This is a genomic window from Sphingomicrobium aquimarinum (assembly GCF_039655735.1).
GTDB classification, from domain to species: Bacteria; Pseudomonadota; Alphaproteobacteria; order Sphingomonadales; family Sphingomonadaceae; genus Sphingomicrobium; species Sphingomicrobium aquimarinum.
This window is the reverse complement of record NZ_JBBYXH010000001.1, coordinates 1-56,152: the sequence shown is the minus strand read 5'-3', so window position 1 is coordinate 56,152 and position 56,152 is coordinate 1. Positions and strand designations below refer to the sequence as shown.

The following is a 56,152-nucleotide window of genomic DNA, read 5'->3' as shown; positions in this document are numbered from 1 at the left end:
TGTTCGGTGGGTCGATCGACTATTCGAAGGTCGAACTGGTTCGCGGCAAATGGATCTTCTTCCAGCCGCGCGGGGTCGTCATGGCGCCTACGGGCAACATCCATTTCCATCCCGATAGCGATCGGTGGAGCGACGATTTCGCCAAGGAAAAGCTTACCCAGCAGGGCCTGTTCATCCACGAAATGACTCATGTCTGGCAAACCCAGCGCGCCGGAAAATGGTATCTGCCGCTGATCCGGCACCCCTTCTGTCGCTATGGCTACGAACTCAGGGAAGGCCGCCCTTTCCTGCGCTACGGGATCGAACAGCAGGCAGAGATCGTGAAGCACCGCTTCTACGCAAATCGTGGATTCAAGGTCGCGCAGTCACCCCCTCCCGAACTGCTCCCGTTCATCTGAGAAAATCGTGCTGTAACCAGTTTGTCACAGTCGCTCGCGATTCGTCCGCATGCGCTGGAATTAAGCGAAAAAACGGCGCATGATCGGGCCTCTTTGATGCTTCGACTTGGGGGGTCTGATCATGAAAAAGCTGCACGCATTCTACGCAACCGTCGCATCGGCCGCGCTCTTCGCCGCCACGCCCGCGCTCGCCCAATCGACCGAAGAGGCGGAGGCGCAGGCGGCCAACCAGCCCGACGACGACGAGCCCGACACGATCATCGTCACCGCGATCAAGCGCGCGGTGAACCTTCAGGACATTCCCTTCTCGATCGACGCGCAGACGCAGGAAGACATCGAGCGCGCCAACGCCTCGACGGTCGAGGAACTGTCGCGCAACGTCGCCGGTCTCTCCATCCAGAACCTCGGGCCGGGCCAGAGCCAGGTTTCGGTGCGCGGCGTGTCTGCCGGACAGGTCGTCCGCGACCAGCCGGGCGTCAAGGAGCAGGTCGGCATCTATCTCGACGAAAGCGTCATCTCCCTGTCGCTGTTCACGCCCGACATCGACCTGTTCGACCTCAACCGCGTCGAGACGCTGCGCGGCCCGCAGGGCACGCTTTTCGGTTCGGGGAGCGTCGGCGGGACGCTTCGCTACATCACCAACCAGCCGACGACGCTGCGCAACGAAGCGATGGTCGAGGGCAATCTCAACATCGTCGAGGGCGGCGGCATGGGCGGCCACGTCAAGGCGATGGTCAACGCGCCGATCAACGAGGACAATGCCATCCGCCTCGTCGGCTACTGGCAAGAATTCCCGGGCTGGATCGACGCCTTCGGCCCGGCCGGCGGCGACAACAAGAATTCGGGGCAGCGCCGCGGGTTTCGCGCTTCTTTCCTGAGCGAGCCGGTCGAGGGCCTGCGCCTGACGCCGCGCGTCGTGTACCAGAACGTCCACGCCGACGGCTTCAACCGCGCCGAATTCTTCAACCTCTATTCGAACGAATTCACGACGCCTGCGCGGGTCTACGGGGACGACGAGCAATATCTCCTCCTCGAGGAATCGTTCAACGACGACTTCCTGCTCGCTGACTTCGTCGCCTCGCTCGATCTTGGCGGCGTCGAAGTGACGAGCGTGACCAGCTACACCGATCGTTCGATCCTCGTGTCGCGCGATGCCTCGGCGCTGACCGGCTCGGTGTCGGTCGATCTCGGTTTCCCTGCGGCAGCGGTGAATACGCCCTCGAACCTGCGCGATACGACCGATCTGGAACAGTGGACTCAGGAGCTGCGCCTGGGTTCGACGGGCGAAGGACCTTTTCAGTGGATCTTCGGCGGCTTCTATTCCGATACCAAGCGCGACTATTCGCAAACGCTTCCCACCCCGGGCTACGATGCCTTCACCGACGCGGTGCTCGGCGCCGGCACGTCGGCGGCGGTGAGCAATGGCATCGCACTGCCCGACAGCCCCTACAACGCCTTCCTGCCCTATGACATCAGCCAGATCGCGGTGTTCGGCGAGGCGAGCTACGATTTCGGAATGCTCATCGCCACCTTGGGCGGACGCTATTACGACTTCGAGGAAGAACGCAGCTTCACCTCGGGCGGTTTGTTCGCGGGCGGCGACAACCAGTCCGACCGCACGACTTCGGACGGGTTCAGTCCGCGCGCGATGCTGTCGTTCGAGCCCAACGAGGATCTGCTCATCAGCGCGCAGGCATCGAAGGGCTTCCGCTTGGGCGGGGTCAACGATCCGCTGAACATCCCGCTCTGCTCGCCCGGTGATGCATCGCTGTTCGGCGGCTTCCAGAACTATGACGACGAAACGCTCTGGAACTACGAGCTGGGCGCCAAATATTCGGCGGGCCCGATCACGCTCAACGGCGCGGTGTTCCACACCGAGATCAGCAACCTGCAGGTCACGCTCGATGCGGGCAGCTGCTCCTCGCGCATCGTTTTCAACGTCGAGGATGCGCATACGACGGGGATCGAGGGCGAGTTCTCCGCCGACCTGTTGAGCGGCCTCTCGCTCTCGGTCGCCGGCTCTTACGTCCAAGCCGAGTTCGACACCACGCTGCCCGAGCCGCTCGCCACCAGCACCGGGATCCGCGCCGGCAACCGGCTCCCCTCGGTGCCCGAACTGCAGCTTGCCGCAACCGCCACGTACACGACCCAGGTGTCGCGCACGGCCGATTTCTACGTCTCGGCGACCGCGCAGCATGTGGGCTCGCGTTTCACTCAGCCGGCCGACCAGGAGAACAATCCGCGCACCTTCAACCCCGGCCTGCCCTTCAATGGCATGACGGGGAACGAGAGCATCACGGTCGATCTGGAACTGCCGAGCTACCAGCTGGTGGACCTGTCGGCGGGCGTGGAATTCGACTCCGGCCTCGACGTTGTTCTGTACGTGAAGAACCTGCTCGACGAGACGCCGCTGCTGTCGTTCGACCGCGAACGTGGCGGCCGGGCGCGCCTCGCCTACCAGGTCGGCCAGCCGCGCACCTTCGGGCTGACGCTGCGGAATCGCTTCTAACCAAGCATCCAGGAGGGGGGCGCTCGCGACGGGCGCCCCTTTTTTGTGCCGTTCGTCGAAAAGCCGTGGAGAATGTCGCGCAATCTCCGCTGTGCGATTGCCTTTCCGCCTCACGTGGTCATGATGCGTCCCGAATGACAACCGAGGGACCCATCGCCATGACACGCACACATTTCTTCGCCGCCGGCACCTGCCTCCTGTCGATCGCGTTGGCCGCACCGGCCTCCGCGCAGGAAGCGCGGATCGTCCAGCCCGGCGCCCCCGGGCAAGCCTCCCGCACGCTGAGCGCAGAGGAAGCGGGCCGCATTGCGGACACCTCCTACATCGACGCCGATGTCGAGTTCATGCAGGGCATGATCCATCATCATTACCAGGCCGTGCAGATGTCGGATCTCATCGAAGGCCGGAGCGACAATCCGAAGATCGCGGAGGCCGCAGGCCGCATTCTGGCGAGCCAGGACGATGAGATCGAGTTCATGCAGAATTGGCTCTCGCAGCGCGGCGAACATGCGCCCAACCCCGCCGACCATGCGGGCATGTCGCATCATCAGGCGGCCCAGCATCACGCGGGCGGGATGGGCCATGAGATGATGGCGGGCATGGCGGGCATGGCGACGCCCGAGCAGATGGCCGCTCTTTCCGCGGCCCGCGGCGCCGATTTCGACCGGATGTTCCTTCAGCTCATGATTGCGCATCACGAAGGCGCGCTCGACATGGTCAACACCCTGTTCCGCACGCAGGGCAGCGCCCGCGATCCGCAGCTTGTCGAATTCGCCAATGATGTACGCGGCGATCAGCAAGCCGAAATTTCGAAGATGAACATGCTTCTTGCCAGCAATTCGACCGACGCGCGTGTCGGCCTTGCGGCGGGCTATGACGACGCCGGCGAAGCCATCTGGAACCTTCAGAAGGTCGCCAGCCTTCCCAAGCCGCCGGGCTTCTTCGACCCGGCCAACCCCGCCGACCTTCCGCCGATGCGGACCGGCGAGGATGGCGAGCAGACCCCGATGTGGAACGCGCGTTCGCCGCTCCTCTCGTTCAGCCAGACAGACATGGCGTTCCGCGACGACCTGCTCGTGACGGGCAATTATCACGGTTTCAACATCTACCGTCTGGACGAAGGTATGCCCGAACTGATGAGTTCGGTCGTCTGCCCCGGCGGACAGGGCGACGTTTCGGTCGTCGGCGACCTTCTGATCATGTCGGTCGAACAGGGACGTGGTCGCGTCGACTGCGGACGGCAGGGCGTCAACGAGGACGTGTCGGCCGAACGTTTCCGCGGGATCCGCATCTTTGACATCAGCGACCTTACCGCTCCCCGCCAGGTCGGCCTGGTGCAGACCTGCCGCGGAAGCCATACCCATTCGGTGGTCGACGCCAACGACGCACGCATCATCGTCTACAATTCGGGCACCAGCTACGTGCGCGATGAAGAGGAACTGGCGGGCTGCATCTACGGCGCGCCCGATGACGACCGTAACGCACTCTTCTCCATCGACGTGATCGAGATTCCCGTCGCCAACCCCGCGGCGGCCCGGATCGTTGATCGTCCGCGAATCTTCGCCGACGACGGCAAGATCGCCGGCCTCTGGATGGGCGGAAGTCACGGCGAAGGCACGCAGGAAACCAACCAGACCAACCAGTGCCACGACATCACCGTGTTCCCGGCCAAGAATATCGCGGCCGGCGCCTGCTCGGGCAACGGGATCATCCTCGATATCTCGAACCCGATGAAGCCCAAGCGCCTCGACGCCGTGACCGACGACGGCTTCGCCTATTGGCACTCGGCAACCTTTAACAACGATGGTACCAAGGTCATCTTCACCGACGAATGGGGCGGCGGCGGTCGTCCGCGTTGTCGGGCCTCCGACCCGATGACCTGGGGCGCCGATGCCATCTACGACATCGAGAACGGGAAACTCACCTTCAAGAACCACTACAAGATGCCGGCGGCACAGTCGGAGCAGGAGAATTGCGTTGCCCATAACGGGTCGGCAATTCCGGTGCCGGGCCGCGATATCTTCGCGCAGGCATGGTATCAGGGCGGCATCTCGATCATGGACTTCACCGACAGCGCCAACCCGACCGAGATTGCCTATTTCGATCGCGGCCCCATCCATCCCGAACAGATGGCGATGGGCGGCTACTGGTCGACCTATTTCTACGACGGCTATCTCTACGGTACCGAGATCGCGCGCGGCCTCGACATTTTCGCGCTCGAACCCTCCGACTGGATGACCGAGAACGAGATCGCGGCGACGAAGCTGGCGCAATATCCTGACGGCACGTTCAATCCGCAGACGCAGACGATCGTCAGCTGGCCCGCAGTGCCGGTCGTGGCGAAGGCCTATCTCGACCAGCTGGAGCGCAGCGGCGGCCTCGAAGCGGCCCGGATCGCCGAAGTGCGCGCTGCGCTCGATGCCGGTGATATGGACCGGCTCGGCGTCCTCGCGTCGGCGGTGGATGGCGCGGGCAAGCGCAAGATGCTTGCCGAAACGCTGCGCGGCATCGTCGGTGCTGGCGGCTAAGTCACCCGGTCACAAATTCGACTGTCGAAAGGGGCAGCCGCGGCAAACCCGCGCTGCCCCTTTTTCTTGTCAGACTTCCTCGATGGTACCCGGGCGTCCCTTGTTCGCATCGCCGTCGCCGGGCCGGTCGAGCTTGTAGCGCGGGCGAGGATTGTCGTTGGTCTTCGGCCAGCCCTCGCGCTGTCCGGCACGGTCGCCGTCGGTTTCCTCGGTCTGGTCGTGGAAGAGCAGGACGTTGGTTTCGAACGGCATGTCGATGCCCGCCTTGGTGAGCGCATACGCCACATTCTCGATGACGCGGCTCGATGTCTGCACCTCGTCGCCACGCACGCTATTGTGCCACCAGCGCGCACGGATCGAGATCCAGCTTGCGGCGAGATCGACCACCAGCACGTCGGGCGCGGGATCGGAAAGCACGCCCTCGGTTCCGCGAACGGCGTCGAGGATCACTTTTTTCGCTTCGCGGATATCGTCGCCATAGCCGATGCCGACGTCATACTGGCTGCGGCGGTTCTCGTAGGCGCTCCAGACCTTGAGCGGGTCCGAGTAGATCTGGCTGTTGGGAATGATGATCCGACGGTTGTCGAAGGTGCGGATGAAGGTCGCGCGTGTCTCGATCGCCTCGACCCGGCCTCGATAGTCGCCGCTCTCGATTTCGTCGCCGACCCGAAACGGCTGGCGGATGAGAATGAGGATCCCGGCCAGCAGGTTGGAGAAGATGTCCTGGAACGCGAACCCGATGGCGAGGCCGCCGATCCCCAGACCGCCGATCAACTGCGCCGGCGTGAGGGAGGGGATGACCACGGTCAGCGCGATGAAAAGGCCGACGAGGAGCACGACCCAATAGGCCACGCGCCCGAACACCGTGGACAGGGCACTTCCGCTGTCTCCGAACCGCGATCGCTGGATGGCGCCGCGCACCACGCGCGCGATCACCACGAAGGCGACGAAGACGACGATCCCGATCCCGATCTTGGGCAGCACCGCGAAGAAGCCGTCGACGATCCCGTTGATGGTGGCGACGCTCTCGCCGATGTCGGCACTGATATCGGGCTGGGCGGTTTGGTTGGCTGCCATTTAGGATCATCCCCCGGTCGGTCGGTTCATTTCCCCTTTAACCGTCCGACCGGGGGGCGAGGTTCCCTTAGCTCGCCGGAACCGCCTGCACATTGTCGTCCGAGTTGCGGTCGATCGTGAAATTGTACGGGTCGACACCGACATAGGCGGGCCGGGTCTTGGAGGTCAGTTGGACCTTCGTCTTTCCACTTCCGATCCGCCGCGTCTCCATCGCCAGGACGTCGCCGCTGTCGAAGGTTCCGAAGCCCGGGCGCGCGGCGAAAAGTCCGAGCATGACGGGCTCGTCGAGCTTTACCTCGGTTTCCTTTCCCTCGCCGTCCGCTTCGTACTTGGCGGCCTCGACGGTGGCGGTGGTCACCCACGCATCCCCCACCTTGGCCGTTTCGACATCGCCAATCTTGTAGTCGGTCAGCACGATCTTCTCGAGCATGTCGGTGATGAGATCCTGATCTTCCTGCGAGGTCGCCTGCGCGCGCAGCGCGGCGATCACGTCGGTCGAGCGCGGATAGGGCGGGCCCTTGAAACGCCACTTGGCGACATAGTCGGCGAGCCCGGCGTTGACCTTGTCCTCGCCCATCCGCTCGGCCAGCAGATGCATCGCAAGCGCGCCCTTCTGGTAGTAGATATAGCCCTGGCTCTCGACCTTGGAGAGCGGCAATTCCTCGAGCGCCTCGCCCTTGCGGTTGCGCAGGTACCGGTCGAGCTCATACTTGAGGAAACGGCGCAGCTGATCGTCGCCCAGGCGCTCCTTCATCACCATGATCGCGGAATAACTCGCAAGCGTTTCGGTCGTCATCGCCGAGCCCTGGTTGAGACCCCCCAGGGCCTGATGCGCCCAATATTGATGCCCCAGTTCGTGCGCGATGACATAGGTCACGAAGTCGATGTCGTCCTCGCTCTCGATCTTCGAGCGGAAGCCGATATTCTCCGAATAGGGCATCGTGCCCGCAAAAGCCTGCGCGTAGCTCGAATAGGGGAATTCGATGATGCGCGCATAGTCGAACTGGTAGGGCCCGAACTCGCGCTGGTAATAGCCCAATGCGCTTTCCATCGCGTCCAGCATGCGCGGCACGTTCCACTCGTGGCCCTTCTGGTAATAGACCTCGAGCCCGATATCGCCGAACTGGCGCCGCGCGATCTCATACGTCCCCGACTGGATCGAGAAGAAATTGAGGATCGGCGAGGACGCGACGAAATGCGCGGTCCGGCGATCGCCTGAAACCGTATCGGACACGCGCTCGCCGGGCGCGATTGGCGTCTGGTCGGCATCGGTCGTGATGGTGATGTCCGAGCGTACCCAATCGGCGCCGATGTAATTCTGCCCCGAGCCCCACGGGTCGTCGAGCTTGGGCGGGCGCAGCTCGTCCGGCAGTCCCTGCCGCCGACGCGCCGTGCGATCCGACAGCATGCCGCTGCGATCCATTCCGATTACCGGCGCGAAGGCGCTATTGGTGAGGAACGTCACGTCGGGATTGAGGCCCGGGCGCGGACCGCCCGCGGTGAAGCCTTGACGGTGCAATTCGCTCTTGAACGTCAGGCTTGCGACCGCCCCCGGTTCGAGCGGACGCGCGAACTTGTAGATGCGATAGCCATAATCCTCGTCCTCGCTTTCGAGGCTGGCCCCCTCGACGTCGAGCGAAAGGAACTCCAGGTCCTCGCTGGTCTTGCGAACGTGAAGCCGGTCGATCGCCTCGTCGGTGTCGTTCTCGAGGCGATAGGCGCCGGTGACGATCATCCGATAGTCGTCCGGGTAAAGCTCGACGTCGAACTTGACGTCGGTGATCGCGGGCTGAGCCAGTTTCTCGTACTTGAGGAAGCGGCGCTCATATTCGGCAAGCTTGGCCTCCGCGTCGTCACTCGTTTCGTAGGTGTTGAGGACGTTGGTATTGTAATAGGCATAGGCGCCCGTCGCGCCCATGCCGAGCAGCGCGGCCACGCCCGCAAGCACCGCGCCCCGCCCCATCTTGCCGTTGCGAAGCCGCGCGAAGCGCTGCCGCAACGACAGGTCGCCCCCGCGCGGCCACAGGAGATGCGCGGCGAGGACGAGGAGCAGCGCGAAGAAGCCCCAGTAGAGGTTGAGGACGATCATCCCCTCGTAGAAATGCGCGGGATCGACCATGTCGCTCAAGGGCACCGACGGGCTGTTGGCATAGACCAGCAGCGGGTGGTCGAGCCCCATGTTGCTCATCAGGATGACGGACAGGAACCATGCCAATAGCAGCCCCCAGCCGACATATTTGTTGGGGCTCAGGATCTGCAATGCGACCGCGAGAATGGCGATCAGCATCCCGTTGAAGGCCGCAGGGAAGATGAACCATGCGAACCATTTGCCGATGGCGAGGTCGGGCGTGCCGTTCGTCAGCATGTAGAACCAGCCGACCAGCATGCCGATGACGTTGATGCCGACAAGCACGAGGAAAATCGCCAGCACCTTCGGAATCGTCATCGCCCAGGCGGGCGTCGGCGTCGAGTCGACGATGTCGTTCAAGCGATGGTCGCGCTCGCGCCAGACCTGCTCGCCGCCGTAGAAGGCCGCTATGATGAGAATGAAGATCGAAAAGTTCGGACGCACCTGGCTCACCACCGACGCCACGGTCGGATAGAGGTCGTTGCCATAGGTCGTCGTCGCGCCCCAAAGGCCTGCGGCGGTGAACCCGATGGCGAGTAGGACCAGGACCGCAAGGCCGGGACTGCGCAGCATCTGGCGCATCTCGAGCAGGACGCGCGCCTTGAAGGGCTGCCACGGCGAGAGTGTTCCGGCGGGCGCGGCAATACTGCCGCCTCCCAGCGTGGGCGGCACGTTCGCGAGGGCGGCATCGCGCGCCTCGCGCTTGGCGGCCTTGCGCAGGCTGCGCTTCGAGGCCGGGCGCTGGGCGGGCGAGAACCGCCACCAGGCAAACACGAGCAGCGCGATGCCGAGTGCGATGATGAAAAGTCGGTTGAACAGCAAGTTGCCGTCCAGTGCGATCAGCCGCGTATTATACTCGGCGGTCGTCCAGTATCGGGTTGCAAGATCGAGCGCGCCGGACCCGAACGGATCGAACTTTGCGAAGGCACCTTCCAGCTCGGGATTTCCGCTGACGACGTCTCCGATCGTCAGATAGGCGAGAACCAGCGCGATCACGACGACGTAGCTCCACATCAGCGAGCGTGTGAGCGTCGCGACCGTGAACAGGGCGGCAGCGCAGAAGAACAGGTTCGGAAGCGACATGATGGCGAACGGCCAGGCGTAGTAGGACAGTACGTGAGGACCGATATTCTGCTGGTCCACCCACGGCATCAGCGAGCCGACGAAGAGCCCGAGCGGGATGGAGAGAAATCCCACGACAGAGGCGAGGAAGCTGCCGGTGAAACGGCCGAACAGCATCTCGGTCTTTCCGACAGGGGCCGATCGCATGATCGGCGCGAACCCCGATGCGTCATCGCGCACGATGGTGTTGGCGACGAAGCTCGTCAGGATGAACAGGTAGAAGACCGTGCTGGCGGCGAGCATCCCGAGAATGGGATAGGCGCCATTCTCCTTCACCACGCCGGGCGTACCGACCGACACGTTGTCGGATGCGGTCAGGCCGAAACCCAAAAGGAAGAACAGGAACACGCCGACCCAGAAGACGGGATTGCGGAGCTGGTAGCGAAATTCGAAAGCGGCGATGCGAGCAAGCATGATCCGGTCCCCTGCCCTTGCGACTACGCCGCGCGCCGGGTGTCGGCGAGCGTTGCGAAATAGACGTCCTCGAGGCCGCCCGAGACGGGTTCGGTTCCAGCAGGCTGCGTGTCGGCGAGGATGTGAACGATCGTTTTGCCCGCGAACAATCGGGTCGAGATCACCTCGTGATTGGCTTTCACCTCCTCCACCGCGTCATGCTCGACGGTTTTCTTCCAGACCCGTCCCCGAGTGCGGTCGATGAGATCGCTTGGGCGACCCTCGAGCTGGACCCGGCCCTGCGCGAGGACTGCCATGCGCGGGCAAAGATCGGCGACGTCGTCGACAATGTGGGTCGAGAGGATCACGACTTTTTCGTCACCGATCGCGGCCAGCAGGTTGAGGAAGCGGTTGCGCTCCTCGGGGTCGAGGCCCGCGGTCGGCTCGTCGACGATGATGAGATCGGGATCGCCGATCAGCGCCTGCGCGATACCGAAGCGCTGACGCATGCCGCCGGAGAAGCCCGCGATCGATTTCTTGCGCACGCCCCACAGGTTCGTCTGGTTGAGCAGCGTTTCGACGACGGCCTTGCGGTCCGAGGACGCGATGCCTTTCAACACCGCCATATGGTCGAGCATCTGATAGGCCGAGACACGGGGATAAACGCCAAAATCCTGCGGTAGATAACCGAGGCGGCGCCGAAGCACGTCGGGATCGGCGAGCACGTCGATCTCGTCGAATACGATCCGTCCCTCGCTGGGCGTCTGGAGCGTCGCGATCGTCCGCATGAGCGTCGACTTGCCCGCTCCGTTGGGCCCGAGGAGGCCATACATTCCCTTGGGGATTTCGAGCGACACGTCGTCCAATGCCCGCGTGCCGTTCGGATAGGTGTGGCTGAGATGGGAAACGTACAACATGGATTGCCCCCTGATAGTAACTCTTGATCGTCTCTCTGTCCTAGTTGGCTAGGACACTCAAGGCGGCTTCGACGAACGACAAACGTCTGGCGAGACTGTGACATTGTCGCTACGCATTGCGCATGACGATCCTCGTTACCGGCGCGGCTGGCTTCATCGGTGCTCATGTCGCGAAGGCGCTCCTCGAGCGCGGCGAGACGGTCCTCGGGATCGACAATCTCAACGCATATTACGACCCCTCGCTGAAACGCGCGCGGCTCGACTGGATCGGATCACCGGAGGGCTGGACCTTCGAGGAGGCCGACTTCTCGGACAGGAGCATGGTCGAGCGGCTTGCCTCCGACACCGACGTGCAGGCCATCGTCCATCTCGGCGCGCAGGCGGGCGTGCGCCACTCGATCGACGCGCCCCACGACTATGCCGACAGCAATCTCGTCGGCCAGCTCAACATCCTCGAACTGGCGCGCGCCAGGAACGTGCGCCATCTCGTCTATGCCAGCTCCAGTTCGGTCTACGGCGGCAACGAGGCCATGCCGTTCAGCGTCGAGAATCGCGTCGACCATCCGGTCTCGCTCTACGCTGCGAGCAAGCGTGCCGGCGAGCTGATGGCGGAGAGTTACGCGCATCTCTACCGCGTCCCGATGACGGGACTGCGCTTCTTCACCGTCTACGGTCCCTGGGGCCGCCCCGACATGGCGCTCTGGCTCTTCACGAAAGCCTTGTTCGAAGATGAGCCGCTGACGCTCTTCAACCATGGCAGGATGCGCCGCGATTTCACTTTTATCGACGATATCGTCGCGGGGGTGATCGCTTGCCTCGACCGGCCGCCGGCCGACGATCGATCGGTAAAGCCCGGCGGCTCGAAGGCTCCGCATGCCATCTTCAACATCGGCAACAATCGCCCCGAGGAGATCGGCGATCTCGTCGCGATCCTGGAACGCGCTACGGGACGGAAGGCCAAGGTGAAGATGGCCGACATGCAACCCGGCGACGTGCCTGCCACCTACGCCGATATCGACGCCTTCACCGCCGCGACCGGCTTCACGCCTTCGACGTCGCTCGAAGAGGGTGCCAGCGCGTTCGTGCGCTGGTATGCCGACTATCACGACCTCGACACGGGAGTTTCGACTTGAGCCTGCCCCCCCTTCTCCAGAACCTGCGTATCCCCGTCATCGGCGCGCCGCTCTTCATCATCTCGCACCCCGCGCTCGTCATCGCGCAGTGCAAAGCGGGGATCGTGGGCAGTTTTCCGGCCTTGAACGCCCGACCCGCCAGCCAGCTGGACGAATGGCTGGCCGAGATTACCGAGACGCTCGCCGCGCACGACGCCGAGAATCCCGACCGTCCGGCAGCGCCCTTCGCGGTCAACCAGATCGTCCATCCATCGAACACGCGGTGGGAGGAAGACCTCAAGCTCTGCGAGAAATACAAGGTGCCGCTCATCATCACCTCGCTTGGCGCGCGTGAGGAACTCAATACCGCAGTGCATGGCTGGGGCGGCATCACGCTCCATGACATCATCAACAACCGCTTCGCGCACAAGGCGCTCGAAAAGGGCGCGGACGGCCTCATCGCGGTGGCCAGCGGCGCAGGCGGTCATGCGGGCAAGCTGTCGCCCTTCGCGCTCATCCAGGAGATCCGCGAATTCTTCGACGGGCCGCTCTTCCTCTCGGGTTCGATCGCACATGGTGGCGCCGTGCTGGCGGCGCAGGCGATGGGCGCGGACGGCGCCTATATCGGCTCCCCCTTCATCGCCACGCATGAAGCGCGGGCGATGGACGAATATAAGCAGGAAATCGTCGAGAGCGGTGCGGACGATATCGTCGGCTCCTCGCTCTTCACCGGCGTCTGGGGCAATTATCTCAAGGGTTCGATCCGCAAGGCGGGCATGGATCCCGACGACCTGCCCGAGAGCGATCCGAGCAAGATGAATTTCGGCGGCGCCAAGGCCTGGAAGGACATCTGGGGATCGGGCCAGGGGATCGGCGCCGTCAAGGAGATCGTCGGCGCGGGTCAGCTCGTCGACCGGCTCGACACCGAATATCGAGCAGCGAGGAGCGGGCTCCTAGGCTAGGCGCTGGTAGGCTGCGCGCCACGTGTCGGGGATCGGCACGGGGCGCCGCGTGTTCGCATCGACGATGACGTGCGTGAACTGGCCCTCGCTCGCGGGCGCGGATTCCCCTTTCGCGAAGACGCCAAGTTGCCAGGTTACGCTCGATCCGCCGAGCCGCGCCACGCGCATGCCTACTTCCACGTCCTGCGGATAGGCGAGCGGCGCGAAGTAACGGCAGCCGGTCTCGACCACGAGGCCGATCGGGTCGCCGTGGATGTCGAGCATTCCCTGTTCGATCATCCAGCCATTCACCGCGCTGTCGAACCAGAAATAGTGCACGCTGTTGTTGACGTGCCCATAAGCGTCATTGTCGTTCCAGCGCGTCGTCTGCGCGATGAAGTGTCGATAATGATCGCGCGGGCGCGGGTCGGGGCGCGCGCTCACCACGCCGCCTCGTAGAGCCGCGCGGCATCGGCCTCGTCGATCGGGCACGGATTGTTCACCAGCAGCCGCTGCTGCTTCATCGCTTCGCGCGCCAGCATGGGGATATCCTCGCGCGGCACGTCATGGTCGCGAAGGCGCGGTTTGAGACCGCTCTCGACCACCAGTTCTTCAAGCCGTGCGATCAAGCGCTGCGTGCGTCCCTGGCTCGCTTCGTTGGCGCAACCCGGATCGAGGATCGGCGCCAGTTCGGCGTAAAGTTCGCGCGCCGCTTCGCTATTATGTTCGAGCACCGGCCGCAGCATCAGCGCATTCGATAGGCCGTGCGGCAGATGGTAGATTCCGCCCAGAGGGTAAGCGAGCGCATGGACGCCGGCGACCGGCGCATTGGCAAAGGCCAGCCCGGCAAGATGCGCTCCGAGCAGCATGGCGCCGCGGGCCTTGCGATCGTCCGGCTGCTCGCAGGCCGTCAGCAGATTGCCCGCCAGCAGCCCCAGCGCCTGTTTTGCCAGCATATCGCTCAGCGGGTTCTTCGCATGCGCCGAGGTGTATGCCTCGATCGCGTGCACCATCGCATCGATGCCGGTCGCAGCAGTGAGCGCACGCGGCTTGCCAATCGTGAGTTCAGGATCGAGCGCGGCCCAGCGCGCACCGATCGCGCGGGCGTTGACCCCGCGCTTTTCGCCCCCTTCACAGGTGATGATCGAGACGGGCGTGGCCTCCGAACCCGTCCCGGCGGTGGTCGGAACGAGAGCAAGCGGAAGCCCCTCGCCATTCGCTTGTTCGACCCCCCAGATGGAATCCAGCGGGTCGCCCGATCCGATGAGGTAGGCGGCAAGCTTCGCGACATCCATCGGACTGCCGCCGCCGAAGCCGACGACATGGCTCGCACCCGCCTCGCGTCCTGCGGCAACCGCGTCGAGCAAGGTCTTCTCCGAGGGGTCGGCCTCGACGGCATCGAAAATGCGTACGCCGCGACCTGTCGATGCGATGGCGTCGCGGTAGGGCGCGGCGAGGCCACTCTCGATCATATGGGTGTCGGTAACGAACAGACAGGCGCCATTGGGCAGCTCCTGCGCCAGCCGCTGCGCGATATTCTCGCCGCCGAGGATGGTGGGGCCTGGGTGGAAACGCCATTCGCTCATGGCGCGCAGACTAGGCGTCGAGTTTGCCCGACGACAAGTCCTTCGCGAGCCGACCCATCAGCGCGCGCGCCGGGCTATCGACCATTGCAGGCTCATGCTGGCCCTCGTCGAGACGCTTCACTCGGTCATACAGGTCGGCGCTCTCGCGGATGAGCCGCTGCGCCGAGGCGGGCAGTCGCTCGACCGTCTGCTCCTCGAACGCGTTGGCATGGCCGAGGCGCCGTTCGATGACGGCGCTTTCCTCGCGCGCGATCTCGCCCGCTTCGATGGCACGCTGCGTCAGGAGCCACGCGACGATATGCATGATCCGGGTCGTGACCTTGAGCGATTCGCAGGCAAAACCGACACGCGCCGCAGGCTCGAGCGTGTCGCGATCCTCGCGCCCCTTCCCGTCGAAATAGGTTCGCGCCTCATCGGCAAGCAGCATCGCTTCGGTGTATAGCGCATCGACCAGTCGCGGCGTGATCCGCGCCTCGCTCGCCCCGTAGGCGGTAGATGATGTGCCGCTCTCGATACCCATCCGCACCTTCTGCCCCATTAGGCGCCCGACTCCAACGGGTTGATCCAGCCCGATCCCGAAACGGGACAGATCTCAGGCGATGATGTCGGGCCTCATGTCGTCGGCCAGCTGGGCAATCTCGTCCTTCAACCGCAACTTGGCCTTCTTGAGCCGTGCAAGGTCGAGAACGTCGATACTCCCGCTCGCCTCGATTCGTTCGATTTCGCCGTCGAGCCGCCGGTGCTCGACACGCAATGCCTCGAGCAGGATCTTGGGATCGTCGTCGTTCATGCCTGCTTCCTATCGCAATTCGGACGTTGGTGCACCTCTCTACGCTCGCGACCAGCCGCGACGGTGCTGCGACCGGCGCCGAGTCGGGGTAACGACATTCGTTCTCGTTTGTGATTGGATGACCGTTCGCCCCGACTCAGGGGCCATGCGGAACGAAAGGACGCTTCATGGAAAATGCCCACGCTGCGGCACTCAACGAGAAACATCACAAGCTCGACCACCAGATCGAGATCGAGGAACATCGTCCGCAGCCGGATACGGCACTGATCCAGAAGCTGAAACGCGAGAAATTACGATTGAAGGATGAGTTGGCCAGCCAATAGCGGCACGCTCCGATCCACTAAAAAAGGCCGGCGCTCCACGTGGAGGCCGGCCTTTTTCTGTCTGTAGCGACGATCAGTCGGTGCGGTCGTCTCGGCTCACCCGCTCGGTGCGCTCGTGCTTTTCCTGCGCTTCCAGCGTCATGGTCGCGATCGGACGCGCTTCGAGGCGCGGCAGCGAGATGGGATCGCCCGTGACCGAGCAATAGCCGAACTCGTCGCTGTAAAGACGGCGGATGGCCGCATCAATCTTCGAGATGAGCTTGCGCTGACGGTCGCGCGTCCGCAGTTCGATCGACCAGTCGGTCTCGCTCGATGCGCGGTCCGCCAGATCCGGCTCGCGAAGGCTGTCGACCTGGAGCTGCGCCATCGTTGCGCGGCTTTCCTCGACGATCGATTCCTTCCAGTCCTTCAATTTGGCGAGGAAATATGCACGGTGCTTGGCACACATGAATTCCTCGTCATCGCTCGGCCGATAATCATCGTCGAGCACGATCTCGTCGAACTTGGGTTCGCCGTTCAGATCCTTGAGCGCTGTTGCCAAAATATCCTCCCCGATACTGCACTGCCGCCACCGCGGTTCAGGCCGGACGCGGCCCGCATCGCCGAAGCGAATTTCTTCCGGCATATCCGACACTTAAGGCGATGCCGCTGCCCCGCCGACCCTGTAGCTAGTTTCCTCCAGCTTAACAAGCGCTGACCTTAACATGAGCCAATTAACGGGTGAGTGTTGCAGCAGGGTTTCATCGTGATGGCACAATCGGGGCTTGCACGATCCTGCACCTGTCCCGACATTGGCTGCCATGCGGATCCTGCTGACCAACGACGACGGTATTCACGCGCCCGGATTTTCGGTGCTCGAGGAGATCGCCGCCCCCTTCGCCAGCGACTTGTGGGCGGTCGCGCCCGCAGAGGAGCAATCGGGCGCGGGCCATAGTCTTACGCTCACACGGCCGTTGCGCATCCGGCGGCATGGCGAGCAGCGGTTCGCGGTGACGGGCACGCCCACCGACGCGGTCATGCTTGCGCTCGGGCATCTCATGACGGGCGACAAGCGCCCCGACCTGATCCTCTCCGGCATCAACCGCGGCGCCAACCTTGGCGAAGACGTGACCTATTCGGGGACGGTCTCGGCAGCGATGGAGGGAACGCTCGCGGGCATTCCCGCCATCGCGTTGAGCCAGTGCAGCATGGCCCCCGGCACCAGCGACGGAGTGAAATGGGAAGCGGCGCGGCAATGGGCGCCCAAGGTTCTCAAAAAGCTGCTCGATGTCCTTCCCCAGCGGGGAACCCTCCTCAACGTGAACTTTCCGCCGCTACCGCCCGAGGAGGTGCGCGGGGTCAAAGTCTGCGACCAGGGCTTCAGAGACTATTCGCGCCTGAACGTCATCGAGCGCAAGGATCCGCGCGGCTTCAACTATTACTGGTTCGGTACGGGCGAGACGATCGAAACGCCGGGACATCGCACCGACCTCGAAGTCATCGCCGACGGCTATGTCGCCGTGACGCCGCTGCACCTCGACATGACCCACCGGCCCAGCCTCGAGGAATATCGCGGGCTGTTCTAGCTCGTCAGGAAGTCGACCCGATCCTCTTCCAGACGAACGGCGGTAAGCGTGCCGCTCGCATAGCAGCCCGTATCCACGCCGATGCGATTCTTCTTCCTCTGCGGCTTGTCGCTGACGGTATGGCCGTGGACCACGATCACACCATGGTCCTTCTTCGACTTGAGAAAATCGTCGCGGATCCAGATGAGGTCACGGTCCTTCTGCTCCGATAGCGGCACGCCCGGACGGATGCCGGCATGGACGAACAGATAGTCGCCGATCTTCTTCGACACCTTGAGCGAGCGGAAGAAGTCGAGATGCGTGTCCGGGACGTGCCGCGCGATGAGCTTCTTCACCGAAGGCGTGTTGAACAACGCCTTCTTGTCGACACCATAGCTTTCCAGAGTCTGGATACCGCCATAAGCGAGCCAGCCCAGCGCCTTTCCTTCCAGCGCTTCGAGCATGGCGATTTCGTGGTTGCCGACCAGGAAATGCTGTTTCGTGCCCGGAAGATCGCCCGTCACGAGACGCTCCACCACGCCCGCGCTATCAGGGCCGCGATCGATATAGTCACCGAGGAACACCAAGTGTGCCTTACCCCCGTAGCCATCGAGATCCGCACCGATGCGCTTGAGCAACCTGTTCAACTGTTTGGCGCAGCCGTGAACGTCACCGATCGCGTAGACGCGGCGGCCGGGTTTGAGCGGCAGTGCGGAGGTGGCGACGGACTTGCCCATTGCTCCAGCATGGGGGTGCGGGCGATTCGCCGCAATCGCCTTCGTCTTGCCCGTCACGCGGCGATTGCGTAGGGGAGCGCCAACCCCCGTATTCTTCAGGAGAATGTGCGTGAAGATCGTCGTCATCGGCACCGGCTATGTCGGGCTCGTCTCGGGCGCCTGTTTCGCCGATTTCGGCCACCAGGTGACCTGCGTGGACAAGGACCCCAAGAAGATCGAGATGCTCGAAGACGGCGTCATGCCGATCTGGGAGCCCGGTCTCGACAGCCTCGTCGATGCCAACGTCAAGAAGGGCCGGCTCCACTTCACGACCGAACTCTCGCCCGCCCTTCCCGATGCCGACGCCGTCTTCATCGCGGTCGGAACGCCCTCCCGCCGTGGCGACGGACATGCGGATTTGAGCTTCGTCTTCGCCGCAGTGAAAGAGCTGGCGCAAAAGCTCGAACACCCCGTCGTGGTCGTGACCAAGTCGACCGTTCCCGTTGGCACGGGCGATGAGATCGCGAAAATCCTGAAGGACGAGGGCGCGCCCGAAGGCTGCACCGTCGCCTCCAATCCCGAGTTCCTCCGTGAAGGCGCCGCGATTGCGGACTTCAAGCATCCCGATCGGATCCTCATCGGCGCCAACGACGAGCGCGCGCGCGACGTGCTGCGCGAAATCTATCGGCCGTTGTTCCTCAACAAGGCACCGATGCTTTTCGTCAGCCGTCGCACGGCCGAGTTGACGAAATATGCCGCCAACGCCTTCCTTGCGACCAAGATCAGCTTCATCAACGAGATGGCCGACCTTTGCGAGGCGGTCGGTGCCGACGTGCAGGACGTCGCTCGCGGCATCGGGCTCGACAATCGCATCGGTCCCAAATTTCTCCACGCAGGCCCCGGCTACGGTGGAAGCTGTTTCCCCAAGGATACGCTCGCCCTCCTGCGCACCGCCGAAGAAGCCGGCGTCGAGAACCAGATCGTCAATGCGGTCGTGAAGGTGAACGACGATCGCAAGAATGCCATGGCCGCGCGTGTCGCCAAGGCGTTGGGCGGGAGCGTCGCCGGCAAGACGATCGGGGTCCTCGGGCTGACCTTCAAACCCAATACGGACGACATGCGCGACGCGCCGTCGATTCCCCTCGTCAACATGCTGGTCGAGCAGGGCGCCAGCGTGCGTGCCTTCGATCCCGTCGGCATCGAGATGGCGAAGCCGCACCTTCCCGACGGCGTCCATTATGCCAGCAATGCCGAGGAAGCCGCCGAAGGTGCCGATGCGCTGGTCATCGTGACCGAGTGGGACGAATTCCGCGCGCTCGACCTGTCCACCATCGCAGACAGGATGAACGGCAAGGCGATCGTCGATCTACGCAACATCTACGACGCTGCCGAAGCCGACCGCGCGGGCCTAACCTATAGCGGTATCGGGCGCTAGCTGCCCGGTCCCTCGAGTTCGAAAAGCGGGATCGCGACTTCAAAGCCCCGCCCCTGGGCGTCAATCATCTGGAAACTGCCGACCATCGAGCCGTCGGGCGTATCGAGCGGGCAGCCCGAGACATAGTCGTGGCTCGCGCCCGGAGCGATGACCGGCATTTCGCCGACGACGCCTTCGCCGCGCACTTCCTGCCGGATCCCCGATCCGTCCTCGATCACCCAGTGACGGCTGATGAGTTGGACCGGTTGGTCGCCGTCATTCTCGATGCGGACATGGTAGGCCCAGAACCAGCGGCCGTCCTTGGGACTGGACTGGTCGGGCATGTAGTTCACGCTCACGCGAACCGTCACCTCGCCCGTCGTCGCGCAGTAGGGGAAGAAGGCCTCGAGGGCGCCGCGAAGGGGAGTATCTGCCATTGCGGCGAGGCTAGGCGACACCGGCAGCGCGGCGCAAGCGGCTTAGCAGCCGTTCGCGCGCATCGAGCGCCTTGGCAGCGCGATCGACAAGCAGGTCGCGTTCGAGAAAATGGCCCGACAAGGCAAGGCCGTCGAGGACCGCGTCCCACTCCCCGCGACCGCCCGCGACGAGGAAGCCGGGCAATGAAAGCAGTTTGTCGCCGTAGGGCGCCGCGGCGGCGGCACTGACCGCGCGGCCCGAATTCGGGCTGACCGCGACAAGGTCGTCGACGTCGCCCGTGACCGCGCAGGCGGTCAGGTCGAGGCCGTAGCCGAGTTCGGCGAGCAAGAGCAGTTCGAAGCGGACGAGCGCGCTCGCCCAATCGCGCGCGGCAGGAGCGCTTGCGATCGCGTCGAGCACGGCGTCGAGGGACGCGTGAACCGGGCGATAGGGCTGCGCCTCGGGAAGAGCCGAGGCGGTCAGCGCGCAAAGCCATTCGATCGCGGCAGCGGGGAGCGGCTCGGCCAGCAGCGGGCCGCGCGACACCTTGAGTTCGATGGCGGCCTGCGGAAGCTCGCTATCGTTGCGGGCGCTGAGATCCGCGGCGACGATGTTCCCGGGCACGAGCGCGGGGCCCATCCGTCGTCCATGCGCTCCGCGGACGTAGGCCGCGAGGAGGCCGTCCTCCGCCGTCATCAGTCGCACCACCGCGCCACGTTCGCCGTGGCCACGCACGGCTACGAGAATGGCGTCGCGGGTCTTTCTCATCCGCGCGGGTGGAAATAGTCGTAGACCTGCCGCGCGACCGCTTTCGAGATGCCGGGTGCGCGCTCGAGATCGTCGAGTGCTGCGGATTTGACTGCCTTGGCCGTGCCGAAATGCATCAGCAGCGAGCGTTTTCGCGTGGGCCCCACTCCGGGCACTTCGTCCAGGGTCGAACCGGTGAAGCTCTTGGCGCGCTTGGCACGGTGGGTGCCGATCGCGAAGCGGTGCGCCTCGTCGCGCAACCGCTGGAGATAGAAGAGAAGCGGCGCATTCAAGGGAAAGGTGATCTCGCGTCCGCCCGGCAAGTGGAACACCTCGCGCCCCGCATTGCGGTCGGGGCCCTTGGCGACGCCGACGACGGGAATATCCTCCACCCCCGCTTCCTCCATGATCTCCATGACGCTCGACAACTGGCCCTTGCCGCCGTCGATCAGTAGCAAGTCGGGCCAGTCGCCTTTTTCGCGCGTCGGATCTTCCTTGGCGAGACGGGCGAAGCGACGGGTGAGCACTTCCTTCATCATCCCGAAATCGTCTCCGGGCGTGATGTCGGACTTGATGTTGAACTTGCGGTAGTTGGACTTTCTGAAGCCCTCCGGCCCCGCGACGATCATCGCGCCGACCGCGTTGGTGCCCATGATATGGCTGTTGTCGTAGACTTCGATGCGTTCGGGCGGGCCGTCGAGCTCGAACGTATCGGCAAGACCACGCAGCAGTTTGGCCTGCGTCGTCGTCTCGGCCATGCGGCGCTCGAGGGCTTCCTCTGCGTTGCGCGCGGCTTGTGCGATGAGTTTGCGCCGCGGTCCGCGTTGGGGACGTAGCAGCTCGACCTTGCGTGTCGCGCGATCGGACAGGGCTTCGACGATGAGGTCGGCCTCGTCGGGCAATTCGTCGACGAGGATGGCCTTGGGCGGCGGCACCTCTTCGTAGAATTGCATCAGGAAGTCGCGCATGACCTCGGCGGGCTCCAGGCCCTCGATGCCCTTGGGGAAGAAGGCGCGGTGACCCCAGTTCTGCCCGCCGCGAATGAAGAAAGCCTGGACGCACAAGGTCCCCGCCTTTCGCGCCGAAGCGAAGACGTCGGCATCGCCAAGCCCTTCGGCGTGAATGGTTTGCGAACCCTGCACATAGGTCAGCGAGCGCAGGCGATCTCGGTAGATGGCGGCGAGTTCGAAGTCCTGCTTCTCCGCGGCAATTGCCATCTGCTTGCCGAGTTTTTCCTGCACGCGGGTGGATTTGCCCGCGAGGAACGCCTTCGCGTCGGCAACGTCGGCGGCATAGTCCTCCTCGCTGATCCGGCCGACGCAGGGGCCCGAGCACCGCTTGATCTGGTAGAGCAGGCAGGGCCGGTCGCGGCCACGGAAGAAGCCGTCCGAACAGCTGCGCAGCTGGAAGATTTTCTGAAGTCCGTTCAGCGTCTTGCGGACCGACCCAGCGCTGGCGAAGGGGCCATAATATTGGCCCTTGGTCCGCCGCGCTCCACGGTGAAGGCGAACCTGGGGAAAGTCGTGATCCTCGCGCAGGAGGATGAACGGGAACGACTTATCGTCGCGCAACAGCACGTTGTAGGGCGGGCGGAAGCGCTTGATCAGCTGGGCTTCGAGGAGCAGCGCCTCGGCCTCCGTCTCGGTCGTGACGATGACCATCGAGCGCGTTTGCGATACCATCCGCTGAAGGCGATTGGTAAGCTGCTTGACCTGCGTATAGTTGACGACGCGCGACTTCAGCGCCCGCGCCTTGCCGACGTAGAGGACGTCGCCCCGCTCATCGAGCATGCGGTAGACGCCGGGGCGAGCGGGGAGCGTGCGGACGGTATCGCGGATCGCCTTGATCCCCGCATCGAGGTCGGGCTTGCCCGCACCCTTGACGGTCGCGGTCGCCTTCTTCTCGTCGAACCGCTCCTTTGCGTTCGGGCTATCGGGTCGGTCGGCCTTGCTCACTCAACGGCACATAGGCGGAAAGCAGTCCGATTTCGAGGGACTAGTCGTTGCCCCAGACGCGGACCCAGTCGACGGCCATTTCGGGTTCGCCCCGCTTGATCGCATCGACGCTCGACTGCGGGAGCCCGTAATAGGGCGCGTTGATGTCGTTGACCTTCGCCGGATAGACACCGCCGACCGCGAAATTGAGGATGAGATATTTGGGATTGTCGTAGGACCAGCGACCCATCTCCTCGATTTCGTCCTTCGTCACCCGCCAGTAGGCGCGGTCGTCGACGAGGAAGGTCATGGTGGTGGGCGTCCACTCGACCGCATAGCGGTGCCAGCCGGTGACGTCCTCGCCGTCCGGGAAATAGAAGCGCTTCACCGGCGCCTTTTCGCCCGAATAGCCGGGGCCGTGGACGGCAACGCCGATCCATTCCTTCTCGCCGACATACTCAAGAATGTCGATCTCGCCGGTGTCCGGCCACTGGCCGTTCCCCAGCAGCCACCAGGCGGGCCAGACGCCCGTGTGATCGGTCATCTTGATGCGCGCCTCGGCGCGGCCATAGGCGAAGTCGAACTTGCCCTTGGAGTTGATCCGGCCCGAGACGAAATCGGCGGTGCGGCGCTCGGAGCTTTCCGCGCTGGCGCGGAATTCGGGCTTGAGGACGAGGACGCCGCCATCGGCCCCTTGCATCGAAGAGCGGTGCGAGATGACGCCGGGCTCGTCGACATAGACCTGCAATTCGTCGTTCACCCAGAAGTCGGGACCCTCGACGTTCCACATGGTGCGATCGAGTTCGGGAGCCGTGAATTCGTCCGCGAACAGCAAGGTGCGGTCGCCGGCATTGGGCTGGGTCGCGAAGACCTCGCCTTCATAGGGTCGCTCGGGCGGCACCGTGGCGCAGGCCGAAAGGGCGAAAAGGGCGGCGGTGGCGGTGAGCGTTCGGATCATGTCGATAGGTCCCCTGTGAGCGTTCACAAGGGTTGTGCCGCAGCCTCGCGTCGCTGTCCAGATCAGGCCGGTTCGGCGACCGTCGCTTGCTCCATGAGCCAGTCGACTGCGGCGGCAGCGTGGATCGCGGTACTGTCATAGACGGGCAGAACGTTGGCATTGGCCTGGACCGACAGAACGAGCTCGGTGCAGGCGAGGACGACCGCGTCGGCCTTCTGCTTGTCGAGTTCGGTGATCAGCGTCTTGAGCGTGCGCTGGCTGGTGCGCGTGACGATGCCCTTCGCGAGTTCCTCGAAGATGATACGGTCGACCTCTTCGATGGCGTTCATCGGCACGTCCATCACGTCGAACCCCGCAGCCTCGTACCGCGAACGCGCGAAATCCTCGGTCATGACGTATCGGGTACCGAGCAGCGCGATCTTGCGTCGGCTGTCGCTGGCGAGGCGCTTCGTCACGGCGTCGGCAATGTGGAGGATCGGCAGGCCGGTCGCCTCCTCGACTCGGTCGGCGTAGCGATTGGTGGTGTTGGAGGCGATGAGAATGGCCTCGGCGCCGCCGGCCTGGAGCGACTTGCCGGCCGACACGATCATCGCGCCGGCCGCATCGTGATCGCCCGACCGCTGGAGATCGGCATAGGGCGCGTGATCGATGCTTTCGATGAGCAGCCGCGCCGAATGCAACCCGCCCATGCGGCGCGCGACGGCTTCGTTGATGTGGCGATAGTAGAGCGCGGTCGAGTTCCAGCTCGTGCCGCCGATGATACCCAGTTTACGCAATGGAAAAGCAGCTCCCCAAGCCCCGACCGACCGGGGCGAACCGGCTGGGGGCTTTAACCCAGTAAGCGATTGAACAGTCGTGCCTTAATCGAGCTTCTTGACGATTTCCTCAACCATTTTCTTGGCGTCCGACAACAACATCATCGTCTGGTCGCGGAAAAACAGCTCGTTCTCGACACCCGCATAGCCGGCCCCGCCCATCGAGCGCTTGATGAACAGCGTCGTGCGTGCCTTTTCGACGTCGAGGACGGGCATGCCGTAGATGGGCGACGACTTGTCGGTCTTGGCGGCAGGGTTGGTGACGTCGTTCGCGCCGATCACGAAGGCCACGTCGGCCTGCGCGAACTCGCTGTTGATGTCTTCCAGCTCGAAGACCTCGTCGTAGGGGACGTTCGCCTCGGCGAGCAGGACGTTCATGTGCCCCGGCATGCGGCCCGCGACGGGATGGATGGCATATTTGACCTCGACTCCCTTTTCTCTGAGCATGTCGGCCATCTCGCGCAGCACATGCTGCGCCTGCGCAACGGCCATGCCGTAGCCGGGAACGATGATGACCTTGTCCGCCTGACCCAGAAGGAACGCGGCATCGTCGGCGCTGCCGGCCTTGTAAGGGCGGTCGATGGCGGGCTGGCCGTCGCTGCCCCCGCCTCCGCTGTCCTGTCCGAAGCCGCCCGCGATGACGCTGATGAAGCTCCGGTTCATGGCCTTGCACATGATGTAGGAAAGAATCGCGCCCGAGGAGCCGACCAGCGCGCCGGTGATGATCATGGCGCTGTTGCCGAGCGTGAAGCCCATCGCCGCGGCGGCCCACCCCGAATAGCTGTTCAGCATCGAGACGACGACGGGCATATCCGCACCGCCGATGGGAATGATGAGCAGGAAACCGACGAGGAATGCGAGCGCGGTAATCGCGATGAAAAGCTCTGGCGGGGCGAACATCGCGGTCGCGAAGATGCCCGTAAGGACGATGATGCCCGCGAGGACGCCCAGGTTAATGACATGGCGCGCGGGGAGCAGGATCGGCGATCCGCTCATGCGGCCCGAGAGTTTGGCGAAGGCGATGACCGAGCCCGAAAAGGTGATCGCGCCGATCGCGACGCCGAGCGCCATCTCGATGCGACTGACGGTGCCGATGGCGGCCTCGCTCGTGCCGTCGATGGGCACGAGCAGCCCGAAGGCGTCGGGGTTGAGGAAGGCGGCCCAGCCGACCAGCACGGCGGCCATCCCGACGAGGCTGTGGAAGGCGGCGACCAGTTCGGGCATCGCGGTCATGGCGATCCGGCGTGCGATGGTGAGGCCGATGACGCCGCCGATGGCGATGGCCGCAAGAATTTCGAGAAGGCTGGCGATTTCGTGCGTGACGAGCGTGGTGGCGACCGCGATCGCCATGCCCGCCATGCCGTACATGTTGCCCTTGCGCGCGCTTTCGGGGCTCGACAGGCCGCGGAGCGCAAGGATGAAGCAGACGCCCGCGACGAGATAGGCGAGCATGACCCAGGCGGGCGTTTCGGCGGCGGCGGTGGCGGCGAGGAGCAGCGTCATTTCTTGCGCTCCTTCTTCTTGTACATGGCGAGCATGCGCTGGGTGACCGCGAAGCCGCCGAAAATGTTGATCGAGGCGAGGACCACGCCCGCGAGGCCGAGCCATTTGGCCACCGCATTGCCACTCGCTGCGGCGGCGATCAGCGCGCCGACGATGATGACGCTGGAGATGGCGTTGGTGACCGCCATCAGCGGCGTGTGGAGTGCCGGGGTGACCGACCAGACGACATAATAGCCGACGAAACAGGCCAGTACGAAGATCGACAGGATCGAGATAAAGTCCATGGCCCTCCCCTTTTGAACGATCGCGAGCATGGCGGCGAAGCGGAGCGCTGTCGAGGGCTGTCTGTCGCGGCTCTGGGTCAGGGCGTTAACCGCCACACGGTTTCCGATTTGATAACCTTTTTGCGGCATTGCGAAGATGAACCATCGGCGAGGACCGGATGAACCGCACCGCGCGACGCGCACAATATGGCAGGGGCAAGGCGCCCAAACTGTTCTTCTGGACGGTGATCATCATGTGCGTCTTCGGTCTGACGCACCTTGCCGAGCCGCTGGAAGATGCCGGTCGGGCAATGCGCAACAAAACGCACGAGAACAACGCCAGCGGCGACATCGTGCTCGTGGCGATCGACAATGCGAGCTTCGAGGCGATCGGCGCTTTGCCTTGGGATCGCAGACGGTACGCCGACATCATCAACAATGCCAACAAGCTCGGCGCGAAACAGATCTATATCGATCTCGTCCTGCATGGCGAAGGCTCGCCGCAAGAGGATGCCGCCCTGTTAGATGCCATGCGCGAGGGTGGAAACGTTGTGATGGCCACCAATCGCGAAAGCTTGATCGACGACGATCTCTCGGATCAGGATCGTTTTCTGAACGATCAGTTCGCGGAGACCGCGGATCTCGGCTCGATCAATGTGTATTTCAATTTCCAGACGGCCGCATGGACGATGCGATACGCCGAAGAGATCGGCGACCGCGTTTTTCCCACCTTTGCGTCGATGATGGCCGGCAAGTCGGGTCCAGCCGGCGAAAGCTTTCCGATCGACTATTCGATCCGTCCTGAATCGGTTCCGAAAATCTCGGCGCTTGGCCTGATCAATGGTCGCGTCGCCCGCGATGCTATCGACGGCAAGACCCTTATTCTCGGAGTGGACCTCGAGCACCTTGGAGACTTGGTATATCTGCCGGGAACGGGGCGACGTCCCGGAGCCTACGTTCACATATTCGGCGCCGAGACACTGATGCGCGGCGAACCGATCGAGGCTGGCTGGATACCCTCCGTCCTGTTTGCGATCGGACTCATCGCCTACAGCTGTTTTGTCGCGGGAACGTTCGCTCGCTTCCTAGTACCCCCAATCGGCGCGGCAGGCATCGTCGTCGGCGCGACCCTTCTCGAATCACGGCTCGTTTTTGTTGATGTCATGCCCGCATTGATCGGCCTTACGGTCGTCCTTTCCGTCATGACCTACCGCTTTTTCACCTCTCGCGGGTATGTGAACGCGCTGACGAACCTTCCGAATCTCGCCGCATTGCGCAGCGATCGACGCGGCCGTGAGCTGCCCCTGATTGCCGCACGCGTCCACAATTTCGCGGAAATCACCTCGACGCTGAACGCGGACGGGGAAAAGCGTCTCGTCGAACAGATCGCCGCGCGGCTTGCACTGGGGCGCCATGACGGCATGAAACTCTATCAGGGGGACGAAGGGATCTTCGCCTGGTTCATCGAGCCCGACGTCGTGGTGTCGAACCATCTGGAAGCGCTTCACGCCCTTTTCCGTAGCCCGGTCACGATCGAGGGGCAGCCGTTCGACGTTGCAGTGAGCTTCGGCATCGAGATGGGTTCGGGCCGCAGCCTTGCGAGCCGCCTGGGCAGTGCGCTCGTGGCGGCCGACGAAGCCGAGCACGAAGCCATCAAGTGGAAATATCATGACCCGGCGCGTCTCGAGACGACGCCATGGAAGCTGTCGATGCTCTCGCAGCTCGAAGAGGCGATCGACAGCGGCGAGGTTTGGATCGCTTTGCAGCCGAAGCTGGATCTCAAGGGTCAGCGCGTGATGGGCGCGGAAGCCTTGGCACGGTGGACGCATCCCCAGAAGGGTCCGATCAGCCCCGTCGAATTCGTCGCCGCCGCAGAGCAGAACGATCGCATCGGCAAGCTGACGCATTTCGTGCTCGAGGAAGCGGGCAAGGCGCTGGTGCAGTTGCGAAGGGTCGAGCCCGACTTCACGATCGCCGTCAACCTGTCGGCCAGAATGCTCAACGATCGTCGGCTGACGGGCGAAATTCTGTCGATGCTCGATCGACACGACCTACCCCCGGAGGCCCTGACGCTCGAACTGACCGAGACGGCCGCACTGGCGGGGACGGGGTCGGATCTCGAATTGCTCGCCCAGCTACGGGCAATCGGCATCCGCATTTCCATCGACGATTACGGGACCGGTCTCTCGACGCTCGAATATCTCAAGAAAGTGCCGGCGAGCGAACTCAAGATCGATCAGAGCTTCATCAAGTCGATGCGCGACAACCGCTCCGACCTCATCATGGTCCAGTCGACCATCGCGCTTGCCCACTCGCTCGAGCGCAAGGTGGTCGCCGAAGGCGTGGAAGACAAACAGGTCCTCGAACAACTGACGCTGATGGATTGCGACATCGCGCAGGGGTTCGCGGTCGGCCGCCCCATGACGCTCAAGGACCTCCATCGACGGCTGCGCCGCGACAAGGACCGCCGGGTCGCCTGACGCACGCGAGTCAATCGCTGCGCAACTCCAACTAAAAACGGTTCGCTACTTGGCGGCGACCTGAAACGCGCTGTCTCTTCTCGCGTTTCGTCGTATCGAAACGCCGCCTTATGGTAAATAACTTGCTAACCACTTCCATTAAGGTTAATAGACAATCCGCAACGGACGCATTTTGTCCATAATTAGGGGACCGAACATGACGAAGAAGACTGAAGGTCGTAAAGGTTTCTGGGAATGGCTTCTCGGCGGTGGCTGGGGTAGCGCCGGTAGTGCCGGTTAAGCTTTCTCAGAGCTAGACAAGACTAACCCGGTTTCGGCCGGGTTTTTCTTTGTCTGCAATATGTTAGCCTGTCCCCAAGTCGGCTTTCCGACCTTCGATCAGCCCATCGCGCGCAAGCGCTCGTGCACGATCTTTCCGCTTTGTGTCAGCCGGATCGCAGACACGATCTCGTCCTGGTCGGGTAGCTCCAGCACGGGTTCGGTCGAGGGCGAATCACCCTCTTCCGACTCGCGGATGAAAGCGGCGAGGAAATTGAAGAGGTTTCGCGAAAAGAGCGCCGCCGAGTCGCTCGGCAAGGCGCGTGCAGGCTGCACCGGCCCCATGATCGCGACGCCGTGACGCGTAACCGTCGTCCCCGCCTCGCATCCCTCGATATTGCCTCCCGCTTCCGCCGCGAGATCCACGATCACGCTGCCTGGCCGCATCGTGGCAATCTGCGCATCCGAGATCAGGCGCGGTGCCGGGCGACCGGGAATGAGGGCGGTGGTGATGACGATGTCCTGCTTGGCAAGATGCGACGACACCAGTTCGGCCTGCGCCTTGCGATACTCCTCGCTCGTCTCGCCGGCATAGCCGCCCTCGCCTTCGCCCTCGATCCCCTCGACATTCTCGACGAAGATCGGCTTCGCGCCGAGCGACTTGATCTGTTCCTTGGTCGCCGACCGCACGTCGGTCGCGCTGACCTGCGCGCCCAGCCGCTTGGCGGTCGCGATCGCCTGCAGGCCTGCGACGCCCACGCCCATCACGAAGACGCGCGCGGGGCTGATGGTGCCGGCCGCGGTCATCATCATCGGAAACGCCCGGCCGTACTGCGCGGCAGCATCCACCACCGCCTTGTAGCCGGCGAGGTTCGACTGCGACGACAATATGTCCATCGACTGCGCGCGGGTGATGCGCGGCATCCATTCCATCGCCAGCGCTTCCAGTCCGAGATCGGCATAGCCCTGGATCGCATCGCCGCGCGTCGCGGGCGACAGAGCGCCGATGAGCCGCGCGGATTTCATCGCGCCCTTCAGGCTTTCGGGGTCGGGTCCCTGGACGACGAGGATCGTCTGCGCGCCGTCGATCGCCTCCTGCCGGTTCGCAAGGCTGGCCCCCGCCTCGACATAGTCCTCATCGGAGAAACCCGCGCGTTCGCCCGCGCCCCGTTCGAGCGCCACGCTCGCGCCCTTCTCGACCAGTTTCCTGACCGTCTCGGGAATGGCCGCGACCCGCGGCTCGTCTTCGGCTTCCCTGAGGACCGCGACCTTCATCAGGTAATGATGATCATCACGAGGATGACGATCGGAATGACCAGGTAGATCGTCCATTTGAGCAGGCCGAGAAAGGACGAGAAGCTCGAGTTGTGCGCCGGATAGTCCATTTCGGTCGCGGTCGGATAATTCTTGTCGGCCATCATGTTCCCTTTGCCTCGCGTGTCGCGCGTTCGAGCGCCTTCTATCAACGGCGCACCGCTCGCCACAAGCCCTTAAGCGGCGGGCGCGATCTTAACCCGAATTTCACCCCGTAGCGTCCACACTGTCCCGATATCGATAAGGAGACGCGCAATGCGTGAGGAGAAGGTCCGTTCATTGCTGCTGCTGGATTCCAGCGCGGACGAACGGCGTCTGGTGTCGAGCGTCGCGCAGCGCGCGGAATGGATGGTCATCGGTGCCGCCGACCTGCAAACCGCGGTCGGGTTGTTGCAGGGGCCCCATGGCCGTGAAGTGCGCGCCGCCATCCTGTCGAGCTGGGAAGGCGCGGAGGGCCCTGGCGTGATTGACCGGCTGCGTGAGATCTCGCCCGATCTGCCGGTGATCGTGCTGGCTTCCGACGGCGACGTGAGTGCCGCGGTCGATGTGATGCGTGCCGGGGCGTCCGATTTCCTCGCCAAGCCCGTGTCGGCCGAACGGCTTCTGGAAGCCCTGCACACCCACGCCGACCGTCGACGTCCCGGCGGTGAGCTGGCCCCTCTGTCCGAGAAAATCGACATGGATCTGGGGCTCGAGGAACTGGTCGGCTCCTCGCCCCAATTCCGCGCCGCCCAAGCCGTCGCCGCCAAGGCCGCGCGCAACCGACTTCCGGTTTTCGTCTGCGGCGAGGCGGGAACGGGAAAGGAAACATTCGCTCGCGCCATCCATCAAGCCAGCCTTCGTGCCCGCTCGGCGCTCGTCACGGTCGATGCGAAGCTGGTCAGTCCCAAGGCGATCGACAGTGAATTGTTCGGTTACGCCGAGGGCGCCTTTCCGGGCGCCTTCAGCGAGAAGCGCGGCAAGCTGCTGGAAGCCGATGAAGGCACGCTGCTGATCAAGCAGATCAACCACCTCCCCGAGGCCACGCAGGACAGGTTGGACCGCGTGCTCGCCACGGGCGAAGTGCGCCCGATCGGGATGAACGGCAGCTTCAGCGCCGACGTACGGCTGATCGCGACCGCCGAGCATCCGTTGGGGCTCGATTTCGACGAACGTCTGAGGGAGCGCATCGAATCGACGAGCGTGATCCTTCCGCCGCTGCGGGAACGTTCGAGCGACATCCCCGCCCTCGCCCGCCACTTTCTCGCCCGCATCGCCGAGCAGCCGGGAATGCGACCGCTGTCGATCGGCAACGACGCGCTGGCGGTGTTGATGCGCTATGGCTGGCCGGGCAACCTGCGCCAATTGGGCAGCGTTCTTTTCCGCGCGGCCGTCTCCTGCGAAGGCACGAGCCTCACGGCCGAACATTTTCCGCACATCGCGATCCAGTCCCGCTTCACGCAGCGCAAGACCGATGGCGGGTCCGGCATTTCGGCGGCAAGCTCCGAACGCGCGCTTGCGGGCTCGGGACCGGTCACGATTTTCGACGACGACGGGCATATCCGTCAATTGTCGGACATCGAAGCCGACCTCATCCGGCTCGCCATCGGTCATTATCGCGGACGGATGACCGAAGTAGCGCGGCGACTGGGGATCGGACGCTCGACACTGTATCGCAAATTGGGCGACCTCGGGATCGACACCGCAGCCTGATCGGCTAGACGTGTCGTCATGACACGCATTCTCATTACCGGGGCGGCCTCGGGCATCGGCGCGGCCTGCGCGCGGCATTTCGACGCCGCGGGGGCGGAGCTGATCCTCCTCGATCGCGACGGCGAAGCGCTGGAGGCGATGGCGGGCGCGCACCGTCATCACGTGGCCGACGTCAGCGACGCGGACTTCTGGAACGAGCTTGTCCTCGCGCCGCTCGACGGGGCGATCGTTAATGCCGGAATCGGCGCCGCAACGCCGATCGAGAATTGTTCGCTGGAAGAATGGCGGCGGGTCATGAGCGTCAATCTCGACGGCGCGTTTCTCACGCTGAAGGCTGCCCTGCGCGCCGCGCGCGAAGGCGCGAGCATCGTGACCATCGCCTCCGCCAGCGGCCTCAAGGCCATTCCGATGACGGCGGCCTACGGAACGAGCAAGGCGGCGCTCATCCACCTTACCAAGGTCGCGGCGGCGGAGGCTGCACCGCGGCGGATCCGCGTCAATGCGATCGCGCCGGGCGGGGTCGATACACCGATCTGGGACGCGATGGTGGAGCCGGGGGGCGACCGGGCGAAGTTCATGGCGGCGATGGAGGCGGGAGTGCCATTAGGGCGCTATGCAATGCCCGAAGAGATCGCAAAGCAGGCGGCATTCCTGATGAGCGAGGCCGCCGGGACGATGACGGGCAGCGTGCTGACCTGCGACGGCGGCTACACGCTCTAGATTTTCGGCGTGAGCGCCTGGTCCTTGAGGCCGCGCCAGACCTTGAGCGCCTGGACCGTATCGGGGACGTCGTGAACGCGGACGATCTGCGCGCCCTGCTCAGCCGCTTTCAGCGCGAGCGTAAGACTGCCGCCGAGACGCTGGTCGGCAGGGGCTTCATTGGACAGAGCGCCGATCATGCGCTTGCGGCTCGCACCGACGAGCAACGGACAACCGAGCGCGTGAAAGGCCGCCAGGCCATTCATGATTTCCAGATTGTGCGCGATGGATTTGCCGAACCCGATACCGGGGTCGATGATGATATTCTTTCTCTCGATGCCGCGATCTTCCGCCCAGGCAATGCGGTCCTCCAGCCAGAGCCAGATATCGACCGGTGCATCATCGTATGAGGGACTGTCCTGCATCGTCTGCGGGTCGCCCTGCGCGTGCATGAGAACGACGGGGGTGCCCGACTTCGCGACCACTTCGGCCGAGCGATCGTCCCAACCGAGCGCGGAGACATCGTTGACGAGATGCGCGCCGGCGCCGAGAGCCGCCTCCATGACAGCAGCCTTGCGGGTGTCGATACTGACGGCATTGCCGCCTTTGACGAGCCGCTCGACGAGGGGAAGGACACGCTCGATTTCGTCCCCCTCCCAGACGGTCTGCGCGCCGGGGCGCGTGCTCTCGCCACCCACGTCGAGAATGGCGGCGCCCGCGGTGGCCATGTCGGCGCCCGCGAAAGCAGCCTCGTTGGTGTCGGCATAGGCGCCGCCGTCCGAAAAGCTGTCGGGGGTGGCGTTGAGAATGCCCATGACGCGGGGCTGGTCGAGCGGGATCGTGCGCTCGCCTAGTTCCAGCGGGCCGCGCGGTGCCGACAATCGCTGCCATTGCCGCGCCATGTCATCGTCGAAATGGTCTTCGATGCCCTCGACAGGGACGAGCGTGACGCCGGTACGGCGGTTCGTGTCGTCGAGGTGGATGAGTTCGACCGTCGCGAACCACAGCAGTCCGCCCGCCAGGCGCGCGACCTTGCCGTCATGACCGAACGGTGCATTGACGAAACCGGTGGGGCGAAGGAGCGTTCGAGCGGTCATCATTCTCTCCGTTCGTCCTGAGTTTGTCGAAGGACTGTTTTTCTTGTTGCGACAGAAAAAGACAAGGACGGCCCTTCGACTTCGCTCAGGGCGAACGGGGTGTCAGGTCAAACTCTTCAGATGCCGCTGCCGCAGCGTGTCGAGCGGTGTCCAGTCGCCGCTGTCCTCGATCTGCCAGAAGGTCCAGCCGTTGCAACTCGGGGCGCCCTGCACGGTCTTGCCGACGACATGGATCGAGCCCTGCACTTCGCCGCAGGTGAGCGAGCCGTCCATGCCGACCGTTGCGCGCCAGCGGGCCTTGCTGTCCTGCACGATCGCGCCCGGCGCGATCATGCCATTCTCGACCAGTTGGCCGAAGGCGACGCGGGGCGCGGCGCGTTTCTCGGCCATCGTGACCATCGCGCTCTCGTCCAATGGCATTTCGCGTTCGATGCGCTCGCGTGCGGCAGCGATATAGCTCTTGTCGCGCTCGATCCCGATCCAGCGGCGACGGAGGCGCTTGGCGACCGCTCCGGTGGTGCCCGTCCCGAAGAAGGGATCGAGCACGACGTCGCCCGGCTTGGTGCTCGCAAGAAGCACGCGGTAGAGCAGCGCCTCGGGCTTCTGCGTGGGATGAACCTTCTCGCCCCCGTCGTCCTTCAGTCGCTCGCCGCCCGAGCAGATCGGGATCGACCAGTCCGAGCGCATCTGCAGATCGTCATTGAGGCCCTTCATCGCGCGATAGTTAAAATGATACCGCGCCTTCTCGCTCTTGGCGCACCAGAGAAGCGTCTCATGGGCGTTGGTAAAACGCGTGCCGCGAAAGTTGGGCATCGGGTTGGTCTTGCGCCAGACGATGTCGTTGAGAATCCAGTAGCCCAGATCCTGCAGGATCGCGCCGCAGCGGAAGATGTTGTGATAGCTGCCGATCACCCAGATCGCGCCATCGTCCTTCAGAATGCGGCGCGCTTCGACGAGCCAGTCGCGGGTGAAGTCGTCATATTGCTGGAAGCTCTCGAACCGGTCCCATTCGTCATCGCAGGCATCGACCTTCGAGCCCTCGGGACGCAGCAGGTCGCCACCGAGCTGGAGATTGTATGGCGGATCGGCGAAGATGAGGTCGACCGATTTGTCGGGCATTTTCGCCATGGCGGCGATGCAGTCGCCTTCAACGATCCGATCGAGCGGGAGCGTGCGGGACCGCGACTTCCGGCGCGTCGGCTTGGCGGCAAGTTCTGGCGCGCACCAGGCTTCGATAGGGGTCAATTCGGTCATTCGCCTCTCCGCACGACGGGTAGGCGACCGGCATGAGTCAGGCGCGAGTCGTGGTCAAGTTTCAGCGATGAATCAGAGGCTTGCGGGCGAACTTTTCCGGCGCGCGGCAAAACGCGACACCACAAGATGTTGAGTCCGGAGCACCTTCTCGGACTCAATCCCTAGTAGGTGTGACTCAAAAGACTCGGCTGTCGGTTCAAAGCATCCGCAGCTGCGCAACGGGCGCGAAACTCTTGCGATGGATGGGGCTCGGCCCGTTGGAACGAAGCGCCTGCAGATGCGCGGCCGTGCCGTAGCCCTTATGCTGGCCGAAGCCATAGCCCGGGTGCACGATCTCGTAATCGGCCATCATCGCATCGCGGGTTTCCTTAGCCACGATCGAAGCGGCGGCGATGCATTTTTCGCGCGCGTCGCCGCCGATAATGGCGCGCGCCCCCGCCCACCGCCATTCGGGACGGCGACCCTCGGGTGTCATGTTGCCGTCGATGAGGATTTCGGCGGGCTCGCAGCCCAGCGCCTCGCAGCATTGCTCGACCGCGCGTGTCATGGCCAGCATCGTCGCCTGGAAGATATTGAGCGCGTCGATCTCCGCGACGCTGGCCATGCCGATGCCGACCTTGCAGCGCTCCTGGATGCGGGCGGCGAGAACGGCACGCTTCTCGGCTTTCAATTTCTTGCTGTCGTCGAGCCCGCGAATAGGCGTTCCGCACAGATGGACGGCGGCCGCAACGACGGGCCCGGCGAGCGGCCCCCTGCCCGCTTCGTCCACCCCGACGATCATCAGCTGGGCATTTCCTCCGCATCCTTGCCCATGCGCCAGGGCGGGTAACGGCGGTTTTCGCCGGCCTTGTAGAGGAAGACGGCATTGCCCGCGGGATCGCGCAGGCGGGCTTCTCGCCACATCCACGGCTGCGCGCGGGGCCCGTGCTCGAAGGGCAGGCCTTCGCGCGCGAGGCGCTCGACGCGGCTGTCGAGATCGTCACATTCGAAATAGACGGCAAAGTTTTCCGCCGTGGGCGCGTCGGGATCGCACTGAACCGACAGCGTCGTGCCACCGCCCGTTTCGAAGCGGGCATATTGATTGTCGGGACTATCGACGATCTGGCGTAGGCCGATCTTGGAATAGAATTCGACCATTTTGTCATAGTCGGTGCCGGTGACGGTGAGCTGGTTGAGCCGCGGCGGGACGGCACGGTCGGCCTCGCCGACGTCGAGCCGGACCTGCCCAATCCCGATGGGCCCTGCCCCGCCGCCGATGCCGGGCGCTTCGTGCAAGGCCATGCGCACGAACATGCGCGCGCGGTCGATCGCCTCGTTCATCGAATGGCCCGCACCCATGAGGCAGGCAATCGCGCTCGAAAGCGTGCAGCCGGTGCCATGGTCGTGCGGTGTCTCGATGCGGGTGCCCTGCCAGCTGGTAATATTGTCGTCCTCGATGAGCGCGTCGGCGACCGCCTCGCCCTGCTCGTGACCGCCCGTGAGCAGCACCGGCGCCCCATGCCTTCCGACAAGCTGCAGCGCGCCCGCGATCGGCTCTTCTTCACCCGTCAATGCGACGACCTCGGGCATGTTGGGCGTGGCCAGTGTCGCGACTTCGAACAGCTGGCCCAGCGCCTCGATGGTCGCCTCGTCCGCGAGCGAAACGCCCGACGTCGTGACCATGACGGGATCGACGACGATCGGAATCTTCTTGTCGAGCGTGCGCAACCGGTCCGCGATGGCGCGGGTGGTGAAGGCACTGCCCGTCATGCCGATCTTGATCGCCGCGACATCGAAATCGGCAAGCACCGCATCGATTTGCGCGAGAACCATTTCGGCAGGGACCGGATGCACTGCCTCGACGCCCTGCGTATTCTGTGCGGTGATCGCGGTGATGGCGGTGGCGGGGTGTGCGCCAAGCATGGTGATGGTGCGCACATCGGCTTGAATGCCCGCGCCGCCGCCGCTGTCGCTTCCCGCGATCGTCAGGATAACCGGAATGCTCATACCACCTCTTCGACCGCGGTGCAGACATGGTCGACCCATTGCCTCACCTTCGCTTCATCTTCGCCCTCGGCCATCACGCGGACGAGCGGCTCGGTGCCCGACTTGCGGATGACCATCCGCCCGTCGGCCGCCAGCGCCGCTTCGGCCTCGGCAATCGCCGTTTTGACGCGCGCATCGGCGAGCGGATCGCCGCCCGAATAGCGCACGTTTCTCAGTAGCTGCGGAATGGTTTCGAACTGGTTTAGGATCTCGCTGGCGCGCTTGTCGGCATTCACCATGGCAGCGAGCACCTGCAGCCCCGCCACGAGGCCGTCGCCGGTCGTCGCATGATCGGTGAGAATGATGTGCCCCGACTGCTCGCCGCCGACATTGCAGCCCGTCTCGCGCATCATCTCGAGAACGTAGCGATCGCCTACCTTGGCGCGGTGGAGGTCGAGGCCGTTCGCCTTCATGTGCCGCTCGAGCCCGAGGTTGGACATGACCGTCGCGACCAGCGCCTCGCCGCGCAGGTCCCCACGCTCCTTCAGCGTCAACGCGATGAGCGCCATCAGCTGGTCGCCATCGATGAGGTTACCCTTCTCGTCGCAAACGATCAGGCGATCGGCGTCGCCGTCCAATGCGAGGCCGATATCCGCGCCGGTGGCGACGACCGTCTCGCGCATCGCGTCGGTCGCGGTCGAACCGACATTCTTGTTGATGTTGGTGCCGTCGGGCGAGACGCCTAGCGTCACGAGATCGGCGCCCAATTCCCACAGTGCGAGCGGGGCGGCTTTGTAAGCGGCACCGTTGGCGCAATCGAGAACGATCTTGAGCCCGTCGAGCCGCAGTTCGTCGGGAAAGGTCGACTTGGCGAAATGGACGTAGCGGCCGATCGCGCTGTCGATCCGGTTGGCGCGGCCGATGCGCGGCGCATCCACCAGTTCGGGCTCGTCGGTGAGCAGCGCTTCCAGCGCCGCTTCGTCCTCGTCGGAGAGCTTGTAGCCGTCGGGGCCGAACAGCTTGATGCCATTGTCCTCGTAAGGATTGTGGCTGGCGGAGATCATCACCCCCATGTCGGCGCGCATCGAGACGGTCAGCATCGCGACGGCGGGGGTCGGCATCGGCCCCAGCAGCACGACGTCCATGCCGACGCTGGTGAACCCCGCGACGAGCGCTGACTCCATCATGTAGCCCGACAGGCGCGTATCCTTGCCGATGACGACGCGATGGCGATGGTCTCCGCGCTGGAAGTGCGCGCCAGCCGCCTGCCCCACCTTGAGCGCGAGCCGCGCCGTCATCGGCTCGGCGTTGGTGCGCCCGCGAATCCCGTCGGTACCGAAGAATTTTCTTGCCATGAGAGGCTCCTTAGCGAGCGCTCAGAGCCAAATCCATGGGCCCGACGGCATCGCGCCGAACCAGCCGTGCGCATAGGTTGCGAGCAGGAAGACGATCGTGCCCCCCACGAGCGCGAAGGCTCCCGGGAGATGGAAGCCGCGTGCGAACGGCACGAAGCCGGTGCGCTTTTCCCAGTCGCGCCATCCGTCTCCCATCAGCGTGCGCTTCTTGACGTCCTGCCCCGCCGCGCCGCCCAATGCCGTGACGAGGATGGCGAGCGCGGGGACGATGCTCGGCCAGGTCGGATTGACGAGGATATGTGTCGCCGACCACAGCGCGAATCCCCACATCATCGGGTGGCGGGTGATCGCGAAAACCCCGGTCGCCGGGCGCGCGGTCATGGCGTCGGCATCAGGATGCGGCAGCGCCGGATTTTTCACGAGACTGCCGACGAAGAGGATCGAGCCGAACCACATCATGAGCGTTCCGGCGATCCAGCCCGCATCGCCCGAACTCCAGAGCATCGTCGCGGCCTCGCGGGCCGGCGCATAGCTGCGGGCAGCCATGACGAGCGTGACGAGGCTGACGATCGAATAGACGATCCCGAAGCCCTTCTCGCCGCCGAATGCGCGGACCATCGGGGCGCGCAGCGGATGGCTCATCAAGAGGTGGGTCGCGGCGAACGCGACCGACCAGAATGTGAGCCATCCGAGCGGCGTCACCGGCGATAGGCCTTGGGCAGACCTTCGGGCGCGAGACTGCGGTAGCGCTTGGCCAAGCGCGACTGACGCGTTTCGAGATCCTGCTCGACGCCGTCGATCCAGACCCGCGTCGCCGCGCTGGTCAGTTCGAGCGGATCGCCCGACCAGAGCACGATATCGGCACGGCGCCCGGGCCGCAGCGAGCCGATCTCACCGTCCATCCCCACCATGGCGGCAGGCCGCGAGGAGATCATCGCGAAAGCGTCATCCCACGTTACGCCGGTATGGCCGGGAAGGCGCTGGAGCGCGACCAGATTGCCGGCGAGCTGACGCCCGTTGCGCGCATTTCTAGTGACGAAATCGGACAGGACCGCGACCCCCACGTCCACGCCCGCCGCTCGCATCCTGCCGATGTTGGACTGGGTCGAGGCGAGCATCTCGAAGCTGCCGGGACGATTGAGCGTCGGCTCGGCGATCACGGGAACGCGCGCTGCAGCGATCGCCTCGGCGACCCGCCAGCCTTCGGCCGCGCCCATCAGAACGAGGTCGAGGCGCGGAAATTCCTCGCGCAGGCGCAGGACCTGTAGGATGTCGCTCGCACGGTGGACGGCCACGACCATCGGCACCTCGCCGCGCACGACGGGGCGCAGTGCCTCGATATCGGCCTCCAGGAGAAAGTCGCCGTCGGGCCGGTCGCCCTCGCGGCGTCCGTCGCGCGCTTCCATGAGCGCATCACGCAGTTCGAGCGCGCTGGCCGAGCGCGAACCGCCTGCGAGGCCGGATCCGCTCTCGCCCAGATAGACCAGCTGGAAGGCGCGCGCTTTGGTGATCGGCTCATAGTCCGCGCCGGTGTCGATGATCGCCCCTTGACCCGCGAAGACGCTCTGCTCGGGCTCGGGGGCCACGATCGCGCGGGTCACGCCGTCGGCGCGGCTGACGGCGATCGGGGTGGCGAGCGGGTTGACGGAATAGCTGACGTCGATCGCCGCGGAATAGGGCGAGCCCGACGCGCCCGCGTCGCTGGCGCCCGAAACGCCGCCGTCCACTTCGACGAGGCCGATGCGGCTGAAGCCTGCGACGAGGCCCGGCGTCACCCATTGGCCCGCGGCGTCGATGGTGGTGGCACCCGCGGGCACACGGACCGATCCGGCGGGACCGGCAGCCACGATGCGGCCATTGTCGACGACGACCGTCCCGCCCTCGATCGGTGCGGAGCCATCGCCGATGACAACCTTCCCGCCCGTGATGGCGACCGGCTGTGCAAGCGCCGGCGTCGCAGCGAGCAGCGCGGCGAGAGAGACAGCGAGGCGGATCATTTGACGTCTCCTTCGCCGGGCTGGCCAAGCTCGAAGTCGCTGACCGGGCGACGCGAGGGATCGCTGGCATCGAACATCAGCGCGCCGTCGATCCACACTTTGGCGGGGCGCGTGTAGACGCTGTAGGGATTGCCGTTCCACAGCACGACATCGGCCATCTTGCCGGGTTCGAGGCTGCCGGTCATGTCGTAGACGCCGATCGACTTGGCGGGGTTGGCGGAGAGCCATTGCCACGCTTCGGCTTCGGAAATCTCGATGCCTTGGCGGCGGCCCGCGGCGATCGCCTTGGCGGCTTCCTGCTGGAGGCGCTGGATGCCGTCGGGATCGTCCGAATGCACGATGGCACAGGCGCCCGCATTGTGGACGTAGGCGATATTCTCGTTGATGGCGTCGTAGCTTTCCATCTTGAAGCCGTACCAGTCGGCCCACATCGCCGAGCAGGTGCCCTGCTCGCGCAGGAGGTCGGCGATCTTGTAGGCCTCGACCGCATGTTGGAAGCTGGCGACCTCGTATCCGAACTCCTCGCTCATCTGCAGCATGATCGCCATCTCGTCGGCGCGGTAGCAGTGGTTGTGGATGCGGATGTCGCCGTCGAGCACGCCGCGCAGCGTATCCATCGCAAGGTCGCGGCCGGGCATGTCGCCGCCTTCGGCCTCATATTTGTCCCACTCGCGGTCGTAATCCTTCGCCTCGAGCCACGCCTCGCGCGTGAGCGCGACATTGCCCATGCGCGTGGCCGGACCGCCGCGATCGCCGTAGACGCGCTTGGGATTCTCCCCGCAGGCCATCTTCAGTCCGTACGGCGCGCCGGGGAACTTCATGTCCATGACCGTGCGGCCGGGGACGTTCTTGAGCGTCACCGATCGGCCGCCGAACAGGTTGGCCGAGCCCGGCAGGATCTGCAGCGCGGTGACGCCGCCGTTGGCGAGCGCGCGGCTGAAGCCCGGATCCTGCGGCCAGACGCTATGCTCGGTCCAGACGAAAGCGGTGTTCGGATTGGTCGCTTCGTTGCCGTCCGAATGGCTGGCGGTCGAAGGCGAGGGATAATTGCCGAGATGGCTGTGGACGTCTATGATGCCGGGGGTGACGAACATGCCGGTGCCGTCGATGACCATGGCGTCGGCGGGCATGGCGGCGTCGTTGGCGCCGACCCGCTGGACGATGCCGTCGGCGAGGTAGATCGACCCGCGCTCGATCCGACCGCCATTGCCGTCGAAGATCGTGGCGTTGGTGATGAGCGTCGGCGCGCTCGGGTACGCGACATAGGTGGACGGATAGGGGTTACGGTCGAAGAGCGTGGGCGCGGACTTGGGCTCCTCACCTCCACCGGCCGTGGCGCAGGCCGCAAGACTCAGTCCCATCATGGTCGTCGTCAGCAATCGCATCTTCGTATCGAACCCCCTCGGTCGGAAAAATCGAGCGCACTGTGCGTCGAGGTTGCACAAAAGAAAAGGGCGGAGCATCGCTGCCCCGCCCTTCGCTTCTCATTGCCGGAACGTCCTTAGACGTTACGGCCAGGCTCATCGCCCGGACCCGGCGGATTGGTCGCGGGATGAATGCCCGCTTCCTGGTTTTCCAAACCCGCCTGGGCCTGGCCTTCCAGATCGTCGCCGACATCGTCGTCGCTCAGCGTGTCGAGATGCATGAGCTTCTTGACGAACGGCGAGACCACGAGGACGACCACGCCCACGCCGACTGCGAACCAGCCGATCTGATTGTAGACGCTGAGCGTCAATTCGCGGGTCATGTCGCCTTCTTCACCGCCGGTCGCAGCGCCGATCATGCCGGCCACGTAGTTCCCGCCTGCCGTGGCGAAGAACCAAGCGCCCATCACGAGGCTCGCGAGGTGCGTGGGCGAAAGGCGGTTCATGGCGCTCAGGCCCACGGGCGACAGGCAGAGTTCGCCGGTCGTGTGCAGGAAGTAGAGCGCGAACACGAGGATGACCGGAACGAGAACCGCGGGACCCGCGGCATTGGCGCCCCAGACGAACACGAGAAAGCCGAGGCCGACCTGGACGATGCCTAGACCGAACTTGAACGGCGTCGAGGGTTCGATGCCCTTCTTGGCCATCCATACCCAAAGCGACGCGAACACCGGCCCCATCAGGATGATGAAGATCGCGTTGATCGACTGGAACAACGAGGCGGGAACGCCCTGACGATCCACATAGCGGTCAGTGAAGAGGTTGAGCGAACCGCCCGCCTGCTCGAACAGACCCCAAAAGACCGGCTGGAGGATGATGAGGAACAAGATCGCGAACAGTCGCTCGCGCGGCTCCTTGGGCATCTTGAACGCTTCACGGAGCACATAGAGCAGAAGCAAGGCACCCGCGATCAGCATCAGCCAACCGACCACGCCCTGATACTGGATCAGAAGCCACATCACGGCGATACCGGCGAGGCCGATGCCGTACATGGTCATCTCGGTGCTCTTCTGAAGCGGCTTGGGCGGCTCGCCGCGTCCCATGAGGAGCGGCTTGCCGAGCACGAAGACCACCAGGCCGAGCAGCATGCCGATACCAGCGGCGCCAAAGCCGTAGGCCCAACCGACCGTCTCGCCGAGGTAGCCCGCCAGAAGCACGCCCACCGCCGCACCGACGTTGATTCCGATGTAGAAGATCGTGTAGGCGCCGTCGCGACGCACGTCGGTGCGCGAATAGAGCTGCCCCACGATCACCGAGATGTTGGCCTTGAGGAAGCCCGAACCCACGATGATGAAGGCCAGCGCCATCCAGAAGATGTTGATGGTCGGATCGTTCTGACCGCCCGTTCCTTCGAACGCCATGAAGAAGTGTCCGAACGTCAGAAGCACGGCCCCGAAGAGAACCGCCTTGCGCTGTCCGAGATACCGGTCCGCGATCCAGCCGCCGAGCACGGGCGTGATGTAGACGAGGCTGACGTACGCCCCGTAGATCACGTTCGACGCGCTGTCGTTGAACAGCCAATGCTTCGTCAGGTAGAAGATGAGGAGCGCGCGCATCCCGTAATAGGAGAAGCGTTCCCACATTTCCGCGAAGAACAGGATATAGAGGCCCTTGGGGTGGCCACCCACTTCGGGGCGCGGACGCGAAATCGCCCAAGCACCCGCGATGAGAAACAAGCCGAGGACGACGGCAGCGATCGCTGCGATCCAGTCGGCCTCCTGCCAGATGGAAATGTCTTTCATGAGAAGTCACCTTCTTGAAAAGGCCGCGCTGTCCGCCTCTCCGGACCTCCGCACAGCCATCAAACTGTAAGACGGCGCACCGTAGCGATGATTGTGTCACTGTGAAGCCTTGTGTTGACGAAAGCTGTGACCCGTAGGACACGAACCCGATGGAAATGAACGATACCTCAACGCTGCTTTCCCACCTCAACAGTCGCCGCTCGGGCCGGCCGCGCGACATGGTCGCACCGGGTCCGGACGACCGGCAATTGCGTAAGATCCTGTCGCTGGCAGCGCGCTCTCCCGACCATGGCGCCCTCGTGCCGTACCGGTTCGTGATCATCGAGGATCGGGAAGCACTCGCCGATCTTTTCGAACAGGCCTGCATGGCGGACGATCCCGACTGCGAGCCGCACAAACGGGCCAAGTTCCGCGACAAGGCAGGCTGGGCGCCGACGCTGCTCGCGCTCGTCGCCTCACCGCTCGAGGGTCACAAGATCCCCGTCTGGGAGCAGGAACTGACAGTCGGCGCGGTCGGCATGAACCTCCTTCACGCGGCGCATGCGCATGGGTTCGTCGGCAGCTGGATCACGGGCGCCCAGAGCTATGCACCGAGCGTCGTCGCGAGTCTGTTGAGGGGCGGCGAGCGGATCGCAGGCTTCTTCTATCTGGGTTCGCCCGCGCGCGAGCTCGAGGAGCGCGCCCGACCGCAGCTGGACGAAATCATCTCGACCTGGCCCTGATTGCAACTTTGTCTGCGCTGGTGTATTAAAGCAGCATGACGCTCGACAACGCCCATCAGAAGCCGGTCTACGTCCGCATTCGCGACGAAATCGGCAACGCCATTCTTGCCGGGGACTATAAGGACGGCGACGCCCTCCCCTCGGTCCGCGCGCTCGCCAGCGACATGGGCGCCAACCCGCTCACCGTCGCCAAGGCGTACCAAGGCTTTCAGGACGATGGCCTCGTCACCGTGAAGCGCGGTGTCGGGATGTTCGTCGCGAAAGGTGCGAGCGAACGGCTGCGCTCGGGCGAACGCGAGCGTTTCATGAAGAACGAATGGCCCGTTATCCGCGAGCGGATGGACCGGCTCGGCATCGACGCCAGCGAATTGCTTGCCGACGTCTGAGCCGCCTAGGCCAGCGCCTCGGCATCCACGCGATACAATAGCTCGGCTCCCGCGCCCGCGGCCGCCCCCAGACCGAAAGCCTCGGGGACGATCGTGGCGTTGAAGAAGGCGCTTGCCGCCTTGGTCGCTTCGTCGGCATCGCCGGCATGGGCCAGGCGCTCGAGCAACCACGCCCCCACCAGTACCGAACACATTTCCAGGAAGGGAGTCGCCCCGGCGAGGCGATTGTCGGGTTCGGCGGCGCGCAGCATCGCGGCGGTCTGGTCGACCGCGTCTGCGAGCGCCGACACGCGCTCGTCCTCGGTATCGGCACGCACATCGGCGATCAGACCGTCGAACGCGAGACCTCCATCGAGACCGAGCTTGCGGCCCACGAGATCGGCGGCCTGGATGCCGTTGGTGCCTTCGTAGATCGGCGCGATCCGCGCGTCGCGGAGGAACTGGGCGGCGCCCGTTTCTTCGACGTAACCCATGCCCCCATGGACCTGGATGCCAAGGCTCGAGACCTCGCAGCCGACATCGGTCGACCAGGCCTTGGCCATCGGCGTCAGGACGTCGCCGCGCATCCGCATCGGCGCATCGCCCGACGCCCCCCAATCGAGGCAGCCGAACGTATAGTAGCAAAGAGCGCGCGCCGCGTCGGTCAGGGCGCGCATCCGCAGCAGCATCCGCCGCACATCGGGATGTTCGGCGATCGCGCTCGCCTGGCCGGCACGGGCGCCCTGCTTGCGCTCGGCGGCGTAGGCGACCGCTTTTTGCGTTGCGGCCTCGGCCACGCCGACACCCTGGAGGCCGACGTTCACGCGGGCATTGTTCATCATCACGAACATGGCCTTCATGCCGCCATGCTCGGGGCCGATCATCCAGCCCTTCGCCCCGCCCTCGTCGCCATATTGCATGACGCACGTCGGCGAGGCGTGGATGCCCATCTTTTCCTCGAGCTTGGTGCAAACGAGGTCGTTACGACTGCCGTCGGGGAGAATTTTGGGGACGAGAAAGAGCGAAATGCCCCGCGTGCCCTGCGGCGCATCCGGCGTCCGCGCGAGGACGAGGTGGATGATGTTGTCGGCAAGATCGTGCTCGCCATAGGTGATGTAGATCTTCTGCCCGGTGATCGACCAGCTTCCGTCGTCATTGGGAATTGCCTTGCTGGTCAGGGCCCCGACGTCGCTTCCCGCCTGCGGCTCGGTGAGATTCATCGTGGCAGGCCATTCGCCCGAGACGATCTTCTCGAGATACCGGTCCTTGAGTTCGTCCGAGCCGTAAGCCTCGAGCGCCTCGATCGCGCCGAGGCTTAGCATCGGGCATAGCGCGAAGGCGAGATTGGCGGCGTTGAGGTCCTCCATCAGCGCGGCCGCGAGCGAGAGCGGCATCGCCTGTCCGCCATAGGCCTCGGGCGCGGCGAGCGTCATCCAGCCGCCCTCGACGAACTGCTGGTAGGCGGCATGAAAGCCGTCGGGCATCGTGACGACGCCGTCCTTCAGCTTCGCGCCGATCTCGTCGCCTTTCTCGCGCAGCGGAAGGAACTCGCCCACCGCGAATTGGGCCGCGCCCTCGAGGATGGCTTCCACCGTGTCCGCGTCTGCACTGGAGAAGCGATCGGTTTTCGCGAGCTCAGGCAGCTTCACGACGTCGCGCAGCACGCGCGCCTGCTTGGAGATGGGGACGGAAAAGCTCATGGGACATCCTTCACAAATCGGTTCGGCCGCTCCATAGCGCGGCGATGGCGCCGCCGTCACTACCGACCGAAATTCGTCCCGCCGATCGCGACGGCATCGAGCGTGCCGTGACGCTGCTCGGTCAGGGTGCGCCCGTCGCAGTGCCGACCGAGACGGTCTACGGCCTCGCCGCCGATGCGACCGACGCCATGGCGGTCGCGCGCATCTACAAGGCGAAGGGTCGGCCCGATTTCAATCCGCTCATTACCCACGTCTTCGACCTCGACGCAGCGATCGAGCTTGCGCATTTCTCCGATACGGCGCTGCGCCTCGCGGAGAAACATTGGCCCGGCCCGCTGACGCTGGTGCTTCCGAGACGCGAAGGTTCGCCCATCGCCGATATCGTGACCGCCGGACTCCCGACGATCGCGATCCGCGTGCCCGCCCATCCTGTCATGCGCGCGCTCCTGCACCGTTTCGGGCGCCCGCTCTCCGCGCCCAGCGCCAATGCGAGCGGACGGATCAGCCCGACGCGGGCAGCCCATGTTGCGCACAGTCTGGCAGGTCGTATTCGGTTGATCCTCGACGATGGACCGACCAGCGCGGGGATCGAGAGCACGATCGTCGGCGTGGCCGGCGATCAGATGCGCCTTCTGCGTCCGGGGCCCGTCGATGTCGACGAGGCGGTTATTTCCGATGCGGCGAAAGTCGAAGCACCCGGACAGCTTGCCAGCCATTATGCGCCGGACAAGCCCATCCGTCTCGAGGCGTCGACCGCACGCGAGAAGGAAGTGCTGATCGGCTATGGCGCCGTGAAAGGCGACCTCTATCTCGGCGCCGATCCCGTTACAGCGGCGGCCAATCTCTTTGCGCTCCTGCACGAGGCAGATGCGAGCGAGGCGGACGGCATCGCCGTCGCGCCGATCGAGGGCGACGGGTTGGCAGCGGCCATCCGCGACCGGCTGAAGCGGGCAGCGGCGCCCCGTTCCTGATCCCAGGACTGGCGCCGCGCGCCACCAATGTTACGCTTCGACGCCGTCCTTGAGCTTGTCGGCAAAGCTCTTGCGAAACTTGCGCAGCTTGGGATCGATGATCGCCATGCAATAAGGGTTCGAATTTCCGTTCTCGGCGAAATAATCCTGGTGGTAATCTTCGGCAGGATACCAGCTGTCGTTAGGCTCGATGGTGGTGACGACCCGCCCGTCCAGTTTCTCGTTTTCCGCGGCGATGGCAGTCTGTGCCGCGTCTCGCTGCGCCTCGTCCTGCGGGAAGATCGCGCTGCGATACTGCGTGCCGATGTCGTTGCCCTGGCGATTGAGCTGGGTGGGATCGTGCGTGGCGAAAAAGATCGCGAGCAAGTCCTCGTAGGAGATCACCGCATCGTCGAACGTGATGCGCACGGCTTCGGCATGGCCCGTGTCGCCACCGCAAACCTGCTTGTAGGTCGGATTGACGGTCTGACCGCCGATATAGCCGCTCTCGACGCTCTCGACGCCAATAACGTCGAGAAACACCGCTTCGGTGCACCAGAAACAGCCGTTGGCGAGGACGGCGACTTGCTTGGACATAATGTTACGCTCCTATCTCGTGCACCGAGATAGGAAGCGCGGCGGCGAGCGCAATACGCCTCGGGTCCTACTTGTAGCTGGCCTTGAGACTTGCGAGTTCGAGACGCTTGGCCATCCACTCGGCCAGTTCCTCGAATTCCAGCGGACGATCGAACACGATCCCCGCCTTGCGGTCGGAATACCAGCGGATTTCCCCCTTGACGGGCCGTAGGCTCTCGACGACCACGACGACCTTCTGTCCGAGGCAATATTCCTCGATCGGTTCGACCTTCATCCCGCCCAGCGAAATGTCGTGAACGTCGACCGTATAATAGAGCTTGCCGATCCGCACGTTGGCCTTGCAGTCGACATGGAGGCGCGGCGGGCGGGGGCGGAAGCCGTGTCGCGGTTTGCGTCCGGCCAGCATCTCGCCGAGGTCGATATTCTGGTCGAACTTGAAGCCCGCCGTGCCCTCGCGGGTCCAGACGACCTTTGCGGGGATGCATTGCGAATTGAGTTCGAGGCTTACGACATCCCCCACCTCGTGCGTGTCGGTCACTTCGGCCATGAGGCCCCCTGCCGAGAGGTTGCGCACGCGGATGAGCTGTTCGCTGCCACTGTCATCGATCATCTTCGCGACGCGCAGCATCGGCATCACCCGCTCGTCGACGCGGCGTTCGACGGGGCGCGGGACCTCGGTCGACAGCGAAAAGACCGTCGATTCAAAGGCAAGATTGTCTTGCCCGAAGGGGCGGTTCTGACGGCGACGGATGAACGAGCCAAGCATCCGGGACTCCTCGACAAGATTGATACCTGTCCGCTTCTAGGACGCATGGGGTTAAAAAGACGTTTCCTAGTCGGCACTTAGGCGCTAACCAGTGGTTAATTCGCCGGAAACCATCTTCTTCCGGCTTTGGAGGGACCATGATGACCGCAAGCCGGCCACGGCTGCTCCTGATCGACGACGAACCGGCGTTGGCGCGTTTTCTTGCCGACGCCGCAGGGCTGTCCGGCTTCGATCCCGTCATCGCGCAGGACCATCGCGACTTTCGCGACAAGTTCCGTACCGAGCATCCCGACATGGTGGCGATCGATCTCGGGATGCCGGGGATGGACGGCATCGAATTGCTGCGCTTCCTCGCCGACCAGCAGGCCGTCCAGCCGATCATGATCATTTCGGGCTTCGACAATCGCATTATCGATACGGCCTTCCGACTGGGCGAGGCGCTGGGACTGACGATGGTGGGGCCGGTCACGAAGCCTGCCCGGCTCGACGCGCTCGAGTCAATTTTCCACCAAGTTCGTGAACGGCTGGCGGCCTGACGGTGGCGCCCACGAATGAAACCAAGCTGCTGGGCGGGTTCGAACGGGCGCTGCAGGAAAACCGGCTGCGCCTCGTCTACCAGCCCAAGATCAACCTCGAGAGCGGCAAGCTGGTGCGTGCCGAGGCGCTCGTGCGCTGGGACGACCCCGACTATGGCGCCGTACCGCCGGCCCGTTTCGTACCCCTCGCCGAGCGGCATGGATTGATCGACCCGCTCACGCAGTGGGGACTGGATTCCGCCTTTGCACAATGGGCGCAGTGGCGCGCCGACGGGATCGATTGCGGCCTTGCCTTCAACATCAGTGCGATCAGCCTGCGACTGCTCGATTTTCCCGATCTCGTGGAGGCCAAGTGTCGTGCGCATGGCGTCCCCGCCGACCGACTCGTGCTCGAACTGACCGAAGGATCGACGCAGGAGCTTACGCGGATGATGGATACGCTGACGCGTTTCCGCATCAAGGGGATCGGGCTTGCCATCGACGATTTCGGCGCGGGTTATTCGAGCCTCATGCAGCTTCGCCAACTGCCGTTCTCGGAACTCAAGATCGACCGCTTCTTCATCGACGATGCGGCACGGTCGCGTGAGAGCCGCGCGATCGTGCGTTCGATCATCAACCTCGCCCACGACCTCGGGCTGCGCGCCACGGCCGAAGGCATCGAGAATGAAGCCCAGCTCCACATGATGCGCGCTGCCGGCGCCGATATCGCACAGGGCTATCACATCGCGCGCCCGTTGAAGGCGGACAAGCTTTCCCAATGGATCGTCGACTGGGAGCGCCGATGGGCGTCGGTTCAGTCCGACCCGTTCGGCGACCCGAGAATCTGATCGATCGTCTTCCTTTCGACCCCGACCGATTGAAGTAACGCGCGGATCGCCTCGCCGCCGCGCTCGCGCCTGGCGGGAAACGGTTCGGCTCCGTCGCCGTATCGCGGCGCCGGGGCGGGAACCATATGACCCTCCAGCCGAGCGAAGGCTCCGCGCGCCTGATGGTGCGGATGCGTAGGCGCGGTCTCCAGATCGAGCACGGGGGCGACGCAGGCGTCGCGCCCGTCGAAGACGTCGAGCCAATAGGCGCGTGGTTCGGCGCCGATGCGCGCCTCGATCGCCTCGCGCTGGTCAGGCCATCTGGAGGGATGATCCTCCTCGAAGAGCGCGTCCCCGGCCAGATCGAGCGCCTGGAGGAACTGCCGCCGGAACGAGGGCTCGATCGCGCCGACCGCGAGATAGGCGCCGTCAGAGCAACGATAGGTGCCGTAGAGGGGAGCGCCGCCGTCCAGCGCATTCGCCTCGGCGCCCTGCCGCCACAGCCCCGCATTGAACGCGCCGAACAGGAAGGAGCCGAGCAAGGCGCTTCCCTCGCTCATCGCTGCGTCGACGACGCGCCCATGCTGTGCGCCGCCGCGCACCTCGAGCAACGCGGCGAGCATGCCGAAGCAGAGCATCATCGCGCCGCCGCCATAGTCGGCGACGAGGTTGGCGGGCGGAACGGGTCGGTGCCCCTTGGTGCCCATCCCCGCCAGAAGTCCCGACAGCGCGAGGTAATTTACGTCATGACCCGCCTGCTGGCTCAATGGTCCGGTCTGCCCCCACCCGGTGATCCGTCCGATCACAAGGCGTGGATTGACGTCGTGCAGTGCCTTCGGCCCGAGCCCCAACGTCTCGATACGGCCCGGTCTATACGGATCGATGAGCGCGTCGGCGCTCGCTGCGAGCTTGAGAAGCGCCTCGCGGCCAGCGTCCGTCTTGAGGTCGAGCTTGATGGTGAGGCGCCCGCGCTCGAGCGGGTCACCGGGGATTGCCGGTCGTCCCTCGCGATCGATCCGGATGACCTCGGCGCCATGATCAGCGAACATCATTGCGGCAAAAGGTCCCGGCCCGACGCCTGCCAGTTCAATGATCCGAAGCTCGGCGAGGGGCCCGCTCATGAGCGGAAGGCTAGCAGCGTGCGATTGCGGGGAAAAGCGCCGATCTGCAGGCCGTCGGCGGGCGCTTGCCACTAAGGCTTTTCTTTATCGCGGTCAGCTTCCATATTGTGCACATGGTAGATGGCTTCACCGCAACGAATATCGGCCCCCGCGATGTACCGGACCCCAGCGTTCCGCCCGAGAAGCTGGACGTGCCGCCCGAAGTCACAAAGCTGATCGATACGAGCCCGATCGCCTCCGTCATTTCGGACCCGCGCCTTCCCGACAATCCGATCGTGGCCGTCAATGAAGCATTCGTGCGCCTTACGGGGTACAGCCGCGAGGAAATCCTCGGGCGCAATTGCCGTTTTCTCGCGGGACCCGCAACCGAGCCGTGGCTGACCGACGCCATCAAGAAGGGCGTTGCGGAGAAGAAACCCTGCCTCGTCGAAATCCTGAATTACAAGAAAGACGGCACCCCGTTTCGCAACGCGGTGCTGGTCGCGCCGATCTTCGATGAGGCCGACGATCTGCAATATTTTCTCGGCAGCCAGGTCGAACTGTGCGCCAATCCGCCCGGCCCCTCCACCATGCGGCGCCTGCAGGCGGCCAAGATGGTCGAGACGCTGTCACCACGTCAGCGGCAGGTGATGCAGATGGTCGCATCGGGACTGCGCAACAAGCAGATCGCCTACGAGCTCGGTCTGTCCGAAAAGACGATCAAGATGCACCGCGGCCTGGTCATGGAGAAGCTCGATCTCGGGACCAGTGCGGATCTCGTGCGCACCGCAGTCGAGGCCGGTCTGTAGCCAACCCTCAGTCGGTGATGCGCGGCTGATGCTCGCGTACGACCTGCGCCCTTGCCGCCATGCGGCGTGGCACGCGGATGCGTTTTTCCGGACGGGCTTGGAAGCGGGTGGCGGCGACACGCTGTGCAATGGTCATGATTCTCTCCTTTGGCCCATCAGCGAATGCCAGCCGCAGACGGTTGCGGTTATGCGCCGTCGAAACGATCAACCGTTCATGACATATGGTTAAAAGAGCGGGCGTGCATGTCGTTTCTAGCGGCTCTCCCTTTGGTGCAAGCGCCCAAAGTTACGTGAATGCTCGCCCGACCTCGCTTATGCTAAGGGCGACGACATCGAGGGTCGCCCGGATCGTCTCGCAAGCTATTGGATATTCGCACGATGACCGATCTTCTCTCTCTTGCGCTCGGGACATTCTCCGGAGCGCTTGTCGGCTTTACGCTCGGGCTCATCGGCGGCGGCGGGTCGATCCTTGCCGTCCCGCTGATGGTCTACCTCGTCGGCGTCAAGGAACCGCACGTGGCGATCGGCACGTCGGCGCTTGCCGTGGCGGCAAATGCGGCCCTCGGCCTCGTCAGTCACGCACGTGCAGGAAACGTGCGCTGGCGCGAGGGTCTGGTGTTCGCGCTCGCGGGCGTACTGGGCGCGGCGGGCGGTTCGAGCGCGGGCAAGGCATTCGACGGACAGGCGCTCCTGTTCCTCTTCGCGATCCTCATGGTCCTCATTTCGATCGTAATGCTGCGGCGAGGCGACAAAGGCGGTGGCGGGCGCGGCAAGTTCGAGCCGATGCGGCTGGCGCTATTCGGCCTTGGCACCGGCGCCTTGGCGGGCTTTTTCGGCATCGGTGGCGGCTTCCTGATCGTTCCCGCGCTCATCGCGGCGACAGGACTTGCGATGCTCGGTGCGGTGGGAACGAGTCTCGTCGCGGTGACCGCTTTCGGGCTCACGACCGCGACCAACTACGCCCTCTCCGGCCTCGTCGACTGTGCGCTCGCGGGCATCTTCGTGATGGGCGGCCTGCTCGGCAGCTACGCGGGCACGCGGGCCGCCAGGAGCCTATCGGACAGGGGCAAGCTCACCCCCACCTTCGCGGCAATCATCATCGCCGTGGCGATGTACATGCTCTACCGGTCGGGAAGCGAACTCGGCTATTTCTGACTTCGGTCGCGAAGCGATCGCGGCTTTCGACCCCATTCGAGACATTCGGCTTGATCGGTCGCGAACATCCCTACATATCGTGATTGCCGAAAATAGAGCAGCAGGTCGGTAGTTCCTGCACCCACATCGTGGGTTCTTCTCAGCCGCGGCGTTGACCCAACCTGCTTGGGGAGACGCTGGCTGTCACTTCCGCGCCTCCCCGGCTGATGCCGAGGATTATTCATGTTATTATTTGCTATCATCGCGTTGACGTCCGCCGCTCTGTTTGCGGGCGCGGCGACGTACATAAGTATGGTCGAGCACCCGGCACGTCTGCTGCTGGACGACGGACCACTGCTTGCACAATGGCAACCCAGCTACGCCAAGGCGCTGCCGATACAGTCCGGTCTGGCAATTCTTGGCGGTGTATGCGGATTGGCAGCGTGGTATTTCTCGGGCCGATGGTTGTGGATCGCTGGAAGCGCCGTTCTCCTAGCCAACTGGCCGTTTACGATCGTAGCGATCATGCCGACGAACAAGCGACTTCAGGCGGTCCCCCCGACGCAGGCCGGTCCCGATACGAGAGAATTGCTCCTCTCCTGGGGGCGGCTTCACGACCGCAGAAGCTTGCTCGGGCTGATCTCGACGCTGCTTCTTGCAGTGGCGATGATGGCGACGAAGTGACGGCAGCTTCCCACCCCAGTGTCGGTCGAACAGCGCATGGGCGACACTTGGCGGAAATCTCAGGAAACCTGTTCGCGGACCCCTGAGCCATTGCGGTTCGTTCCTTCTGCATGGCCATATTTTACACGCGCTCAGGACGCGGAAAACCTCTCCTGCTCGTCCACGGATTAGGGGGATCCTGTCGCTCGTGGGACACGATCTCCCCAACGCTCGCTCAGAACAGGGAAGTGATCGCGGTGGACCTACCCGGTCACGGACAAACCGCAGCGGACTCCGACAGCGGGACGTTCGACGGGCTGGCCCGCAGCTTGGACGAGTGGCTCGGCCACGAGAAGCTTGCCGGGATCGATATGGTGGGCAGCTCGATGGGCGCGCGGCTTGTACTCGAGATGGCGCGGCGCGGACGGGCGGGTGCAGTCGTCGCGCTCGATCCGGGTGGTTTCTGGAAGGGATGGGAACGAACATTTTTCCGCACCACCATCAGCGCCTCGATTGCTCTGGTGCGCGCGATCCGACCGGCGCTTTCACCCATCACCGGCAATGTGGCAAGCCGCACCGCCCTTATGCTCCAGCTTTCCGCCAGGCCGTGGGCGCTCGATCCGACGCTGGTGTCGAACGAATTACGGTCGTTCGCGGATACGCCCACGTTCGATTCACTGGTGAAGGATCTCGCCACGGGCCCGATGCAGAAGGGCCCCTCGCGCAACGCCGGTCCGCTCGTCATCGGCTGGGGTCGCAAGGACCGCTTGTGTCTGCCACGACAGGCAAGCCGCGCGATGGAAGCCTTCCCTGAAGCAAGGTTGCACTGGTTCGCGCGAAGCGGCCACTTCCCCATGTGGGATCAGCCGGAAGAAACGATCCAGTTGATCCTCGATTCCACCACCGCCTCCTAGTCCGCACGACGGGGCCTAACGCCATCCTTTCAATCGAGGATGCGCGATGGTCTCAGCGCCCCACCACGCCCGAGGTGCAAGGCATCGCATAACCTACGTCAGCGACGGAACGGCCCTTCCGGGGCGAACGCTGTCATCGACGGACGACAGGAGGAGGTCTCGATGCCCCGTGATGATAAAGACGATAAGGATCAGATTCGACTGGCGGTTGGCGCGATCGCCGGGCTGGCGGTGGTGGCCGGTGCTCTGGCCGTGGGGTCCTCGAAGCGGCGATCGAGCCGCTCCGGGTCGGGCGACGCCCCGCGCTTCTCGCGTCGCAACGGCGGCGGCGACCTGGCGCTCGTCGGGCGTAGCGTGACCATCCGCAAGGGCCGGCAAGAGGTGTTCGCCTATTTTCGCGATTTCAAGAACCTACCCTCCTTCATGGAGAATCTCGATCGGATCGAAAACAAGGGCGATGGGCATAACGTCTGGGTGATCCGGGGCCCCGCCGGGCGAACCGTCGACGTGGAGACGCAGATTTCCAGCGAGAAGGACGGCGAGCATATCGCGTGGAAATCGGTCGCGGGATCGGACATCCAAACTTCGGGCCGCGTCACCTTCGAAGATGCGCCCGGCGACCGCGGAACGCGCGTCGGTCTCGACATCGCCTACGACCCGCCCGGCGGCAAGGTCGGTCGCGCCTTCGCCAAGCTGTTCCTGCGCGAACCCGAGATCCAGGCGCGGCACGACCTCAAGCGCTTCAAGATGCTGATGGAAACCGGCGAGATCGCGACCTCCGCCCGGACGAAAGATGAACGGCGAGCCGCCAAGCAGCAGGAGAACGGATAATGCGGGCACTCACCTGGCAAGGTACCAAGGACGTTCGTGTCGACACCGTCTCGGATCCCGAGATCGTCAATCCGCGCGACGCGATCCTCAAGGTCACCAGCACCGCGATCTGCGGCTCCGACCTCCATCTCTACGACGGCGTCATCCCCGGCGTGAAGCCGGGCGATGTGCTTGGCCATGAATTCATGGGCGAGGTGGTCGATGTCGGCCCCGGCAGCACGCTGAGAAAGGGGCAGCGCGTGGTCGTGCCCTTCACGATCAGCTGCGGCCAGTGCTTCCACTGCGCGGTGCAGCAGTACAGCTGCTGCTCGAACTCCAATCCCGTCGAGAAACAGGATATGTCGGCAACGCTCTATGGCCATGCGATGGCCGGGCTTTTCGGCTATTCGAACCTCACCGGTGGCTATTCGGGGGGGCAGGCGGAGTATGTCCGCGTGCCCTTCTCCGATGTGGGTCCGATCGTCGTTCCCGACCATCTCGAGGACGACGAGGTCCTGTTTCTATCCGACATCCTTCCGACTGGCTGGATGGCGGCGGAGAATGCCGACATTCAGCCCGACGATACCGTCGCGGTCTGGGGTTGCGGGCCGGTTGGCCTGTTCGCGATCCAGTCGGCGATCGTCATGGGCGCTGCCAAGGTCATCGCCATCGATCATTATCCCAACCGCCTCGCGCTCGCGAAGAAGATGGGCGCGGAGACGCTCGATTTCCATGCCGTCGACGTGCGCGAGGCGCTCATGGAAATGTCGGGCGGGATCGGTGTCGACTGCGTCATCGACGCGGTCGGCATGGAATCGCACGGGTTCGCGATCGACAACATGATCGACGTCGTGAAGCAGAAGGTCGG

At 64.3% G+C, this 56,152-nt stretch carries 54 protein-coding genes (1 of these 54 cut by a window edge); 22 read left to right on the top strand and 32 right to left on the bottom strand.

The features are described from left to right. The 3 genes from WJS89_RS00270 to WJS89_RS00260 form a co-directional block, all read left to right on the top strand. Positions 1-398 carry the 3' portion of a vgr related protein gene (locus WJS89_RS00270; RefSeq protein WP_431993407.1) on the top strand. 58 nt of this gene lie to the left of the window's left edge, so only the last 398 of its 456 coding nucleotides appear in the window; its start codon lies off the left edge, out of view; it ends in the stop codon at positions 396-398. Between the two features lie 121 nt (positions 399-519). Further along, positions 520-2,907, top strand: coding sequence for a TonB-dependent receptor (locus WJS89_RS00265; protein ID WP_346338933.1), 2,388 nt, complete (start codon positions 520-522; stop codon positions 2,905-2,907). 158 nt (positions 2,908-3,065) lie between these two features. Then, positions 3,066-5,435, top strand: a complete 2,370-nt coding sequence (locus WJS89_RS00260; RefSeq protein ID WP_346338932.1) for a DUF305 domain-containing protein — start codon at positions 3,066-3,068, stop codon at positions 5,433-5,435. Positions 5,436-5,504: 69 nt separating this feature from the next. Here the strand turns inward: WJS89_RS00260 and WJS89_RS00255 are convergent, their stop codons facing one another. The 3 genes from WJS89_RS00255 to WJS89_RS00245 all read right to left on the bottom strand — a co-directional run bounded on the left by WJS89_RS00255 (position 5,505) and on the right by WJS89_RS00245 (position 11,072). Next, positions 5,505-6,512, bottom strand: a complete 1,008-nt coding sequence (locus WJS89_RS00255; protein WP_346338931.1) for a mechanosensitive ion channel family protein — start codon at positions 6,510-6,512, stop codon at positions 5,505-5,507. 67 nt (positions 6,513-6,579) lie between these two features. Then, positions 6,580-10,176, bottom strand: a complete 3,597-nt coding sequence (locus WJS89_RS00250) for an ABC transporter permease/M1 family aminopeptidase (protein ID WP_346338930.1) — start codon at positions 10,174-10,176, stop codon at positions 6,580-6,582. A 23-nt stretch (positions 10,177-10,199) separates the two neighbouring features. Beyond that, complete coding sequence (locus WJS89_RS00245) at positions 10,200-11,072, bottom strand: ABC transporter ATP-binding protein (RefSeq protein ID WP_346338929.1); 873 nt, start codon at positions 11,070-11,072, stop codon at positions 10,200-10,202. 122 nt (positions 11,073-11,194) lie between these two features. On the opposite strand from WJS89_RS00245, the gene WJS89_RS00240 reads away from it, so the two are divergent. Both WJS89_RS00240 and WJS89_RS00235 read left to right on the top strand, forming a co-directional pair. Further along, positions 11,195-12,205: an NAD-dependent epimerase/dehydratase family protein gene (locus WJS89_RS00240; protein ID WP_346338928.1), complete on the top strand. Its 1,011-nt coding sequence runs from the start codon at positions 11,195-11,197 to the stop codon at positions 12,203-12,205. Beyond that, positions 12,202-13,146 carry an NAD(P)H-dependent flavin oxidoreductase gene (locus WJS89_RS00235; protein WP_346338927.1) on the top strand — a complete coding sequence of 315 codons (945 nt, stop codon included), beginning with the start codon at positions 12,202-12,204 and terminating at the stop codon, positions 13,144-13,146. The genes WJS89_RS00240 and WJS89_RS00235 overlap by 4 nt, the downstream gene beginning before the upstream one ends. On the opposite strand, the gene WJS89_RS00230 is transcribed toward WJS89_RS00235, so the two are convergent. From WJS89_RS00230 to WJS89_RS00215, 4 genes are all read right to left on the bottom strand, one after another. Next, positions 13,138-13,569 carry an acyl-CoA thioesterase gene (locus WJS89_RS00230; RefSeq protein WP_346338926.1) on the bottom strand — a complete coding sequence of 144 codons (432 nt, stop codon included), beginning with the start codon at positions 13,567-13,569 and terminating at the stop codon, positions 13,138-13,140. The two genes, WJS89_RS00235 and WJS89_RS00230, sit on opposite strands and share 9 nt — an antisense overlap. Then, positions 13,566-14,711: an iron-containing alcohol dehydrogenase gene (locus WJS89_RS00225; RefSeq protein WP_346338925.1), complete on the bottom strand. Its 1,146-nt coding sequence runs from the start codon at positions 14,709-14,711 to the stop codon at positions 13,566-13,568. The genes WJS89_RS00230 and WJS89_RS00225 overlap by 4 nt, the downstream gene beginning before the upstream one ends. A 10-nt stretch (positions 14,712-14,721) precedes the next feature. Continuing rightward, positions 14,722-15,231 (bottom strand): DUF1465 family protein, encoded by a 510-nt coding sequence (locus WJS89_RS00220; protein ID WP_346338924.1) that lies wholly within the window; start codon positions 15,229-15,231, stop codon positions 14,722-14,724. A gap of 72 nt (positions 15,232-15,303) precedes the next feature. After that, positions 15,304-15,501 (bottom strand): YdcH family protein, encoded by a 198-nt coding sequence (locus WJS89_RS00215; protein ID WP_346338923.1) that lies wholly within the window; start codon positions 15,499-15,501, stop codon positions 15,304-15,306. Between the two features lie 167 nt (positions 15,502-15,668). On the opposite strand from WJS89_RS00215, the gene WJS89_RS00210 reads away from it, so the two are divergent. Continuing rightward, positions 15,669-15,824 carry a YdcH family protein gene (locus tag WJS89_RS00210; protein ID WP_346338922.1) on the top strand — a complete coding sequence of 52 codons (156 nt, stop codon included), beginning with the start codon at positions 15,669-15,671 and terminating at the stop codon, positions 15,822-15,824. 73 nt (positions 15,825-15,897) lie between these two features. Here WJS89_RS00210 and dksA read toward each other — a convergent pair whose 3' ends face one another. Next, positions 15,898-16,365 carry an RNA polymerase-binding protein DksA gene (dksA, locus tag WJS89_RS00205; RefSeq protein ID WP_431993402.1) on the bottom strand — a complete coding sequence of 156 codons (468 nt, stop codon included), beginning with the start codon at positions 16,363-16,365 and terminating at the stop codon, positions 15,898-15,900. Positions 16,366-16,624: 259 nt separating this feature from the next. Here dksA and surE point away from each other — a divergent pair, with 259 nt between their 5' ends. Beyond that, positions 16,625-17,389, top strand: coding sequence for a 5'/3'-nucleotidase SurE (surE, locus tag WJS89_RS00200; RefSeq protein ID WP_346338921.1), 765 nt, complete (start codon positions 16,625-16,627; stop codon positions 17,387-17,389). On the opposite strand, the gene WJS89_RS00195 is transcribed toward surE, so the two are convergent. Continuing rightward, on the bottom strand, positions 17,386-18,105 hold the full coding sequence (locus WJS89_RS00195; protein WP_346338920.1) for a metallophosphoesterase family protein: 720 nt from the start codon (positions 18,103-18,105) through the stop codon (positions 17,386-17,388). The genes surE and WJS89_RS00195 overlap by 4 nt on opposite strands. 109 nt (positions 18,106-18,214) lie before the next feature. On the opposite strand from WJS89_RS00195, the gene WJS89_RS00190 reads away from it, so the two are divergent. Continuing rightward, the gene (locus tag WJS89_RS00190; protein ID WP_346338919.1) at positions 18,215-19,519 is read left to right on the top strand and encodes a UDP-glucose dehydrogenase family protein; all 1,305 of its coding nucleotides are present in this window, start codon (positions 18,215-18,217) and stop codon (positions 19,517-19,519) included. On the opposite strand, the gene apaG is transcribed toward WJS89_RS00190, so the two are convergent. The 7 genes from apaG to WJS89_RS00155 form a co-directional block, all read right to left on the bottom strand. Then, entirely contained in the window at positions 19,516-19,935 is a 420-nt protein-coding gene (apaG, locus tag WJS89_RS00185; RefSeq protein WP_346338918.1) for a Co2+/Mg2+ efflux protein ApaG, read from the bottom strand. The two genes, WJS89_RS00190 and apaG, sit on opposite strands and share 4 nt — an antisense overlap. Before the next feature lie 10 nt (positions 19,936-19,945). Further along, a complete protein-coding gene (gene recO / locus WJS89_RS00180) occupies positions 19,946-20,683 on the bottom strand; it encodes a DNA repair protein RecO (RefSeq protein WP_346338917.1) in 738 nt (245 codons plus the stop codon). Continuing rightward, positions 20,680-22,617 carry an excinuclease ABC subunit UvrC gene (gene uvrC, locus WJS89_RS00175; RefSeq protein WP_346338916.1) on the bottom strand — a complete coding sequence of 646 codons (1,938 nt, stop codon included), beginning with the start codon at positions 22,615-22,617 and terminating at the stop codon, positions 20,680-20,682. The genes recO and uvrC overlap by 4 nt, the downstream gene beginning before the upstream one ends. A gap of 40 nt (positions 22,618-22,657) precedes the next feature. Next, a complete protein-coding gene (locus WJS89_RS00170) occupies positions 22,658-23,554 on the bottom strand; it encodes a glycoside hydrolase family 16 protein (RefSeq protein ID WP_346338915.1) in 897 nt (298 codons plus the stop codon). 62 nt (positions 23,555-23,616) lie between these two features. Further along, positions 23,617-24,330 carry an aspartate/glutamate racemase family protein gene (locus WJS89_RS00165; RefSeq protein WP_346338914.1) on the bottom strand — a complete coding sequence of 238 codons (714 nt, stop codon included), beginning with the start codon at positions 24,328-24,330 and terminating at the stop codon, positions 23,617-23,619. Positions 24,331-24,414: 84 nt separating this feature from the next. Further along, entirely contained in the window at positions 24,415-25,872 is a 1,458-nt protein-coding gene (locus tag WJS89_RS00160) for an NAD(P)(+) transhydrogenase (Re/Si-specific) subunit beta (protein WP_346338913.1), read from the bottom strand. Continuing rightward, positions 25,869-26,156 (bottom strand): NAD(P) transhydrogenase subunit alpha part 2, encoded by a 288-nt coding sequence (locus WJS89_RS00155; protein ID WP_346338912.1) that lies wholly within the window; start codon positions 26,154-26,156, stop codon positions 25,869-25,871. Before WJS89_RS00155 ends, WJS89_RS00160 begins: the two co-directional genes overlap by 4 nt. A gap of 158 nt (positions 26,157-26,314) precedes the next feature. Here WJS89_RS00155 and WJS89_RS00150 point away from each other — a divergent pair, with 158 nt between their 5' ends. Next, on the top strand, positions 26,315-28,615 hold the full coding sequence (locus tag WJS89_RS00150) for an EAL domain-containing protein (protein WP_346338911.1): 2,301 nt from the start codon (positions 26,315-26,317) through the stop codon (positions 28,613-28,615). A 378-nt stretch (positions 28,616-28,993) separates the two neighbouring features. Here WJS89_RS00150 and WJS89_RS00145 read toward each other — a convergent pair whose 3' ends face one another. Further along, complete coding sequence (locus WJS89_RS00145) at positions 28,994-30,148, bottom strand: NAD(P) transhydrogenase subunit alpha (protein ID WP_346338910.1); 1,155 nt, start codon at positions 30,146-30,148, stop codon at positions 28,994-28,996. Continuing rightward, positions 30,148-30,294 (bottom strand): aa3-type cytochrome c oxidase subunit IV, encoded by a 147-nt coding sequence (locus WJS89_RS00140; RefSeq protein WP_346338909.1) that lies wholly within the window; start codon positions 30,292-30,294, stop codon positions 30,148-30,150. The genes WJS89_RS00145 and WJS89_RS00140 overlap by 1 nt, the downstream gene beginning before the upstream one ends. A 148-nt stretch (positions 30,295-30,442) precedes the next feature. On the opposite strand from WJS89_RS00140, the gene WJS89_RS00135 reads away from it, so the two are divergent. Together WJS89_RS00135 and WJS89_RS00130 are read left to right on the top strand one after the other, a co-directional pair. Beyond that, entirely contained in the window at positions 30,443-31,879 is a 1,437-nt protein-coding gene (locus WJS89_RS00135; protein ID WP_346338908.1) for a sigma-54-dependent transcriptional regulator, read from the top strand. A gap of 18 nt (positions 31,880-31,897) precedes the next feature. Then, positions 31,898-32,599, top strand: a complete 702-nt coding sequence (locus tag WJS89_RS00130; protein ID WP_346338907.1) for an SDR family NAD(P)-dependent oxidoreductase — start codon at positions 31,898-31,900, stop codon at positions 32,597-32,599. Here the strand turns inward: WJS89_RS00130 and folP are convergent. The 9 genes from folP to WJS89_RS00085 all read right to left on the bottom strand — a co-directional run bounded on the left by folP (position 32,596) and on the right by WJS89_RS00085 (position 43,412). Further along, a complete protein-coding gene (folP, locus tag WJS89_RS00125) occupies positions 32,596-33,678 on the bottom strand; it encodes a dihydropteroate synthase (RefSeq protein ID WP_346338906.1) in 1,083 nt (360 codons plus the stop codon). The genes WJS89_RS00130 and folP overlap by 4 nt on opposite strands. A 99-nt stretch (positions 33,679-33,777) precedes the next feature. Continuing rightward, positions 33,778-34,929 carry a site-specific DNA-methyltransferase gene (locus WJS89_RS00120; protein ID WP_346338905.1) on the bottom strand — a complete coding sequence of 384 codons (1,152 nt, stop codon included), beginning with the start codon at positions 34,927-34,929 and terminating at the stop codon, positions 33,778-33,780. A gap of 196 nt (positions 34,930-35,125) precedes the next feature. Next, positions 35,126-35,710 carry a ribonuclease HII gene (gene rnhB / locus WJS89_RS00115; RefSeq protein ID WP_346338904.1) on the bottom strand — a complete coding sequence of 195 codons (585 nt, stop codon included), beginning with the start codon at positions 35,708-35,710 and terminating at the stop codon, positions 35,126-35,128. Beyond that, positions 35,710-36,915: a bifunctional hydroxymethylpyrimidine kinase/phosphomethylpyrimidine kinase gene (gene thiD / locus WJS89_RS00110; RefSeq protein WP_346338903.1), complete on the bottom strand. Its 1,206-nt coding sequence runs from the start codon at positions 36,913-36,915 to the stop codon at positions 35,710-35,712. The genes rnhB and thiD overlap by 1 nt, the downstream gene beginning before the upstream one ends. Further along, complete coding sequence (glmM, locus tag WJS89_RS00105) at positions 36,912-38,249, bottom strand: phosphoglucosamine mutase (RefSeq protein WP_346338902.1); 1,338 nt, start codon at positions 38,247-38,249, stop codon at positions 36,912-36,914. Before glmM ends, thiD begins: the two co-directional genes overlap by 4 nt. 21 nt (positions 38,250-38,270) lie before the next feature. After that, on the bottom strand, positions 38,271-38,951 hold the full coding sequence (locus WJS89_RS00100; RefSeq protein WP_346338901.1) for an NnrU family protein: 681 nt from the start codon (positions 38,949-38,951) through the stop codon (positions 38,271-38,273). Continuing rightward, a complete protein-coding gene (locus tag WJS89_RS00095; protein ID WP_346338900.1) occupies positions 38,948-40,246 on the bottom strand; it encodes an amidohydrolase family protein in 1,299 nt (432 codons plus the stop codon). The genes WJS89_RS00100 and WJS89_RS00095 overlap by 4 nt, the downstream gene beginning before the upstream one ends. After that, on the bottom strand, positions 40,243-41,610 hold the full coding sequence (locus WJS89_RS00090) for an amidohydrolase (RefSeq protein ID WP_346338899.1): 1,368 nt from the start codon (positions 41,608-41,610) through the stop codon (positions 40,243-40,245). The genes WJS89_RS00095 and WJS89_RS00090 overlap by 4 nt, the downstream gene beginning before the upstream one ends. A gap of 137 nt (positions 41,611-41,747) precedes the next feature. Continuing rightward, positions 41,748-43,412: a peptide MFS transporter gene (locus WJS89_RS00085; RefSeq protein WP_346338898.1), complete on the bottom strand. Its 1,665-nt coding sequence runs from the start codon at positions 43,410-43,412 to the stop codon at positions 41,748-41,750. A gap of 155 nt (positions 43,413-43,567) precedes the next feature. Between WJS89_RS00085 and WJS89_RS00080 the strand changes: the two genes are divergently transcribed. Next, the gene (locus WJS89_RS00080) at positions 43,568-44,134 is read left to right on the top strand and encodes a nitroreductase family protein (protein ID WP_346338897.1); all 567 of its coding nucleotides are present in this window, start codon (positions 43,568-43,570) and stop codon (positions 44,132-44,134) included. A gap of 35 nt (positions 44,135-44,169) precedes the next feature. Continuing rightward, positions 44,170-44,520, top strand: a complete 351-nt coding sequence (locus WJS89_RS00075) for a GntR family transcriptional regulator (protein ID WP_346338896.1) — start codon at positions 44,170-44,172, stop codon at positions 44,518-44,520. 5 nt (positions 44,521-44,525) lie between these two features. On the opposite strand, the gene WJS89_RS00070 is transcribed toward WJS89_RS00075, so the two are convergent. Continuing rightward, positions 44,526-46,199, bottom strand: a complete 1,674-nt coding sequence (locus WJS89_RS00070) for an acyl-CoA dehydrogenase family protein (protein WP_346338895.1) — start codon at positions 46,197-46,199, stop codon at positions 44,526-44,528. A 44-nt stretch (positions 46,200-46,243) separates the two neighbouring features. On the opposite strand from WJS89_RS00070, the gene WJS89_RS00065 reads away from it, so the two are divergent. Then, positions 46,244-47,170: an L-threonylcarbamoyladenylate synthase gene (locus WJS89_RS00065; RefSeq protein ID WP_346338894.1), complete on the top strand. Its 927-nt coding sequence runs from the start codon at positions 46,244-46,246 to the stop codon at positions 47,168-47,170. Between the two features lie 30 nt (positions 47,171-47,200). Here WJS89_RS00065 and msrA read toward each other — a convergent pair whose 3' ends face one another. Further along, complete coding sequence (msrA, locus tag WJS89_RS00060; RefSeq protein WP_346338893.1) at positions 47,201-47,746, bottom strand: peptide-methionine (S)-S-oxide reductase MsrA; 546 nt, start codon at positions 47,744-47,746, stop codon at positions 47,201-47,203. 67 nt (positions 47,747-47,813) lie between these two features. Continuing rightward, positions 47,814-48,512 carry a PilZ domain-containing protein gene (locus tag WJS89_RS00055; RefSeq protein WP_346338892.1) on the bottom strand — a complete coding sequence of 233 codons (699 nt, stop codon included), beginning with the start codon at positions 48,510-48,512 and terminating at the stop codon, positions 47,814-47,816. Between the two features lie 137 nt (positions 48,513-48,649). On the opposite strand from WJS89_RS00055, the gene WJS89_RS00050 reads away from it, so the two are divergent. Both WJS89_RS00050 and WJS89_RS00045 read left to right on the top strand, forming a co-directional pair. Then, complete coding sequence (locus tag WJS89_RS00050) at positions 48,650-49,048, top strand: response regulator (protein WP_346338891.1); 399 nt, start codon at positions 48,650-48,652, stop codon at positions 49,046-49,048. Positions 49,049-49,050: 2 nt separating this feature from the next. Beyond that, positions 49,051-49,875 carry an EAL domain-containing protein gene (locus tag WJS89_RS00045; protein ID WP_346338890.1) on the top strand — a complete coding sequence of 275 codons (825 nt, stop codon included), beginning with the start codon at positions 49,051-49,053 and terminating at the stop codon, positions 49,873-49,875. Here WJS89_RS00045 and WJS89_RS00040 read toward each other — a convergent pair. Then, positions 49,842-50,975, bottom strand: a complete 1,134-nt coding sequence (locus tag WJS89_RS00040; RefSeq protein WP_346338889.1) for a CaiB/BaiF CoA transferase family protein — start codon at positions 50,973-50,975, stop codon at positions 49,842-49,844. The two genes, WJS89_RS00045 and WJS89_RS00040, sit on opposite strands and share 34 nt — an antisense overlap. 113 nt (positions 50,976-51,088) lie before the next feature. Here WJS89_RS00040 and WJS89_RS00035 point away from each other — a divergent pair, with 113 nt between their 5' ends. Next, positions 51,089-51,763, top strand: a complete 675-nt coding sequence (locus WJS89_RS00035; RefSeq protein ID WP_346338888.1) for a LuxR C-terminal-related transcriptional regulator — start codon at positions 51,089-51,091, stop codon at positions 51,761-51,763. A gap of 7 nt (positions 51,764-51,770) precedes the next feature. Here WJS89_RS00035 and WJS89_RS00030 read toward each other — a convergent pair whose 3' ends face one another. Beyond that, positions 51,771-51,899, bottom strand: coding sequence for a hypothetical protein (locus WJS89_RS00030; RefSeq protein WP_346338887.1), 129 nt, complete (start codon positions 51,897-51,899; stop codon positions 51,771-51,773). A 242-nt stretch (positions 51,900-52,141) separates the two neighbouring features. On the opposite strand from WJS89_RS00030, the gene WJS89_RS00025 reads away from it, so the two are divergent. The 5 genes from WJS89_RS00025 to WJS89_RS00005 all read left to right on the top strand — a co-directional run. Continuing rightward, entirely contained in the window at positions 52,142-52,918 is a 777-nt protein-coding gene (locus WJS89_RS00025; protein ID WP_346338886.1) for a sulfite exporter TauE/SafE family protein, read from the top strand. 222 nt (positions 52,919-53,140) lie between these two features. Continuing rightward, entirely contained in the window at positions 53,141-53,581 is a 441-nt protein-coding gene (locus WJS89_RS00020) for an anthrone oxygenase family protein (protein WP_346338885.1), read from the top strand. Between the two features lie 110 nt (positions 53,582-53,691). Beyond that, entirely contained in the window at positions 53,692-54,474 is a 783-nt protein-coding gene (locus tag WJS89_RS00015) for an alpha/beta fold hydrolase (RefSeq protein WP_346338884.1), read from the top strand. 39 nt (positions 54,475-54,513) lie between these two features. Next, on the top strand, positions 54,514-55,305 hold the full coding sequence (locus tag WJS89_RS00010; RefSeq protein ID WP_346338883.1) for an SRPBCC family protein: 792 nt from the start codon (positions 54,514-54,516) through the stop codon (positions 55,303-55,305). After that, on the top strand, positions 55,305-56,152 hold an 848-nt coding region (locus tag WJS89_RS00005), incomplete at its 3' end, for an alcohol dehydrogenase catalytic domain-containing protein (protein ID WP_346338882.1). The genes WJS89_RS00010 and WJS89_RS00005, both read left to right, overlap by 1 nt.

What these genes read in the sequence shown, in the direction of transcription:
- WJS89_RS00265 (WP_346338933.1), top strand. Translation starts at nt 520, where the DNA reads ATGAAAAAGCTGCACGCATTCTACGCAACCGTCGCATCGGCCGCGCTC.
- WJS89_RS00260 (WP_346338932.1), top strand. Translation starts at nt 3,066, where the DNA reads ATGACACGCACACATTTCTTCGCCGCCGGCACCTGCCTCCTGTCGATC.
- WJS89_RS00255 (WP_346338931.1), bottom strand. Translation starts at nt 6,512, where the DNA reads ATGGCAGCCAACCAAACCGCCCAGCCCGATATCAGTGCCGACATCGGC.
- WJS89_RS00250 (WP_346338930.1), bottom strand. Translation starts at nt 10,176, where the DNA reads ATGCTTGCTCGCATCGCCGCTTTCGAATTTCGCTACCAGCTCCGCAAT.
- WJS89_RS00245 (WP_346338929.1), bottom strand. Translation starts at nt 11,072, where the DNA reads ATGTTGTACGTTTCCCATCTCAGCCACACCTATCCGAACGGCACGCGG.
- WJS89_RS00240 (WP_346338928.1), top strand. Translation starts at nt 11,195, where the DNA reads ATGACGATCCTCGTTACCGGCGCGGCTGGCTTCATCGGTGCTCATGTC.
- WJS89_RS00225 (WP_346338925.1), bottom strand. Translation starts at nt 14,711, where the DNA reads ATGAGCGAATGGCGTTTCCACCCAGGCCCCACCATCCTCGGCGGCGAG.
- WJS89_RS00220 (WP_346338924.1), bottom strand. Translation starts at nt 15,231, where the DNA reads ATGGGTATCGAGAGCGGCACATCATCTACCGCCTACGGGGCGAGCGAG.
- WJS89_RS00215 (WP_346338923.1), bottom strand. Translation starts at nt 15,501, where the DNA reads ATGAACGACGACGATCCCAAGATCCTGCTCGAGGCATTGCGTGTCGAG.
- WJS89_RS00210 (WP_346338922.1), top strand. Translation starts at nt 15,669, where the DNA reads ATGGAAAATGCCCACGCTGCGGCACTCAACGAGAAACATCACAAGCTC.
- surE (WP_346338921.1), top strand. Translation starts at nt 16,625, where the DNA reads ATGCGGATCCTGCTGACCAACGACGACGGTATTCACGCGCCCGGATTT.
- WJS89_RS00195 (WP_346338920.1), bottom strand. Translation starts at nt 18,105, where the DNA reads ATGGGCAAGTCCGTCGCCACCTCCGCACTGCCGCTCAAACCCGGCCGC.
- apaG (WP_346338918.1), bottom strand. Translation starts at nt 19,935, where the DNA reads ATGGCAGATACTCCCCTTCGCGGCGCCCTCGAGGCCTTCTTCCCCTAC.
- recO (WP_346338917.1), bottom strand. Translation starts at nt 20,683, where the DNA reads ATGAGAAAGACCCGCGACGCCATTCTCGTAGCCGTGCGTGGCCACGGC.
- WJS89_RS00170 (WP_346338915.1), bottom strand. Translation starts at nt 23,554, where the DNA reads ATGATCCGAACGCTCACCGCCACCGCCGCCCTTTTCGCCCTTTCGGCC.
- WJS89_RS00160 (WP_346338913.1), bottom strand. Translation starts at nt 25,872, where the DNA reads ATGACGCTGCTCCTCGCCGCCACCGCCGCCGCCGAAACGCCCGCCTGG.
- WJS89_RS00155 (WP_346338912.1), bottom strand. Translation starts at nt 26,156, where the DNA reads ATGGACTTTATCTCGATCCTGTCGATCTTCGTACTGGCCTGTTTCGTC.
- WJS89_RS00150 (WP_346338911.1), top strand. Translation starts at nt 26,315, where the DNA reads ATGAACCGCACCGCGCGACGCGCACAATATGGCAGGGGCAAGGCGCCC.
- WJS89_RS00145 (WP_346338910.1), bottom strand. Translation starts at nt 30,148, where the DNA reads ATGAAGGTCGCGGTCCTCAGGGAAGCCGAAGACGAGCCGCGGGTCGCG.
- WJS89_RS00140 (WP_346338909.1), bottom strand. Translation starts at nt 30,294, where the DNA reads ATGATGGCCGACAAGAATTATCCGACCGCGACCGAAATGGACTATCCG.
- WJS89_RS00135 (WP_346338908.1), top strand. Translation starts at nt 30,443, where the DNA reads ATGCGTGAGGAGAAGGTCCGTTCATTGCTGCTGCTGGATTCCAGCGCG.
- WJS89_RS00130 (WP_346338907.1), top strand. Translation starts at nt 31,898, where the DNA reads ATGACACGCATTCTCATTACCGGGGCGGCCTCGGGCATCGGCGCGGCC.
- folP (WP_346338906.1), bottom strand. Translation starts at nt 33,678, where the DNA reads ATGATGACCGCTCGAACGCTCCTTCGCCCCACCGGTTTCGTCAATGCA.
- WJS89_RS00120 (WP_346338905.1), bottom strand. Translation starts at nt 34,929, where the DNA reads ATGACCGAATTGACCCCTATCGAAGCCTGGTGCGCGCCAGAACTTGCC.
- rnhB (WP_346338904.1), bottom strand. Translation starts at nt 35,710, where the DNA reads ATGATCGTCGGGGTGGACGAAGCGGGCAGGGGGCCGCTCGCCGGGCCC.
- thiD (WP_346338903.1), bottom strand. Translation starts at nt 36,915, where the DNA reads ATGAGCATTCCGGTTATCCTGACGATCGCGGGAAGCGACAGCGGCGGC.
- glmM (WP_346338902.1), bottom strand. Translation starts at nt 38,249, where the DNA reads ATGGCAAGAAAATTCTTCGGTACCGACGGGATTCGCGGGCGCACCAAC.
- WJS89_RS00095 (WP_346338900.1), bottom strand. Translation starts at nt 40,246, where the DNA reads ATGATCCGCCTCGCTGTCTCTCTCGCCGCGCTGCTCGCTGCGACGCCG.
- WJS89_RS00090 (WP_346338899.1), bottom strand. Translation starts at nt 41,610, where the DNA reads ATGATGGGACTGAGTCTTGCGGCCTGCGCCACGGCCGGTGGAGGTGAG.
- WJS89_RS00085 (WP_346338898.1), bottom strand. Translation starts at nt 43,412, where the DNA reads ATGAAAGACATTTCCATCTGGCAGGAGGCCGACTGGATCGCAGCGATC.
- WJS89_RS00080 (WP_346338897.1), top strand. Translation starts at nt 43,568, where the DNA reads ATGAACGATACCTCAACGCTGCTTTCCCACCTCAACAGTCGCCGCTCG.
- WJS89_RS00075 (WP_346338896.1), top strand. Translation starts at nt 44,170, where the DNA reads ATGACGCTCGACAACGCCCATCAGAAGCCGGTCTACGTCCGCATTCGC.
- WJS89_RS00070 (WP_346338895.1), bottom strand. Translation starts at nt 46,199, where the DNA reads ATGAGCTTTTCCGTCCCCATCTCCAAGCAGGCGCGCGTGCTGCGCGAC.
- WJS89_RS00065 (WP_346338894.1), top strand. Translation starts at nt 46,244, where the DNA reads ATGGCGCCGCCGTCACTACCGACCGAAATTCGTCCCGCCGATCGCGAC.
- msrA (WP_346338893.1), bottom strand. Translation starts at nt 47,746, where the DNA reads ATGTCCAAGCAAGTCGCCGTCCTCGCCAACGGCTGTTTCTGGTGCACC.
- WJS89_RS00055 (WP_346338892.1), bottom strand. Translation starts at nt 48,512, where the DNA reads ATGCTTGGCTCGTTCATCCGTCGCCGTCAGAACCGCCCCTTCGGGCAA.
- WJS89_RS00050 (WP_346338891.1), top strand. Translation starts at nt 48,650, where the DNA reads ATGATGACCGCAAGCCGGCCACGGCTGCTCCTGATCGACGACGAACCG.
- WJS89_RS00040 (WP_346338889.1), bottom strand. Translation starts at nt 50,975, where the DNA reads ATGAGCGGGCCCCTCGCCGAGCTTCGGATCATTGAACTGGCAGGCGTC.
- WJS89_RS00035 (WP_346338888.1), top strand. Translation starts at nt 51,089, where the DNA reads ATGGTAGATGGCTTCACCGCAACGAATATCGGCCCCCGCGATGTACCG.
- WJS89_RS00030 (WP_346338887.1), bottom strand. Translation starts at nt 51,899, where the DNA reads ATGACCATTGCACAGCGTGTCGCCGCCACCCGCTTCCAAGCCCGTCCG.
- WJS89_RS00025 (WP_346338886.1), top strand. Translation starts at nt 52,142, where the DNA reads ATGACCGATCTTCTCTCTCTTGCGCTCGGGACATTCTCCGGAGCGCTT.
- WJS89_RS00020 (WP_346338885.1), top strand. Translation starts at nt 53,141, where the DNA reads ATGTTATTATTTGCTATCATCGCGTTGACGTCCGCCGCTCTGTTTGCG.
- WJS89_RS00015 (WP_346338884.1), top strand. Translation starts at nt 53,692, where the DNA reads ATGGCCATATTTTACACGCGCTCAGGACGCGGAAAACCTCTCCTGCTC.
- WJS89_RS00010 (WP_346338883.1), top strand. Translation starts at nt 54,514, where the DNA reads ATGCGCGATGGTCTCAGCGCCCCACCACGCCCGAGGTGCAAGGCATCG.